48 protein-coding genes and 3 pseudogenes (1 of these 51 cut by a window edge) are annotated in these 57,671 nt (G+C 65.2%); 24 read left to right on the forward strand and 27 right to left on the reverse strand.

The window, feature by feature from the left end; all coding sequences use genetic code 11:
• A pseudogene (locus AB0I14_RS25375) lies at positions 1–849 on the reverse strand (hypothetical protein); the annotation flags it as partial.
• 142 nt (positions 850–991) lie between these two features.
• On the opposite strand from AB0I14_RS25375, the gene AB0I14_RS25380 reads away from it, so the two are divergent.
• Positions 992–2,653: a hypothetical protein gene (locus AB0I14_RS25380; protein WP_358027566.1), complete on the forward strand. Its 1,662-nt coding sequence runs from the start codon at positions 992–994 to the stop codon at positions 2,651–2,653.
• Here the strand turns inward: AB0I14_RS25380 and AB0I14_RS25385 are convergent.
• From AB0I14_RS25385 to AB0I14_RS25395, 3 genes are all read right to left on the reverse strand, one after another.
• Entirely contained in the window at positions 2,650–4,365 is a 1,716-nt protein-coding gene (locus AB0I14_RS25385; protein WP_358027569.1) for a PE-PPE domain-containing protein, read from the reverse strand. The genes AB0I14_RS25380 and AB0I14_RS25385 overlap by 4 nt on opposite strands.
• Before the next feature lie 274 nt (positions 4,366–4,639).
• The gene (locus AB0I14_RS25390) at positions 4,640–6,325 is read right to left on the reverse strand and encodes a PE-PPE domain-containing protein (RefSeq protein WP_358027571.1); all 1,686 of its coding nucleotides are present in this window, start codon (positions 6,323–6,325) and stop codon (positions 4,640–4,642) included.
• Between the two features lie 200 nt (positions 6,326–6,525).
• Positions 6,526–7,239: a TetR/AcrR family transcriptional regulator gene (locus AB0I14_RS25395; RefSeq protein ID WP_358027573.1), complete on the reverse strand. Its 714-nt coding sequence runs from the start codon at positions 7,237–7,239 to the stop codon at positions 6,526–6,528.
• 349 nt (positions 7,240–7,588) lie between these two features.
• On the opposite strand from AB0I14_RS25395, the gene AB0I14_RS25400 reads away from it, so the two are divergent.
• Complete coding sequence (locus AB0I14_RS25400; RefSeq protein WP_358027896.1) at positions 7,589–8,467, forward strand: cutinase family protein; 879 nt, start codon at positions 7,589–7,591, stop codon at positions 8,465–8,467.
• Between the two features lie 5 nt (positions 8,468–8,472).
• Here the strand turns inward: AB0I14_RS25400 and AB0I14_RS25405 are convergent, their stop codons facing one another.
• From AB0I14_RS25405 to AB0I14_RS25415, 3 genes are all read right to left on the reverse strand, one after another.
• On the reverse strand, positions 8,473–8,760 hold the full coding sequence (locus AB0I14_RS25405) for a hypothetical protein (RefSeq protein WP_358027576.1): 288 nt from the start codon (positions 8,758–8,760) through the stop codon (positions 8,473–8,475).
• 13 nt (positions 8,761–8,773) lie between these two features.
• Entirely contained in the window at positions 8,774–9,925 is a 1,152-nt protein-coding gene (locus AB0I14_RS25410) for an inorganic phosphate transporter (protein WP_358027579.1), read from the reverse strand.
• A 126-nt stretch (positions 9,926–10,051) separates the two neighbouring features.
• Positions 10,052–10,498, reverse strand: coding sequence for a hypothetical protein (locus AB0I14_RS25415; protein WP_358027582.1), 447 nt, complete (start codon positions 10,496–10,498; stop codon positions 10,052–10,054).
• 144 nt (positions 10,499–10,642) lie between these two features.
• Between AB0I14_RS25415 and AB0I14_RS25420 the strand changes: the two genes are divergently transcribed.
• Positions 10,643–11,785, forward strand: coding sequence for a hypothetical protein (locus AB0I14_RS25420; RefSeq protein WP_358027584.1), 1,143 nt, complete (start codon positions 10,643–10,645; stop codon positions 11,783–11,785).
• Here the strand turns inward: AB0I14_RS25420 and AB0I14_RS25425 are convergent.
• Complete coding sequence (locus AB0I14_RS25425) at positions 11,769–13,715, reverse strand: DEAD/DEAH box helicase (RefSeq protein ID WP_358027587.1); 1,947 nt, start codon at positions 13,713–13,715, stop codon at positions 11,769–11,771. The genes AB0I14_RS25420 and AB0I14_RS25425 overlap by 17 nt on opposite strands.
• Before the next feature lie 304 nt (positions 13,716–14,019).
• A complete protein-coding gene (locus AB0I14_RS25430; protein WP_358027589.1) occupies positions 14,020–16,395 on the reverse strand; it encodes a lysylphosphatidylglycerol synthase transmembrane domain-containing protein in 2,376 nt (791 codons plus the stop codon).
• 246 nt (positions 16,396–16,641) lie between these two features.
• On the opposite strand from AB0I14_RS25430, the gene AB0I14_RS25435 reads away from it, so the two are divergent.
• Entirely contained in the window at positions 16,642–18,441 is a 1,800-nt protein-coding gene (locus AB0I14_RS25435; RefSeq protein WP_358027591.1) for a bifunctional serine/threonine-protein kinase/transporter substrate-binding domain-containing protein, read from the forward strand.
• Positions 18,442–18,453: 12 nt separating this feature from the next.
• Here the strand turns inward: AB0I14_RS25435 and AB0I14_RS25440 are convergent, their stop codons facing one another.
• Positions 18,454–19,122: a sensor domain-containing protein gene (locus AB0I14_RS25440; RefSeq protein WP_358027594.1), complete on the reverse strand. Its 669-nt coding sequence runs from the start codon at positions 19,120–19,122 to the stop codon at positions 18,454–18,456.
• A gap of 234 nt (positions 19,123–19,356) precedes the next feature.
• Between AB0I14_RS25440 and AB0I14_RS25445 the strand changes: the two genes are divergently transcribed.
• The gene (locus tag AB0I14_RS25445; RefSeq protein WP_358027898.1) at positions 19,357–20,460 is read left to right on the forward strand and encodes a fatty acid desaturase; all 1,104 of its coding nucleotides are present in this window, start codon (positions 19,357–19,359) and stop codon (positions 20,458–20,460) included.
• Positions 20,461–20,664: 204 nt separating this feature from the next.
• On the opposite strand, the gene AB0I14_RS25450 is transcribed toward AB0I14_RS25445, so the two are convergent.
• Both AB0I14_RS25450 and AB0I14_RS25455 read right to left on the reverse strand, forming a co-directional pair.
• Positions 20,665–21,339: a hypothetical protein gene (locus AB0I14_RS25450; RefSeq protein ID WP_358027596.1), complete on the reverse strand. Its 675-nt coding sequence runs from the start codon at positions 21,337–21,339 to the stop codon at positions 20,665–20,667.
• 105 nt (positions 21,340–21,444) lie between these two features.
• Positions 21,445–22,110, reverse strand: coding sequence for a sensor domain-containing protein (locus tag AB0I14_RS25455; RefSeq protein WP_358027599.1), 666 nt, complete (start codon positions 22,108–22,110; stop codon positions 21,445–21,447).
• A gap of 245 nt (positions 22,111–22,355) precedes the next feature.
• Here AB0I14_RS25455 and AB0I14_RS25460 point away from each other — a divergent pair, with 245 nt between their 5' ends.
• Positions 22,356–22,568 carry a hypothetical protein gene (locus AB0I14_RS25460; RefSeq protein WP_358027601.1) on the forward strand — a complete coding sequence of 71 codons (213 nt, stop codon included), beginning with the start codon at positions 22,356–22,358 and terminating at the stop codon, positions 22,566–22,568.
• Between the two features lie 78 nt (positions 22,569–22,646).
• The gene (locus AB0I14_RS25465) at positions 22,647–24,011 is read left to right on the forward strand and encodes a cytochrome P450 (protein ID WP_358027604.1); all 1,365 of its coding nucleotides are present in this window, start codon (positions 22,647–22,649) and stop codon (positions 24,009–24,011) included.
• 211 nt (positions 24,012–24,222) lie between these two features.
• Here the strand turns inward: AB0I14_RS25465 and AB0I14_RS25470 are convergent, their stop codons facing one another.
• Positions 24,223–24,357 carry a hypothetical protein gene (locus AB0I14_RS25470; protein ID WP_358027607.1) on the reverse strand — a complete coding sequence of 45 codons (135 nt, stop codon included), beginning with the start codon at positions 24,355–24,357 and terminating at the stop codon, positions 24,223–24,225.
• A gap of 200 nt (positions 24,358–24,557) precedes the next feature.
• Here AB0I14_RS25470 and AB0I14_RS25475 point away from each other — a divergent pair, with 200 nt between their 5' ends.
• From AB0I14_RS25475 to AB0I14_RS25495, 5 genes are all read left to right on the forward strand, one after another.
• Complete coding sequence (locus AB0I14_RS25475; protein WP_358027609.1) at positions 24,558–25,259, forward strand: TetR/AcrR family transcriptional regulator C-terminal domain-containing protein; 702 nt, start codon at positions 24,558–24,560, stop codon at positions 25,257–25,259.
• A gap of 29 nt (positions 25,260–25,288) precedes the next feature.
• The gene (locus AB0I14_RS25480) at positions 25,289–26,326 is read left to right on the forward strand and encodes a patatin-like phospholipase family protein (RefSeq protein WP_358027611.1); all 1,038 of its coding nucleotides are present in this window, start codon (positions 25,289–25,291) and stop codon (positions 26,324–26,326) included.
• A gap of 80 nt (positions 26,327–26,406) precedes the next feature.
• A complete protein-coding gene (locus AB0I14_RS25485; protein ID WP_358027614.1) occupies positions 26,407–27,156 on the forward strand; it encodes a hypothetical protein in 750 nt (249 codons plus the stop codon).
• On the forward strand, positions 27,153–27,749 hold the full coding sequence (locus tag AB0I14_RS25490) for a hypothetical protein (protein ID WP_358027617.1): 597 nt from the start codon (positions 27,153–27,155) through the stop codon (positions 27,747–27,749). The genes AB0I14_RS25485 and AB0I14_RS25490 overlap by 4 nt, the downstream gene beginning before the upstream one ends.
• Positions 27,750–27,771: 22 nt before the next feature.
• Positions 27,772–28,860, forward strand: coding sequence for a galactokinase (locus tag AB0I14_RS25495; RefSeq protein WP_358027620.1), 1,089 nt, complete (start codon positions 27,772–27,774; stop codon positions 28,858–28,860).
• On the opposite strand, the gene AB0I14_RS25500 is transcribed toward AB0I14_RS25495, so the two are convergent.
• Genes AB0I14_RS25500 through AB0I14_RS25510 form a run of 3 tightly spaced genes read right to left on the reverse strand, consistent with a single transcriptional unit; the run spans position 28,847 to position 31,722 of the window.
• On the reverse strand, positions 28,847–29,680 hold the full coding sequence (locus AB0I14_RS25500; RefSeq protein WP_358027622.1) for an NYN domain-containing protein: 834 nt from the start codon (positions 29,678–29,680) through the stop codon (positions 28,847–28,849). The two genes, AB0I14_RS25495 and AB0I14_RS25500, sit on opposite strands and share 14 nt — an antisense overlap.
• Position 29,681: 1 nt before the next feature.
• A complete protein-coding gene (locus AB0I14_RS25505; RefSeq protein WP_358027625.1) occupies positions 29,682–30,671 on the reverse strand; it encodes an ATP-binding cassette domain-containing protein in 990 nt (329 codons plus the stop codon).
• Position 30,672: 1 nt separating this feature from the next.
• Entirely contained in the window at positions 30,673–31,722 is a 1,050-nt protein-coding gene (locus tag AB0I14_RS25510; protein ID WP_358027628.1) for an ABC transporter permease, read from the reverse strand.
• A gap of 341 nt (positions 31,723–32,063) precedes the next feature.
• Between AB0I14_RS25510 and AB0I14_RS25515 the strand changes: the two genes are divergently transcribed.
• Positions 32,064–33,023, forward strand: coding sequence for a hypothetical protein (locus AB0I14_RS25515; protein WP_358027631.1), 960 nt, complete (start codon positions 32,064–32,066; stop codon positions 33,021–33,023).
• A 10-nt stretch (positions 33,024–33,033) separates the two neighbouring features.
• On the opposite strand, the gene AB0I14_RS25520 is transcribed toward AB0I14_RS25515, so the two are convergent.
• Complete coding sequence (locus AB0I14_RS25520) at positions 33,034–33,525, reverse strand: hypothetical protein (protein WP_358027634.1); 492 nt, start codon at positions 33,523–33,525, stop codon at positions 33,034–33,036.
• Between the two features lie 78 nt (positions 33,526–33,603).
• Here AB0I14_RS25520 and AB0I14_RS25525 point away from each other — a divergent pair, with 78 nt between their 5' ends.
• From AB0I14_RS25525 to AB0I14_RS25535, 3 genes are all read left to right on the forward strand, one after another.
• The gene (locus AB0I14_RS25525; protein WP_358027636.1) at positions 33,604–34,350 is read left to right on the forward strand and encodes a Mut7-C RNAse domain-containing protein; all 747 of its coding nucleotides are present in this window, start codon (positions 33,604–33,606) and stop codon (positions 34,348–34,350) included.
• Between the two features lie 159 nt (positions 34,351–34,509).
• Positions 34,510–34,950 (forward strand): NAD(+)--rifampin ADP-ribosyltransferase, encoded by a 441-nt coding sequence (arr, locus tag AB0I14_RS25530; RefSeq protein ID WP_358027901.1) that lies wholly within the window; start codon positions 34,510–34,512, stop codon positions 34,948–34,950.
• 214 nt (positions 34,951–35,164) lie between these two features.
• Positions 35,165–36,583 carry an SDR family NAD(P)-dependent oxidoreductase gene (locus AB0I14_RS25535; RefSeq protein ID WP_358027639.1) on the forward strand — a complete coding sequence of 473 codons (1,419 nt, stop codon included), beginning with the start codon at positions 35,165–35,167 and terminating at the stop codon, positions 36,581–36,583.
• An 11-nt stretch (positions 36,584–36,594) separates the two neighbouring features.
• Here AB0I14_RS25535 and AB0I14_RS25540 read toward each other — a convergent pair.
• Both AB0I14_RS25540 and AB0I14_RS25545 read right to left on the reverse strand, forming a co-directional pair.
• Positions 36,595–36,711, reverse strand: a pseudogene (locus AB0I14_RS25540) (TetR family transcriptional regulator); the annotation flags it as partial.
• 113 nt (positions 36,712–36,824) lie between these two features.
• Positions 36,825–37,688 carry an NgoMIV family type II restriction endonuclease gene (locus AB0I14_RS25545; RefSeq protein ID WP_358027641.1) on the reverse strand — a complete coding sequence of 288 codons (864 nt, stop codon included), beginning with the start codon at positions 37,686–37,688 and terminating at the stop codon, positions 36,825–36,827.
• Positions 37,689–37,795: 107 nt separating this feature from the next.
• Here AB0I14_RS25545 and AB0I14_RS25550 point away from each other — a divergent pair, with 107 nt between their 5' ends.
• A complete protein-coding gene (locus tag AB0I14_RS25550; RefSeq protein WP_358027644.1) occupies positions 37,796–38,659 on the forward strand; it encodes an NgoMIV family type II restriction endonuclease in 864 nt (287 codons plus the stop codon).
• A gap of 3 nt (positions 38,660–38,662) precedes the next feature.
• On the opposite strand, the gene AB0I14_RS25555 is transcribed toward AB0I14_RS25550, so the two are convergent.
• Entirely contained in the window at positions 38,663–39,739 is a 1,077-nt protein-coding gene (locus AB0I14_RS25555) for a DNA cytosine methyltransferase (RefSeq protein ID WP_358027903.1), read from the reverse strand.
• 60 nt (positions 39,740–39,799) lie between these two features.
• Positions 39,800–40,192 carry a very short patch repair endonuclease gene (locus AB0I14_RS25560; protein ID WP_358027646.1) on the reverse strand — a complete coding sequence of 131 codons (393 nt, stop codon included), beginning with the start codon at positions 40,190–40,192 and terminating at the stop codon, positions 39,800–39,802.
• A 125-nt stretch (positions 40,193–40,317) separates the two neighbouring features.
• Between AB0I14_RS25560 and AB0I14_RS25565 the strand changes: the two genes are divergently transcribed.
• Complete coding sequence (locus tag AB0I14_RS25565) at positions 40,318–42,183, forward strand: AAA family ATPase (protein ID WP_358027649.1); 1,866 nt, start codon at positions 40,318–40,320, stop codon at positions 42,181–42,183.
• 120 nt (positions 42,184–42,303) lie between these two features.
• Here the strand turns inward: AB0I14_RS25565 and AB0I14_RS25570 are convergent, their stop codons facing one another.
• From AB0I14_RS25570 to AB0I14_RS25580, 3 genes are all read right to left on the reverse strand, one after another.
• A complete protein-coding gene (locus AB0I14_RS25570; RefSeq protein WP_358027652.1) occupies positions 42,304–44,286 on the reverse strand; it encodes an oligopeptide transporter, OPT family in 1,983 nt (660 codons plus the stop codon).
• 217 nt (positions 44,287–44,503) lie between these two features.
• Positions 44,504–45,592: a 5-methylcytosine-specific restriction endonuclease system specificity protein McrC gene (mcrC, locus tag AB0I14_RS25575; protein WP_358027654.1), complete on the reverse strand. Its 1,089-nt coding sequence runs from the start codon at positions 45,590–45,592 to the stop codon at positions 44,504–44,506.
• On the reverse strand, positions 45,589–47,409 hold the full coding sequence (locus tag AB0I14_RS25580; RefSeq protein WP_358027657.1) for an AAA family ATPase: 1,821 nt from the start codon (positions 47,407–47,409) through the stop codon (positions 45,589–45,591). Before AB0I14_RS25580 ends, mcrC begins: the two co-directional genes overlap by 4 nt.
• Positions 47,410–47,659: 250 nt before the next feature.
• Between AB0I14_RS25580 and AB0I14_RS25585 the strand changes: the two genes are divergently transcribed.
• Positions 47,660–48,625 carry a mechanosensitive ion channel family protein gene (locus AB0I14_RS25585; protein WP_358027659.1) on the forward strand — a complete coding sequence of 322 codons (966 nt, stop codon included), beginning with the start codon at positions 47,660–47,662 and terminating at the stop codon, positions 48,623–48,625.
• Here AB0I14_RS25585 and AB0I14_RS25590 read toward each other — a convergent pair.
• Positions 48,604–48,804: pseudogene (locus tag AB0I14_RS25590) on the reverse strand (metallophosphatase); the annotation flags it as partial. The gene AB0I14_RS25585 and the pseudogene AB0I14_RS25590 sit on opposite strands and share 22 nt — an antisense overlap.
• Before the next feature lie 268 nt (positions 48,805–49,072).
• On the opposite strand from AB0I14_RS25590, the gene AB0I14_RS25595 reads away from it, so the two are divergent.
• The 5 genes from AB0I14_RS25595 (at position 49,073) to cax (ending at position 55,868) form a co-directional block, all read left to right on the forward strand.
• A complete protein-coding gene (locus tag AB0I14_RS25595; RefSeq protein ID WP_358027662.1) occupies positions 49,073–51,490 on the forward strand; it encodes an AAA family ATPase in 2,418 nt (805 codons plus the stop codon).
• Positions 51,487–51,843, forward strand: coding sequence for a hypothetical protein (locus AB0I14_RS25600; RefSeq protein ID WP_358027664.1), 357 nt, complete (start codon positions 51,487–51,489; stop codon positions 51,841–51,843). The genes AB0I14_RS25595 and AB0I14_RS25600 overlap by 4 nt, the downstream gene beginning before the upstream one ends.
• A 59-nt stretch (positions 51,844–51,902) precedes the next feature.
• On the forward strand, positions 51,903–52,310 hold the full coding sequence (locus AB0I14_RS25605) for a hypothetical protein (RefSeq protein WP_358027667.1): 408 nt from the start codon (positions 51,903–51,905) through the stop codon (positions 52,308–52,310).
• A 96-nt stretch (positions 52,311–52,406) separates the two neighbouring features.
• Positions 52,407–54,737 carry an esterase-like activity of phytase family protein gene (locus AB0I14_RS25610; protein WP_358027670.1) on the forward strand — a complete coding sequence of 777 codons (2,331 nt, stop codon included), beginning with the start codon at positions 52,407–52,409 and terminating at the stop codon, positions 54,735–54,737.
• 45 nt (positions 54,738–54,782) lie between these two features.
• Positions 54,783–55,868 carry a calcium/proton exchanger gene (cax, locus tag AB0I14_RS25615; protein ID WP_358027673.1) on the forward strand — a complete coding sequence of 362 codons (1,086 nt, stop codon included), beginning with the start codon at positions 54,783–54,785 and terminating at the stop codon, positions 55,866–55,868.
• Between the two features lie 4 nt (positions 55,869–55,872).
• On the opposite strand, the gene AB0I14_RS25620 is transcribed toward cax, so the two are convergent.
• Together AB0I14_RS25620 and AB0I14_RS25625 are read right to left on the reverse strand one after the other, a co-directional pair.
• On the reverse strand, positions 55,873–56,241 hold the full coding sequence (locus AB0I14_RS25620; protein ID WP_358027676.1) for a hypothetical protein: 369 nt from the start codon (positions 56,239–56,241) through the stop codon (positions 55,873–55,875).
• Positions 56,242–56,244: 3 nt separating this feature from the next.
• On the reverse strand, positions 56,245–57,671 hold the 3' portion of the coding sequence (locus tag AB0I14_RS25625) for a peptide chain release factor 3 (RefSeq protein WP_358027678.1). 196 nt of this gene lie beyond the right edge of the window; 1,427 of the gene's 1,623 nt are visible here — the last part of the coding sequence; the start codon falls outside the window, past its right edge — the gene reads right to left on this strand; it ends in the stop codon at positions 56,245–56,247.

Genomic DNA, 57,671 nt, shown 5'->3' on the forward strand with positions numbered 1-57,671 from the left:
GGCGGCGGCGGGTGCCATCTGGGTGGCGTCGGCGGCGGCGGGTGCCATCTGGGTGGCGTCGGCGGCGGCGGGTGCCATCTGGGTGGCGTCGGCGGCGGCGGGTGCCATCTGGGTGGCGTCGGCGGCCGCGGGGGCCATCTGGGTCGGATCCTGGGGCACCACACCGACGACGGGCGCCATCTGAGTGGAGGCGCTGGCCGGTGCGATGTCGTCGACCAACTGGGCCGCGCCCCTGGCGATCGCATAGCCCGCGTCCGGTGCCACCTCGACCGGTGCGGTCGAACGAAGCTCTGCCGCAACAGAATCAAGATCGAGCCGTTGGCCGACCAGCAACACGCGTGTGGGGGCTGCGTCGGCGGGCATCCGCTGCAGAACGGCCGCGCACGCGGCGGCGGGCCCGGCGGTGCCGATCGGGATCGTGGCCAACGTCGCCGATGTTGGGGCCGGTGCCGCCATGCGGTCCCCAACCACGGTCAGCGACACGGTGTCATCGTCGGCCACCAGCAAGGCGGCGTCGGCGCCCACACTGCGGGCCAGGGCCGCAGCGGCCTCGGCTTCGGCCACCACCTCGACGTTGGGCACTCCGGCGTCGAGCACGGTCTGGCGCAGTGTGCCGGCCGCCGAATCGTCGGGCAGGCACAGTCGGGTCGCGGCAACCCGGTTACCCGACTCTGTCACCGCGCGGTAGGTGCCGATGATGGTCTCGGCCAGCTCCGACATCTCGGCGATCAGGTCGTCGGGCAGGTCCAGCGCGTACTGGTCCAGGACCTGGCCGCCACTTGCGGGCGAACCGATCATGGCCAAGCGCGCCACTCGCCCGGTGACTGCCACCCCGAGGACTACGTCCACGGTTCCACTCCTTGCTTAACTCGAATCAGCTCCTTCAAAGCTACCGGTCAGCCTCGACGGCTGAACCTGCTTGTGCGTCGGAGCAAAAGTGAGCACCCTGGTGGGATCCCGTGCGGTGTCACTCATAGAAAGGAATCGGTTCGTGAGCGACGAGCGTTACGACGCGTCCGCCACCGTCCAGGTGGCAACCGTGGCCACGCCGGCGGCGGAGCGTGCTCCGCGGGTCGGCTACGTACCCACCCGGACCAACCGGGTGCGTGACGCCCTCGCCGTGGTGCTTCTCGTCATCGCGATGCTGCTCCCGTGGAACCTGGAATTCGGCGTCGGCGTCCCCGGCAGCGCCGGGTCGACGTTCGTCATGCTGGCCGTCGTGACGCTGCTGGCGATCGCCGCCGCACTGGCACCGCACCTGGGCCCGTTCCGCCTCGGCGCCGGCAGGTCCGACGTTCGGCGCACCAGCCGAATCCGGCTCGCGCTGAGCGCCGCCTACCTGATCGTGGTCATCTGTTTCGTCGGCTATCACGTGGCGCAGACGGTGCGCGGCGGCGGCACCGGGGCCGTACCGCCGGGGGTGGGGCCGGGCATGCTGCTCGGCGTCGCGGGTGCGCTGCTCGCCGGGCAGCCGCCGATCACGTCGATCACAATCGAGGACAACAAGTTTCGGCGCTGGTATGCCGTCGCGCGGGTGATCGGGTTCCTGTCGATCGCGCTGGCGACGCTGTCGGTCGCGTTCAACGTCTACTGGCGGCTGCGGTACCTGTTCGTCACCCAGGTCGAGTTCGGTGGGCATGACATCGCTGTCATCGCAACCACGTTGCTCTACGGCGCGGAGGCGATGATCGCCCTGGTCATCGCCTCACGTTGGCTGACCGAGCGGACCGGGGCGGCCCGGCTGGCCACGACGGCCATCGGCGTCTCGGGGGCGATCGCCGCCACCTTGGTGTGGCTGGCCGGCATCGGCCGCGATATCGACGCGTTTCACGGCATCGCCCAGAACACCTCGACGGCGGCAGTGGGCTACGAGGGCTACCTCGCGTGGGCCGCGGCGGCCGCCATCGTCGCGCCGACGACGCTGTACGCCGTCTTCCTGATCAAGCCGCCGACCATCGGTGCCTACCGCGGCGCTGCGCAGAAGTGCCTGACGCTGATCACCTTCTGGGCGTTCGCGGCGGCGGCGCTGCGGGTCGTCGACTTCCTGATCGCCCTGTCGCTCGACCTGCCGCGCGCGCTGTACGACACGGTCGCGATGACGGTGTTCAATCTGGTGACCGCGTTGGTCGCACGGTGGCTGCACCGCCAACTCGACAAGGGGCTGACGTCGACGACCGTGGCCGCGGCCTTCAGCGCGGTGTTGTTCGTCTTCACGGTGGCGAATGTGGCCATCGGTGTCGCCCTGGCGCCGCGCTACGCCGGGTCGGCGCCCGCGGCGATCTACGGCAACAACCTGGCCCAGCAGATCACCAGCACGTTCGACGTCACGGTGTGTGTGCTCAGCCTGCTCGTGCTGGTGGTGATGGTGTTCACCGGACCGTTCGCCGGTTACCTGGTGCGACGCGAAACCCGTTCGGCCAAGCCGGTGACCCCGGAACCGCCGACGGAGGTGGTCCCGTCAAAGCCTGCCGTCGAAGACTCCGCGCCGCCGACCATCGTCCGGCAACCACGGGCGGCGTCGGTGCCGAGAATCGTTCGCCTGAAAGAAGATTCGACGACGGTACTGGCGGCGCCGCCGACCACCGATCTTCAGGTGCCGACGCAGGCGCTGCGGATCCAGCGTCGTCCGCAGCCCCCGCGATCGGACGCCTAGCCTGCACGGTCGCGCTTCGAGGGCCGGTCGCGCTGGGTGTCCGCCGACTTCGCGGCCTGCTTCGCCGCGCGCTTTTCCGCACGAGCAGACGTCCGGTCAGGCTGCCCGTTGCCCGACGCGGCTTTGGGCGCAGATTCACGGGTTGACTTGTCGGCGGGCGAAGCGTTGCCATCGCGCGGCCCAGTGTCGTTCGCATCCCGAACCACTCTCAATCGCGGCGCCGAATCGGTGCGCGGGGAGTCCGATCGTGTCCGTGGGTGACGACTGAACGGAGTGGCCTTCGGCTCGTTGTCGGTCTCGACCTTGGCGACGACCTTGGCATCCGCGTTCGCATCGGCGTTGCCCCCGGACTCGTCGTCGGCGGCAACCTTGTTGTCGGCCTTGATGTCCGCCGGAGCGGGACGGTCAACCGGCTCAACCGGCGCCACAGTCTTACGCGGCGCCGTTGCACCACCGATGGCCTGCAGCACCTTGGCCAACGACCGGGTGGATTCCGACAGCGGTCCCGCCAGACCCTCCACGAGGTGGCGCAGTTCTTGCTCGAACGGCGAGGTACCCACCGGATCGGCCGGATGCTCGGGCAGCGGTGTCTGGGGTGGGGCGTCGGAGACCACAGGTTGCGGCAGGGTGGGGACGTACTTTTCGCCGCCGAGGATCGCCATCGACTGTTGGAACGCGCCCGGCAACTCGTTCAGTGCTTCCTGGAACTTCTCGTCAGGGGTGACCCAGCTGAATTCCTTGACCCGGCTGGGATCTGCGGTGCGGTCGTAACCCATCTCCACGAACACCCGCAGCACCGGGTCGAGCGCGTCGACGAATCGTTCTGCGCCGATCAGGGATGCGGGGATCCGCAGGGGTGCCAGCAGCGGAAGATACTGGGGCAACATCACATAGGTGGTGTTGCCGACCTGGGTGGAGACCGCGTTGGGCTCGTCGGGACGTTCGAGCACATAGCCGGGAAAGGCATGCCCGAACGCCATTCCGGCGAGGGAGTTCGCGAGGGACAGCACGTTGAAATATGCGGGGAAATCGGCGACGCCGTCGTACTGGTTCTGGTAGTAGGTGGTCTTGAAGGGGCTGTCGGACGGACCTGGACGGCCGAACGGGAAGATGTCACCCACTACCGGCAGGTCGCTCCAGGATGCGAGGCGGCTGAGGATGCCGCCGTTGGGCTGGTATGGATTGCCGATGAAGACGAACTCGTAATTCTGCGCGTTCGCAACGTAATTCGGGTCTTTGGCCATCTGGGTACGCGCGATCTCGGCGACCTGATTGCCCTGCGATACGCCGATGATCCTCACCTTGTCGCCTGCCGGAGTTGCAGCGATGTCCTGCAGCAGGTAGCCGGCGCCGATCGCCTCGGATCGTTTGAGTGACTGCGGCCAGTATGGAAGATCGGACAGTCCCGGAAGATCGGAGATGATGGGGATGCTGATGCCGATAAACGCCGGGTAGGGGACGGTGTGGTACGAGTCGCCTTCCGGGACAGTGCTTCCGTAGAACATCAGCGGGACGCTCAATCCGAATCCGTCGAAGGACGGTCCCACGCCGATCGTCGTGCCGACCAGTCGAACCGCGGCGCTGTAGGTGGCCGTTGGTGTGTTGACCGTGACTCCCGCCGACACCGCGACGACGACACCGCCGGCCAACAACATCGAACCCCACCGACGCGCTCTGCGCGACGACGCCTCTCGGCGGCCCCGACCCTTCATGCGTGCACCTGCTTTCCCCCGTGGTGATCCGGCGCGGCCGAAAAGGCCTGGCCTGTCGGCGCGAACGGGTGAATGTGACGTGCGCCGCTGTTCCGCTCGCAGGGTCCGAAAGTTACCAGCGAGCCATGCCGCTCACAGCGAGAATCCGCATCTTCTCGAACGGCGGTTGCGGACTTCTCTCGTCAATTGACTGCCAAGAGTTATTGGGGCAAAGGAAGATTCGTCGACGGTGCTGGCAGAACCGTCGACTAATCCCCGCAGGTGCCGGCGACGGCTAACTTGCGTGGGCGCTCGCTTGCTTTGAACGTCCGTCGCGCTGAGCACCTGCCGACTTCGCGGCGCGCCTCGCTGATCGAGTCGAAGCCCGGTCGGAGTGATCGGTTCCCGACGAAGCGTTTGCCGCCGGGTCATGCGTCGCCTCGCCGCTGGGTGCCGTGTTCACATCGCGCTTCTCGGGACCCTCGGCGGCCGGGACCGCTCTCAGCCGTCGCTGCGCCGAATCGGTTCGAGGAGAATCCGTTCGCGCCTGCCCGTGCCGGCTGAAAGGGGCGGGCTTCGGCGAGTTGCTGCTCTCGGCGTCGGCTTCGTCCTTGGCCACGGTGTCCGGCTCGGCGGCAACCTTGGCGGTTGGCGGAGCGGCACCGTCAACGGGTTCAACAGCGTTCTTCGGCGCCGTTGCCGCGCCGATGGCCTGTAAGACCTTGGCCAGCGGCCGCGTTGCGTCTGACAGCACCCCTGCCACGTCGACGACCGTGTGCCGCACTCCTTGCTCGAACGGCGAGGTGCCCACGGGATCAATCGGATGCTCGGTCACCGGGGTTTCGGGTTCGGTGCCGGAGACTACGGGCTGGGGCAGGGTCGGGGTGTAGGTCTCGCCGCCCAGGATCGCCAGTGACTGCTTGAATGCGCCCGGTAAGGCGTCGAGGGCCTCGTGGATCTTCTCGTCAGGGGTGACCCAGCCGAATTCCTTGACCTGGCTGGGATCTGCGGTGCGGTCGTAACCCATCTCGACGAACACTCGCAGCACCGGGTCGAGCGCGTCGACGAATCGTTCTGCGCCGATCAGGGATGCGGGGATGCGCAGCGGCGCCAACAGCGGCAGGTATTGGGGCAGCGTCACGTAGGTGGTGTTGCCGACCTGGGTGGTGACGGCGTTGGGGGCATCGGGATGCTCGAGCACGTAGCCGGGAAATACATGTTCGAACACGATGCCGGCCAAGGCATTCGCGATGGCCAGCACGTTGAAATAGGCCGGGAAATCGGCGAAGCCGTCGTACTGGTTCTGGTAATAGGTCGTTTTGAAGGGGCTGTCGGACGGTCCGGGTCGGCCGAGCGGGAAGATGTCACCGAGTACGGGCACATCGCTCCACGAGGTGAAGCGGGTGAGGATGCCGCCGTTGGGCTGGTAGGGGTCGCCGATGAGTACGAACTCGTAATTCTCGGCATTCGCAACGTAATTCGGGTCTTTGTCCATGTTGGCCCGCACGATTTCGGCAACCTCGGTGCCCTGCGACATCCCGATGATCGTGACCTTGTCGTCGGCCGGTGTGTTGGCGATGTCCTGCTGGAGGTAACCGGCACCGATCTCCTCGGACCGTTTGAGCGAGTGCGGCCAGTACGGAATGTCGGACAGTCCAGGAAGTTCGGAGATGATCGGGAAGTCGAGGTTGATCTGGGCCGGGTAGGGGACAGTGTGGAACGAGTCGCCTTCGGGAACGGTGCTCCCGTAGAAGAACAGCGGGATGCTCAACCCGAATCCGTCGAACGAGGGCCCCACGCCGATCGTGGTGCCGACCAACCGGACCGCGGCACTGTAAGTGGCGGATGGAGTGGTGACGCTGACCCCGGCTGAAACGGCGACGACGACGCCGCCGGCCATCAACATGGACCCCCAACGACGTGAACCGCGCTGCCGACGCTCACTGCGCGGCGGCGCCCCCCGGCGACCCCGACCGTTCATGCGTGTTCCTTCTTTCCTCGTGGCTGGTTCGGCCGGCCAGGTGTCTGGACGCGGCCGCAATTTCGAGAGGGACTGCCAACGCATCAGCGGCGGAATGTGACGGACGCCACTGCGTACGGGCCGAAAGTTACCAGCGGGTACAAGTTATGGCAAGGATGACTTTTTGCAACAAGAACTCTTGTTGCAATCGTTTTCCGAGGTCAGCGCGAAGACGCCGCGATCCCGGCACGAACCACCGAGACAAAGGTCGTCATGGTGCCGATCAGGGTGTCGATGGTCGGCGGCGAGTCGCTGTTGATCTCTCGTTGGTGCAGCCAGTCGGCCACGCTCTCGAACAGGCCACCCACGGTGGAGACCGCCAAGCCGTGGTAGTCCACCGCGTCATCCTCGGGCAGGCAGGGAAACTCGCGCTGCCGCCACAGTCCTTCGAGAAAGGCCGCGGTCCAGCGGCGATTCTCGCGGCGGAGCCGTTCGACGCGCGGCGAGATCCCGGCGCATTCACCGAAAGCCACCACGGCCACGCGGGGATCGTCGACAAGTGCGTGGGCGAAGGCCGACAGCAGGCGATGGACGGTTTCGTCGGGATCATCGGGGGCATCGGCGAGCGCGTCGACCGCCTGTGTCTCGATTCGTTCTGCGATCTGAGTCAGCAGGGCCAGGTAGCAGTCCTCTTTGCTGTCGAACACCTCGTAGAACGCTTTGTTGCCGACATATGCGGCCTGGCAGATCTGCTCGATCGAGGTGTTCGGGTACCCGTCGCGCGCGATCAGCTCGAAGGCCGCCGTCAACAGTTGTTCGCGGCGATGGGCACGACGCTGTTCGGCATCGAGTCCGCGGATCGTGCGCTGCCCGCGGGGCTTTGCAGTGGGCTCCGGCGTTTCGTGCGCATCGGGGGCCACCGGCGGTCTACCCATGGATCGCAGTGTAGTGGCGCCACGGGCACCTAGATCCTCGGATGCCGACCTTCTGATGCCCGACCTGGGTGCCCGGCAGACGATGCCGGCCCGGGTTTGCGGGGCGCCGGCGCGCGGCCAGATCCACCTATCGCACGATCGCCGAGAGTTGTTGCGGGAAAGGCGATTCAGTGGATTGCGCCGGGCGTACTGAGACTGAGCGGATGCCAAACGTCTTGGCCCACTTCTTGAGAGTTCTCTTTGGTTCTTGAGGGAACTCTATGCTTCGCATTCTCGGAGCGCGAGTGCAGCGGTGTTGTGCCACCCTAAATTGGTGGGAAGATTCGGAAGTGCCGGTTTGGTTGCCGTCATGGCGGGGGCGGCTTCCGTGCTGAACAACATGGCGATGCCGTCCGCCAATGCGGCACCGTGCCCGGATGCTGAGGTGATCTTCGCCCGCGGCACCATGGAAGCGCCTGGAGTAGGGGATACCGGCGAGGCGTTCGTTAACTCGTTGCGTGCCAACGTCGGTGCGAAATCGGTCGAGGTCTATCCCGTCGATTACCCCGCCACCACTGACTTCCCGACTGCCGTCCAAGGAATCGCCGACGCGCGAGCGCGCATCATGACCATCGCCGCCAACTGCCCCGACACCAAGATGGTGCTCGGCGGTTTCTCTCAGGGCGCGGCGGTCATCGGCTTCGTGACGGCCAGCGTTGTGCCCGACGGAGTTTCGGCAGCGGACGTGCCTGCGCCGATGCCGCCTGATGTGGCTGACCATGTGGCGGCCGTGGCGCTGTTCGGGAAACCGTCGCCGCGTTTCATGAAGGTGATCAACAACCCCTCGGTTGTCGTCGGTCCGGGTTACACCGCCAAAGCCATCGACCTGTGCGTCGACAACGACCTGGTGTGCGACCCGCAGGGCAGAAGCTTCGGTATCCACACCCAGTACGCGGAGGCCGGCCTGGTGAACCAGGGTGCGGCGTTCGCGGCGAGCAAGCTTCAGGACGACTGGGCGCAGGAGGCAACTCAGCCGGTCCCGCCGGCGATGCTGGTCGGTACCGGCCCGGCGCAGCCGTCGCGGGTCCCGCCGGCTCAGCCCGCACAGTCTCCGCAGTCCGCTCAACACATGGGCCCGGCACCACAGAACCTTCCCGGTCCCGCCCCTGCTCAGAGTCCCGCAGTACCGACTCCCGCTGCGCCCGCCGCACCCGCACCGGCCCCGCCGCCGCCTGTTGCGCCGGTATAGCCGGCCTAGTGGTGCGCGTTATTGCCGAATAGGTAGACGCCGGTGTGATGGCCGATGAAGTTGTTCGCGATGTACAGCACGCCGGCAGCCACGACGACCAGCACCAACGCGAACATCACCCAGCTGAGGCCCAGCAGCAGGCGGCGACGGCCTGCGGCCGCGGGGCCCTCGGCAACGTCGCCTGCGATGTGCAGCCGGACGCCGATTGCAAACAGGGTGGGTACTGAAGCGCCCACTGCCAGGCCGAAGAGCAGGATCTTGCCGACGGCCACGAGATTGATCCAGTTGTTCATACGAATGCCGTCCCTACTTGCCTTCAGCCGTGCCGTCGACCGCGGTGAGGCTGCCCTGCCACGCATCGTTGACGTTCTTGTGGTCGATCGGCGGCTTGCGTGACTTGAGCCAGATGGGCACCGTCGCGGCGATCAGGGCCAGGAACCCGACCAGTGCCCCGGCAAAGCCGCCGATCCCGTGCACCAGGAAGTAGGTCAGCGCACCCACCAGCCCGGCGGCCGGCAGCGTGATCAGCCAGGCGGTGGCCATGTTGCGTGCGACGCCCCAGCGCACCTCGGTGCGCCGGCCCAGTCCGCTACCGAGGATGGACCCGGTCGCGACGTGGGTGGTGGACAGTGAGTACCCGAAGTGGCTGGACAGCAGGATGGTTGCCGCCGAGGAGACTTCGGCGGCCATGCCCTGGGGAGCTTCGGTGTCGACCAGCCCCTTGCCAAGGGTGCGGATGACCCGCCAGCCACCCGAGAGGGTGCCGAGGGCGATGGCGACGGCGCAGGCCACGATCACCCAGAACGGCGGCATGGTCGCGGACTCGTCGACGGCGCCGTAGGAGATCAGGGCGAGGAAGATGATGCCCATTGTCTTCTGGGCGTCGTTGGTGCCGTGCGCCAGTGAGATCAGGGATGCCGAGCCGATCTGGCCGTAGCGGAACGCGGCGATCGTGCGGTCCTTGGGCAGGCCGCGGATCAACCGGTAGACCAGCCAGCTGGCGATGCAGGCCACCAGGCCGGCGATCAGCGGCGAGAGAACCGCGGGCACCATGACGGTGGAAACCACCCCGTGCCAGATCACGCCGTGGCCGCCGACCGCGGCGATCATCGCCCCGACGATGCCGCCGATGAGGGCGTGCGACGAGCTGGACGGGATGCCCAGTAGCCAAGTGAGCAAGTTCCACAGGATGGCGCCGACGAGTCCGGCGAACACCAGCTCGAGGGTTACCAGATCGGCATCGACCAGACCCTTGGCGATCGTGGCCGCAACGGCGGTGGACAGAAAGGCGCCGACGAGATTCAGCAGCGCTGACAGCGCTACGGCGGTGCGGGGTTTGAGTGCTCCGCTGGCGATCGATGTGGCCATCGCGTTGCCGGTGTCGTGAAAGCCGTTGGTGAAGTCGAACATCAAAGCGGTGAATACGACGATGCACAGCAGGAGAAACTGTAACGACACGGTAAACAATTCTTGAACACAATCGCAACGGAAACCTAATTAACTGGCTGAGTTCTCGGTCACTTTTACGGGCTGGCGGTAGCGCCCCGGAAATCGTCGGTGTGTGGTAGCGGGTCCGGGCGTGGCTCAGCGCTTCGGGATGTCGACGCCGAGAAGCTTGAGCCCCTTGTTGATGTGTAAGTGGGCCTCGTCCATGGTGGCGCCCAATTTCGTCAGCCGGGCGGAACTGTTTGCCGGTGTCAATTCCACGCATTGGTCGGCCATGCTGCGGAAGTCGTCTAAGCCCTCCTGCAAGGCGTTGTTGACCGCGACGTCGGGCCCGGGCAGGACTTTGGGCTGGGTCGAGTCGACGTACCTACGCAGGTCGGTGCACGCGTTGTGCAGTGCGCCGTAGTCGGTGACGGGCGCCGTCATCGCATCGCCGATCGGGCCCAGTTGAGTGCCGAGTCCGACGACCGCGTCGATGACGGCCTGCCGCCATTCATCGGTCACCGGGGCCGCGGTGGGCTTGCCCGCGACAGCACATCCGGCGAGCACAGACGTGGCGGCCAGGACGGCGGCGATGTACCTCATATGCAGCGAGCTTATGGGGTGCAACCGTTCTGGCGCGGCGGGACGCCGGCAGGAGAGTTTGCGCGTAGATCGCCGCACCCACGTGTAAGCGGCGTCACACCGGTAACCTGACTGATGACTGACTAGGCAGATCGGGGGATCGGTATGGATCTCGTGCTCGGCCTCGCGATGACTTCGAGAGCCGTTCGGTGGGTGCTTGTCGAAGGCACGACGGGCGAGGGGCGCCCGCTCGACCGCGGCGCGATCTCCCTCGACGACGCCGCCAGTTATGACCCCGACGGCCTGCTGCGCGGGTTGGTGGACGACACCGAACTCGAGGGCGGACACCGCATTCACGCGATCGGCGTGACCTGGACGAATGACGCTGCGCCGCTGGCCGGCCACATCATGCAGTCTCTGGATACCCGGGGCTACGGAAATGTTTTCGCGGTGTCGGAGATCGAGGCGGCCGGCATGTTGGCCAGTGGCATCGCCGAGATCACCGAGCACGACGACATCGCCGTCTGCGTCGTCGAACCCGACGCCGCGGTGGTGGCGATCGTGACGCCGGACGACGTCAGCGCCGACCGCATCGATCGTTCCGACACGTTCGTCGCCGACATCGCCGGGCTCCTGGCACTCACCGGCCGGCCGATCAGTGCGATGTTCATCCTCGGCTCCGATGCCCACGGTCCGATCGTGGCCGATCTGGCCGAGTCCATTCCGGCAGCGGTGATCACGGCAGCCGAATCCGACCTGGCGTTCGCGCGGGGTGCGGGCCTGGCCGCGGCGCTCGCGGTGAATACCGCTGCCGCGCCTGCCAAAGCAATGCACTGGACCAAGGTCGGCGCGCTCTCGTCGGTGGTGGGTGGCGCGTTGGTGACGCTCGTCATCGCAACCTCGGCGGCGATCGGGCTGCATCTGCATCCGGGAGCGGTATCGGAGACCGCGCAGGCCGCCAGCATCCACGAGTCGGCCCCCGAGGCCGGCCCGGCACCGAAACCGGTGCAGAAGCCGGTGGACAAGCCCGCGACCAAGCCGGCACCAGCGGCTCCGCCGCAGACTCCCGCGGCCCCGCCGCCGGCAGCGGCGGTCGAGGCGGCCAACCCGCCGGCACACCAGCCGCCCGCTGCCGCTCCGGCGCCCGCGCCTGCCTACGTTCCGCCCGCGCCGGCTCCGGCCTATGTGCCCCCGCCTGCCCCGGTGTACAGCCCTCCGCCGTATGTGCCGCCGCCGGTGACCTATCCGCAGCCGCGGCTGCGGGACCGGATCATCGAGCGCATCCCGATCATCAACCGTTTCCACTGAGCTTGGCGGTGAGCCCGGACCGGGCAAGCCGGGCCTGCTCGGCCCGAACCACCTCGTCCTGATGTGGGGGAGTCTGGTCGGGATGCTGGGCCAGGCGGCGGATCGGCTCGTCGACAGTGCCTCTGGCCAGCAGCCGGTAGATGCGCACGGTGTGCAGTTCGCTGAGCCGCTGGGTGCGTCCGATCACCTGCCGTTCGGTGCGCGGCTGCCACTGAGGTTCGGCGATGATGAACACCACCGGGGCGTTCAGCCGGCGCAGGTCCAGCTTGCCGGCACCGATGTGGGCCAGCAGGGTGGCCGGGCCGCGGTCGGTCGCGAATGCGTCGACGACGGCCTGCTGATCGGGTACTGACGCGTCGACGGTTCCGAAGATGTTGCCCGGCAAGGCTTTCCGAACAACTTCGAGCACTGCGGGAAAGTGGGAGAACACCACCACTTTGGCCCCGTTGATGTGGGCTTCGTTGGTGAGCTCGACGAGCCGGTCCAGCTTGGCGCCCGGCGTCGGTGAGCCGGACGGCCAGGCACCCTGCCGGATCGCGCTGAAGTTGCCGCTGGTGACTGCCTGGCGGTAGCGCTCGCGGTCCGCCCGAGTGAGCCGCACCCATTCCTCGGTGGCGATCCGCCCCGGCAGCTCGTCGACCACGTCGCGGTAGTCGCGTCGCAGGTACACCCGGTCCACTGCGCGGCGGAATGCGATCGATCCGCGATCGCCCGCGTTGGGCGCCACCTTGCCTGCGACATCGGGTTGCAGGAAATCGGCGAGGTGGCGAAAACCGCCGATCCGCTGGTGCATCGCCACGCCGGACAGGAACAGCACGCGATTGTCGGAGGTCAACACGTTGCGGACGGCGCGGGCCCGGTCCGATTTCGGGTCGCGCAGCAGGTGCGCCTCGTCGACGATGACCAGGCTGGGGCGGTCGGGCAGTTTGATGCGCTGCAGGGCGTCGTAGGAGAGGATGGCGACGCCGCCGGAGGTCTTCCAATTCTCAAGGCGGGCATCGCGTTCGCTGCCGCGGATCTCGATCGCCCTCAACGCGGTGTGCTTGGCTGTTTCTGCGGCCCAATGGATTCCGGTGTTGGGCTGGCAGATCACCACGGTGTGGCGCAGCTGTTCGACGGCGGCCAGGTGCGCGGCGACCGCCAGTGCCTGCAGGGTTTTGCCGAGTCCGAGGTCGTCGCACAGCAGAACCCGCTCGCGTGCCACCGCATAGCGGGCGCCGAACTCCTGGTACCCGCGCAATTCGGTCCGCAGCAGTGATCTGTTCAGCACGGTCTGCTCGACCTGCGCGGCCACCTCCGCCCCGACGAAACCCTGGGCGGCATCTATATCGGTTGTCCCGGAGGCGAATTCACTCAGCAACTGGTCGATCGGCTGCGGGTCGGCGCGGTATGAGCCCCACGGGTCCCCCTGGGAATGGTGGGCCTCCTCGATCCGGTCGAGGAGCTCGCCGACCGATTCCCGCAACTGATCGGAGGCGGTATGGCTGCGCAGCCGCGGCATCAGCCGGCGCAACTGTTTGACGGGTGCATCGGCGCTGACCAACGTCAGCAACGACGTCAGTAGCTCGGTGTCTTCTTTGCGTAGCCGGGGCCGCGTGGTGGTGCGGATGTGGTCGGCCATGGCCTGAGCCGCGGCCTGGACCGATTGCGCACCCTCGATGTCGACGCCGGGCACCTGGGTCAACAACCGCGCCGGCACGGTGTGGATGTCGGCAACCGTGCGGTACTCGGAGTTGGCCAGCCCGCCGAGGCGGGTGCCGCGTGCCAGGTAGGGGCGCAGGTGCTCCAGCGGTGCGGCCTGCAGTGTCCGGGTCACCACCTCGTCGGTGCTCGCGTGGATGCGGTCGGCGATCTCGGCACGAAGTTTGCCAATCCTGGCGAGCGCCGCATCGGCATGGCGGATCAGCTCGGCGGGGTCGGCGCTGTCCATGAGAAATCATCATTGCACTGTCGGGCCGTGGGCGGGTGCACGGATTTGTCCGGGGCAGCCGGGCTTCGCGGCGTCCTCTTCGCAAAGTTCTCGCTTCCGCTCACCTTTGCCTGCGGGAATGCCCTGCTGGTGGAGCTAACTTGAGGGCAGACCATGCGAAGAGTTCCTGCAGCCGCGCTTTGCCACTCGACCACCCATGATCCTCGGGAGCTCGTGCGTCCAGTGCCCACCCCTCAGCGACACTGTCGCTGACAGGCGGGCAAGGTCGGTATGTGTTTGCCGGCCGCGACACGCCGCAAGCGGCTCAGATCATCTCGTGCTTGGTGAGCCAGCGCATCACCGGCCAGCCGATGAACACCGGCAGCCAGCACGTCAGCACCCGGTAGAGCAGCACGGCGGGGACCGCGATCGCGGCCGGCACACCGAAGGCGGCCAGACCACCGATCAGGGCCGCCTCGACCGCGCCGACACCGCCGGGGGTGGGCGCCGCCGAGGCCAGGGTGCCGCCGACCATCGTCACGACCGTGACGGTGACGAATGAGGTGGTTCCGCCGAATGCCTCGACGCTGGCCCAAAGCGCCAGGGCCGCACCGAGCGTCGTGCCCGCCGCACCCAGCACGATCAGGCCCAGCCGTTGAGGTTCGCGGGCCAGTTTGACCAGGTCGGCCGCGACCTCTTCGAGTTTGGGCCGCACCGAGGAGGCCAGCCAGCCCCGCAGTTTGGGCACGGCCAGAAACGCGCCGATCAGTCCGAGGGCGAGCCCGGCGATCAGGTACAGGATGGTCGAGCTGGGCACGAAATGCGACAGGTCGGCCGAGGCGCCGGCGGCGGTGCTGAACAGGATCAGCAGGATCACGTGCACGATCACCTGCACCGACTGTTGCAGTGCCACGGCGGCGGTGGCGCGCGTCGTGCTCAGCCCGCCCTTCTGCAGGAACCGGGTGCTCAGGGCCAGGCCGCCGACGCCTGCGGGTGTGGTGGTGGCGGCAAAGGTGTTGGCCACCTGCATGATCGACAGATTGCGGAAACTCACCAGCCCGTCGGCACACGCCCACAGTGCGGCCGCTGCACCCACATATGTCAGCGCTGAGACGGACAGCCCGAGCAGGGCCCATGACCAGTTCACGGTGCGCAGTTCGGAGAAGAACGTCGGCACGGTGCTGATGAACGGGTAGGCGACATAGACCAGGGCCCCCAACAACACCAGCTGGATCACCTGGGTTCGGGTGAACCGCGTGATGGTCTCGGTCTGGATCTGGTTGGCACCCGTCTGGCGTTTGACCTCGTCGCGCGCAGCGACCATCACGGCCTTGGCGTCGGGGACGGCGTCGCGGACCCGGGTCGGCACCGCGGCCTTGGTCAGCCGCCGCGACGCGGTCAGTACGGCGTCACGACCGAACGCCTCGATCGCCGCGGCCACTGCGGACTCCGGGTCGTACAGCGCCGTGGTGGTGACGAGCAGTTGCGCGATGTCGGACTGCAATTGGGCGTCGGTGGCACCGTATTCGGCGCTGCCGAACCCACCGAACAGCACGGCGCTGTCGTCGACGGTGATTTCCTTGCCGCGCAGGTCGCCGTGGGAGATCTGGTGGTCGTGCAGGGTGCGCAGCGCGTTCCACACCCGCCCGACAGTGGTCTCGTCGGTGCACTCGTCCAGCTGGATACCGCGTTTGCGGTTGTGCGCGTACAGCGTCCAGCCGCGGTCGAGCGCGGCCACCGACATGGTCGAGGTGCTGGCCAGGCCGAGATCGCCGATGGCGATGGCCATCAGTGCCCGGTGCTCGACGGCGCGGCGCATCGAGGTCTGCAGGGGTGCGGTCTCGTTCGAGCGCAGGCGCAGTTTTCGCCACACCTGACGTACGGCGCCGCCGCTTTGTTGGTTGGGGCCGTAGAGCTCGATGACGGCGCTGGAGTCCGGATCCTGGGAGGCCGCGTCGAGCATCAGCGGGCCGGCGCCGGCCGGGCGCACCACGGTGAATGCCGAGACGACGAACCCGCGCCGGGCCAGCGCGCGCACCGCGCCGTCGAGCGGGACTTCCAGGGCGGGGGTGCCGACGATCCAGACCACCAGGGCGCCGACGAACCAGCCGGCGGCCAGACCCAGCAGTGAGCGGGCCGGCACCACGGCGCTGACCACGAGGTGGATGGGGACGAACGCCAGCAGCAGCGTCCACCACCAGCGCCGCAGCCGACGGGACAGCCACGGCCCGGAGACCGTGAGCACCGCGGAGAGCATGCCGATCCAGCGCGGGTCGTCGAGGAACTGCGACAGCTGGGAGCTGAGCCGGTCGGAGAGATCGAAATGCCACCTGGGGGCGGCGATGCCGTTGGCGGTGATCGACAGCGACAGCGTGGTGATCAGGGCGGCGGCCGCATAGGCGCCCAGCAGTTTCCATTGCCGCCCGAGTACCAGGCTGACCAGGATCACGAACGGCAGGGCCAGGATCGCGATGCCGTAGGCCAGGTAGACCAGATTGGACTGGGTCGGGGTCAGCACGCCGACGATCTCGGAGATCGACTTCTCCAGTGCCACCCATTCGTAGCGGGTGATCAGCGAGCTGGTGATGACGGTGGCCAGGAAGATCGCGGCCAGTGTCAGACGCAGGATGTCGTTGGTGCGACGGGTCGGCGGTTGCAGGAGGCTGCCGGTGACGGTGATGTCCCGTCCGTCAACGCGCATGTTCCCCCTTTCCCGCCCGTTATGGAGACGCACTATCAAAGCCCGCGACCAAGGTAGCGGGATCGGATGCCGATATCGGCATTTGGTGGTGATCTGGACCGTTACGAATTCACATCGTTCTCATGCGTCACCGCGGGCGACAATTTTTGCTCGCCCGATGTGATCTGGACCGACAGATGCGGGCAACGTGATGTAACTTCGATCGACATGCCGACGCTGAATTGGCCGCTCCGGAGGAGTTGAACGGTGGATTCGACCCCATTCGGGCACTATCAGCTGCAGAAGCTGATCGGTCGGGGCGGAATGGGCGAGGTTTACCAGGCCTACGATTCCGACACCGACCGCATCGTCGCGCTCAAGGTTCTGCCGCCGCACCTGGCCCAGGACGCAGCGTTCCAGGAACGGTTCCGGCAGGAGTCGCATGCCGCGGCCGGGGTCAACGATCCGCATGTGGTACCCATCCACGGCTACGGCGAGATCGACGGCCGTCTCTACCTGGACATGCGGCTGATCGAGGGCCGGAACCTCGGCGCCATGCTCACCAAGACCGGCAGGCCGATGGAGCCGTCGTTCGCGGTGAGCCTGGTCGAGCAGGTGGGGACGGCGCTCGACGCCGCCCACCGGGTGGGGCTGGTCCATCGGGACGTCAAACCGTCGAACATCCTGATCACCGACAACGACTTCGTCTATCTCATCGATTTCGGGTTGGCTCGCTGCGCCGACGACGTGGGGATCACCACCGCGGGCAGCACGGTCGGCACGTTGGCGTACATGGCCCCGGAGCGGTTCGAAGGCGGCAAGGCCGATCCGCGCTCCGACATCTACGCGCTGGCGTGCGTGCTCTACGAATGCCTGACCGGCGCGCGGCCTTACCCAGGGGAAAGCCTTGAGCAGCAGATCGCCGGGCACATGGTGTCCCCGGCGCCGCGGGCTTCCGAGAAGGATCCGCGACTGGCGGCCTTCGACGAGGTGATCGCCAAGGGCATGGCGAAGAAGCCGTCCAAGCGTTATCAGACTGCGGCGGCTATGGCGGCCGCGGCGCGCGACGCATTGGCGGTCCCGGTGCGCACCACGGGACGGTCGGGCCGGCATTCGGCGCAACGGGTTCCGACGCGGGCGAGGGTGTCGAAGAAGGTGGCCGCGATCGCCGGCGCGACGGTTCTGGTGGCCGCGTTGTGCGCGGTGGGGGTGTGGCAGCTGCGCGACGACGGTTCGGACCGCGTGGCCAATGCGGCCGGTTCGGCGGGGTCTGGTCCGGTGCAGGCGCCGACGGGTGCAGTGGGTGAGATCGCGAACACGGTGCCGTCCGAGATCCGTGACACTGGGCGCTTGGTGATCGGGGTGAATGTGCCGTACGCGCCCAACGAGTTCAAGAACTCCAGCGGTGAGATCGTCGGGTTCGACATCGATCTGATGAAGGCGGTGACCCGCACCATGGGGTTGGTGCCGGACTTCCGCGAGACCGGGTTCGAGGGGATCCTGCCGTCGGTGGCCGACGGCAACTTCAACGTCGGCATGTCCTCGATGACCGACACCACCGAGCGAGAGAAGCAGGCCGACTTCGTCACCTACTTCCAGGCGGGCACGTTGTGGGCGCGCCGAGCCGGCTCGTCGGCCGATCCGGGTTCGCCGTGTGGACTGCGAGTTGGCGTGGCGTACAGCACGATTCAGGACACTCAGGAGATCCCGGCCAAATCGGATGCCTGTGTGGCCGCGGGGCTGCCTGCCGTCGAGAAGGTGGTGCGCACCCATCAGGACGAGGTGACGGCCGCGCTGATCGCCGGTGAGGTGGACGCCATGACCGCCGATTCACCCGTCACGGGGTTCGCGATCAAGCTCAGCGGCAGTGCATTGGAGCCGGCCGGCGAGGTGTTCGACTCGGCGCCCTACGGCTGGCCGGTGGCCAAGGGTTCCGGTCTGGCCGAGTCGTTGCGGGCGGCGCTCGAGCACGTGATGGACAGTGGCGAGTACCGCACGATCGCCACCATGTGGGGCGTGGAAAAAGGAATGATCACCCAACCTGTGATCAACGGGGCCTTCCACTAAGGGTTTTCGCGGTCAGACCGCGTTGCGCCCGGCGATGGCCTTGGCGAGTTGCGCCACCTCGTTATCGGTGAGGTTGGTTCCGGTGATCCGCACGTCGACCACCAGGTTGTCCACGGACAGGATCGCGCGGCGGCTGCCCTGCTGCGGGCTGATCGGCGACCGCTCGTTGGTGACGTCGATCTCGTCGACGACGCTGGGGTTGCCGAGCATGAAGGAACTGGGCCGACGGTTGTCGTCGTAGGTGAGCTTGAGCGTCTCACCGGCGCATTGCCGCCAGGCGTCCACCGTGCGGCTGACGAGTGCCCGTGCCGCTGTGGGCGTATCGAAGGCCGTGACGGCCTGATCGACCTCGAGGTCGTTGCCCTCGTCTGCGAACAGTGACTCGCGGAACTGCCGGAATCCGCTGTCGCGGTATAACTCGTCCATGGCGTTGCCGATGACGGCCAGGCACACCGGACGTGAGGCGTGCTCGTCGGCGTCGAGCCTGGCGGGCTGACGGAGCGCGGTTTTTGCACTCAGGCCGTTGGTGCCCAGGATGGTGTCGAGTTCTGATTCGCTGGCCAGCATGCTGCCCAGGACATCGACCTGTGTGCTGTCGGAGTCCGCCGCTTCCCGGGTGCAGCCGCTGAGGACGGCACTCGCCAGCGCAATGGCAGCGATGGCCGCCCGCCGATTGTCCATGAGACCCCCTTGCCCGTGTTTGCTGATCCTAGTTGGTCAGCGGGGTCGGACGCAGTGTTCGCGGATGCTCTGGACACCTGCAATCACACAGGTCACAGCAGCACCGCGGAAGTCCGGGTGTGCGGTGATCCCACGAGTCGGGTCGGTGGCAGGGATCCGCATCCGCACCTAGGCTGGAGGCACTCTCACCCAGGTGGCCCGGACCATGCCGCCGTACACAGACGGACCGGGAAACTGACTATCAGAAATATCGCGGTATACGCGAAGTTGAGCAGCGAGGACATCGACGCCATCGCTGCCGAGCTCGACACCATCCGCAGCGACATCGAGGAATCTCTCGGTGCGCAGGATGCCGCCTACATTCGACGCACCATCGGGTTCCAGCGGGCGCTCGAGGTGGCTGCACGGCTACTGATCGCAGGCACCCGGTCGAAGGCCGGCTTGCTTGCCGGGACGGCGACGCTGGCCTACGCCAAATCCGTCGAGAACATGGAAATCGGACACAACGTCGGCCATGGCCAGTGGGATTGGATGAACGATCCCGAGATCCACTCCAGCACCTGGGAGTGGGACATGGTGGGTCCGTCGGCGCAGTGGCGGTATTCGCACAATTACCACCACCACGTGTTCAGCAACGTGCTGGGCGTGGACGACGACCTTGGCTTCGGCATCCTCCGGATGAGCCGCGACCAGCAATGGGAACGTCAACATCTGGTGCAGCCTCTGCGAAATGTGCTGTTGGCCCTCATCTTCGAGTGGGGGATCGCCCTGCACGACTTCTACTCCGCCAGGGACCGGGCGAGTACCGAAGACGGGAAGGCAGCCGCACGACAGGCATTGCACGCCAAGGTCGGGCGCCAATTGACCAAGGACTACATCGTCCTGCCGGCGCTGAGCCTGCGGCGCTGGAAGCGGACTCTTGTCGCGAATCTGGGCGCGAACGTGCTGCGTAATCTCTGGGCGTATCTGGTGATCTTCTGCGGGCATTTTCCCGACGGCGCCGAGAGGTTCGGCCCGGAAACGTTGCAAGAGGAGAGTCGCGGCGAGTGGTACCTGCGGCAGATGCTGGGCGCAGCTAACTTCAAAGCCGGTCCGGTACTGGCATTTTCAAGTGGAAACCTGTGCTATCAGATCGAGCACCACCTGTTCCCGGACCTGCCCAGTAACCGGTTGCCGGAGATCAGCTTGCGGGTGCGCGCGTTGTGCGAGAAGTACGACCTGCCCTATACCACCGGGTCGATCACCGGCCAATACCTGCAGACCCTGCGGACGATCTTCAAACTCGCGCTGCCCGATGCGGGCTGGCGTGCAGTGTTCCGAGCGGCGCCACCCGTCTGACCGGGATCCCGAAAAGGAACTCTACTTCTGCAGTCCCTGTGCCGTTGGCGGTCGAACAGGGAGAAGCTGTCGATCAGCGGATGGCGCGCCCTGTACTCCCAGTACACGCCGTTATGTGAGCCGTGTCAACGCGACCGGATGGTGGATTGTAATCCATTGCGGCACAGTGTGTTACCGCTGAGCCGGCGGGCGGGACGGCGTCGGTCAGGTGCGCTCGGCGCCCGTTGACGCCGACGTGGCGACGCCGCAGGCCGCGGCGAACTGCACCGGGTCTAGGCCGTCGGCGGAGTTCATGTCGCAGTTGCCGAATGGCGGTGCGCCCTGTGGCAATCCGAATCCGTACCCGCCGCCGTCGGTGTACTGGTGGGCGACCTTGCCGGGATAGTCGGGGTTGCTGCCGTACGCGGCGACGACGAGCCGGATCCCGCCGGGTTTGGTGCGCCACATGCTGTTGAGGTCGCCGACGTTGCCGTAGCCGATGATGCGGGCGCGGTCGCCGGCGTAATCGGCCAGGTTCCCGTAGAGCAGGTTGATCCAATCCGAGCCGTCGCCGGGCGGATTACCACCCTGCTCGACGTCGAGCATCAGCGCGATACGCGGGTGCAGGCCGCCGTTGGCGTCGATCATCGCGCGCACGGTGGCGGCGTTGGCCGGCCAGTTGGGCCGGCAGTAGGTGTAGACGATGCCGAATACCAGCCGCCCGGAGTCCAGGGCGCTGCGCATCCAGGCGTAGTTGGCCGCGAAATTGTGGTCTCGGTAGGTGCCGTCGCTGACCCGGATCGAGAGCACCTGATACGGGTAACTGTCATCGACCGGGCGCTGCCACTCAGAGACGTCGGCGAACAGGGTGTCCTTGATGACGGCGGCGGCTTGCACCACCCGCGGGGCTCGGCGGGTCTTTCGCCGCGTTCCTCTCGGGACCCTTTGATTCACAGCACCACTCGCCATGGTCGCACTCCTATGACCAGCGTAGGCCGGGCGGTGTCAGAGTGCGTTGCGGCCGGCGATGATCTTGGCCAGCTGCACCGTCTGCTGATCATTGATGCCGTAGCCGCTGATCCGCAGGTCGACGACGAGGTTGTCGACAGCCAGGATCGCGCGGTGGGTGATGCGGTCGGTGACGTCGAGCGGTTCGTCGTGCGTGATGTCCACATCATCGAGCACGGTCGGGACGGCCATCCGGCGGGCGTCCCGCGTTTTGCCGCCGTCATAGCTGAAGGTCAGGGTGTCGTTGCCGCAGCGGCGCCAGATGTCGACGGTGCGCGCGACCACGGCCTGGGCGGCCTTGGGGGTGTCGAACCGGGCGATGGCCTGGTCGACCTCCACGTCGTCGGCGTCATCGGCGAGTTGGGTTTCGCGGAACTCGCGGTAATCGCTGGCGCCGTAGATCCAGTCCATCGCGTTGCCGATCACGACCATGCACTCCGGGCGGGAGACGGGCTCGTAGTTGGCGTTCGTCATGGGGGAACGCAGCGCGGTTTTCGGCCTGACCTTGGCGTTCATCACGGTGTTGATCTCGGATTCACTGGCCATCATGCTGCCCAGCACGTCGACGTGAACGCCGTCGGAATCGGGGAGGGTGGGGGTGCATGCGGTGAGCAAGGCGGTGCACAGCACCAGTCCGGCCGCCGCGTTGCGATGAGTGCTCATCAGGTCCCCCTTGGATCTGTTTGCTGATCCTAAACGTGATCGCGGGGTGCACCAGACGGTAATTGGTGACCAGTGGGTGAACTGGTTCGTTCCCCCGATCGGGGGACATGGGATTCGTCCGGTCCATCGGCCGGTCGGTCGATACAGCCGCGGCCCGTGCCGGCGCATTCTTATTTCAACGCCGGAGCGAACGCCGGAAGAACCCGAAAAGTAGATGAAAAGCCTTATCCGACAAAGGAGTCGACATGAGCACCATCACCCGCCGCATCGCCGCAGGCTTCACCCTGGCCGCCGCTCCCGCGTTGATCGCCCTGGGGGCCGCCACCGCTCACGCCGATTCCGCCACCCTGAACGCCGGCCCTTCGGCCAGCTCGCATCAGGCCTTCCCGCACCAGCACAACATGCCCCAGCCCGGCTCCTCGACCCATCACCACCACCAGCGCAACCACGCCAAGTAGGCCAGGGGGAGGCAAGGCCCGGACGCACGCCGGCGTCCGGGCCTTTGGCGTGCCGCCGCCGGCTCGTATGGTGGGGTCATGGGCGGTACCGCGTCACTGCCGCCGGGGCCACCGTTACCCCGGGCGGTGCAGGCTGCGGTGATGATGCGGTACTGGCCGCGCTTCGTATCGGCCTGCCGACGACGCTACGGCGATGTGTTCACGCTACGGGTCGCGGCGATGGGGACGATGGTGTATCTGGCGGACCCGGCCGACATCAAGCTGGTGTTCGCCGGCGATCCGACGATTTTCCATGCCGGAGAAGCAAATTCGGTGCTCAGTGCGCTGCTCGGCGACAGCTCGGTGCTGGTGATCGACGAGGATGAACACCACGAACGCCGGCGGCAGATGCTGCCGCCGTTTCACCGCGACGCCGTGGCCCGCCAGGCCGAGACCATGGCCGAGATCGCCGCGGCGAACATCGCGGGCTGGCCGGTGGGCACCACGTTCCCGGCGGCACCGAAGATGGCCCAGATCACCCTGGAGGTCATCCTGCGAACCGTGATCGGGGCGTCGGATCCGGTCCGGCTGGCCGCGTTGCGTGAGGTGATGCCGCGGCTGCTCAGGGTGGGTCCGTGGGAATTGATGGCGGTCGCCCGGCCGGGCTTGCTGCAGCGACGCCCGTGGCGGGCCCTGCGGCGGAACATCGAGGAGGCCAACCGGCTGCTGGGCGCCGAGATCGCCGAGTGCCGCGCCGACCCCGAGCTGGACTCCCGCACCGATGTGCTGGCCATGCTGGTGCGATCCACCGATGAGCGCGGGCACACCATGACCGACCGTGAGCTGCGCGATCAGCTGATGACCTTGCTGGTCGCCGGGCATGAGACGACTGCGACGGCGTTGTCGTGGGCACTGGAACGGTTGACCCGTCATCCCGCCGTGCTGGACAAGGCGGTGCGGGCCGCGCGTACCGGTGATGACGAGTACCTCGACGCCGTGGCCAAGGAAACTCTGCGGATCCGGCCGGTGGTGTTCGACGTGGGCCGGGTGCTCAAGCAACCGGTCGAGGTGGCCGGTCACCGGCTGCCGGCCGGGGTGATGGTGGCCCCGGGGATCGGGCTGGTGCACGAACGCGACGACGTGTATCCCGATGCCGACCGGTTCGACCCGGACCGCATGCTCGGGCTGACGCTCGGGCCCACCACCTGGTTCCCGTTCGGTGGCGGCAATCGCCGCTGTCTGGGGGCGACGTTCGCGATGGTCGAGCTGCGGGTGGTACTCCGCGAAATCCTGTGTCGGGTGGATCTTTTCACCACGACAGCCGCCGACGAACGGCAGCGGGTCAAGCACGTCACGCTGGTGCCGGATCGTAGGGCGCGGGTCTGTGTGCGGGCGCGGCGGGAGATGCCGGAGGTGGCCTCCGCCGGCGCCACTCACGCGTCTCACGTCGAGACTGCGCTCTGATCGCGATTTCGGCGTGATTCACGATCTGTGCGCAGACTCGATGCCAGAAGGTGCTGGTCACTTGATCCGGTAGTCGGGTAGGTCGAGGTCGTCGCGCACACTGCCGGCGAACAGTCCGGACAGCCGAGCGCCACATCGAAAGGCCCGGACGTGGTTACGTCCGGGCCCCTCCTTCCCCCTGGCTTATCGTGCAGGCCGAGTTGACGGAGTCTCAACGCCTCTTGGGGTGCAGGACTTCCTCGGTCGAGTGCGCGTCGGCTGCCTTGTCCCGCTTGGCCGCACGTTTCTCCTTGAGCGACTTGCCCGATTTCTTGGCCATGCTCTGGCGTGGCGACTTGTCAGACATGGTCGGGCCCCTTTGAGTTGGGGGCCTTTGTGGTCCCGATGGCTCGAACCCTACGCGCCGCTCGCTACTATCGCAACGATGTTGGTCAACAGTGTTGACAGTGCCTGTCGGCCGGCGTAAAGGTGGTGTCAACAACGTGGACCAACATTGTGGGCACACGATGTAATCTGGCGCTTGAGCCGCAGGGAGGAGTGGTCGCGATGGTCAAACAGGGCACGGCCTCTCGGCGTGGTGTGGAGGGGCAGATCAACCGATCGGTGATCCTGCAGTCTGCCCTGCGACTGGTGGATCGCGACGGTGTAGATGGCCTGTCGATGCGCCGACTCAGTGAGGAGGTCGGCCGGGATCCCGCCGTGCTCTACCGGCATGTGCCCAACAAGGCCACGTTGCTCGATGGGGTCACCGAGATGGTGATCGGCCAGTTGCGCGTGGACACCACCGATCCAGACTGGGCCGGCCAGCTACGCACGGTGGCCCGTGAGTTTCGGCAGCTGGCTCTGGCCCATCCAAATGTTGTGCCGCTGATGGTGACTCGCCCGTTGGCCACCCCGCTGGGACAGCGTCCGCCGGGAATGCTGCGGCCACTGGAGGATGTCCTGGCGCTGCTGACGGGGGCCGGATTCTGTGGGACTGATGCCCTGCGCATCTACCGGATGCTGTTCGGCTACCTGTACGGCCACATCCTCACCGAGTTGCAGGAGGTCGTCGAACGGCCAGAGGAGTCCGACGATGTGCTGCGACTGGGGCTGCACCGACTGTCCATCACCGAGTTCCCGCAGGTGCGCGCATTGGCGTCCGCGCTCGGGTCCTACGACGGCGCAGCCGAACTCGACCGCGGACTCGACGTGCTGTTCATCGGGTTGGAGACCACCATGGGCCGGAGTTCTCGAACGTCGGGCTGATTGTCAGGCACGCGTGCCAAGCTGGGTTCATGGCTGCGAAACGTTCCCCGCACCGCGCCGACCTCGTACTTTCCGGCGGCGGGGTCAAGGGCATCGGCCTGGTGGGCGCCGTCGTCGCGCTCAAGGAAGCCGGGTACGCGATCGAGCGGATCTCCGGAACCTCGGCCGGCTCATTGGTCGGCGCCGTGGTGGCCGCGGCTGAGCAACGCAATGAGCTGACCAATGCGCAGCTGCACGAGCTGGCGTTGAATGTGCCCTACCGCAAGTTCCGCGACAGCGGGCCGATCGAGCGCATCCCGGTGCTGGGTACGGCGTGGGGGCTGCTGCGTGAGACCGGTATCTATCGTGGTGATTTCGCCTACGACTGGATCCGCAGCGAGCTGAAGAACCTGGGCGTCAAGACTTTTGGTGATCTGGCGATCACCGATGATCGTCTGCTCCCGGAACGCCGCTACCGGTTCGTGGTCACGGTCACCGACGTGACGACCGGGCAACTGGTGCGCCTGCCCTGGGATTACCGACGCGTCTATGGACTGGACCCCGACGAGCAACTCGTCGCCGATGCGGTGCGGGCCTCGATGGCCATCCCGTTCCTGTTCCATCCGGTCACGCTGAAAACCGCTGCCGGAGAGCCGTGCACGCTGGTGGACGGCGGGGTGTTGTCGAACTTTCCGATCGACTCGTTCGACCGACCCGACGGCGCGCAGCCGCGCTGGCCGACCTTCGGGGTGACGGTGGTGCCGTATCTGCCCGCGCCCTCTGCCGAGCAGCTCATTCCCGGATTGGGGATTTTGGGCTGCGGTGGTGAGCCGACCTTCCTGGAGAGCCTGCTCACCACCATGCTGGTCGGTCACGACCAGGCCCATTTGAGCCTTCCGTGGGTGAAGGTGCGCGCGATCCAGGTGGATTCGACCGACGTCGGAGTGCTGGACTTCGACATCACCCGCAACGAGGCCGAGTCGCTGTATGACAAGGGCTACGCGGCGACGACGCAGTTTCTGTCCACCTGGGACTGGCCGGCCTATCTGGACCGCTTCCGCCGGGCACACCGGGTGAATCCGCACTGATTCGAGTAGTCCGCTACGCATTACAAGAGTCGACGGCGGATCAATACTCAGCTAGCAGCTGAAGTATTGGGGTGACCGAGATGGCGATGTCGGGGAACGTCAGTCGGCGCGTGGGCGCGATGGTGCTCATCGCGGCCGCCTGGTGGGCGCTCGTCGCCGGAACCGGTCCGGCACTCGCTGATCCGTGCCCGACGACGTCACCGATCGAGACGACGTCACCCGTGGAGACGACCTCACCGATTGAGACAACGTCACCCGTCGAGACAACGTCGCCGGTGGACACAACATCACCCATCACAGAGCCGCCTCCGCCAACCACTGAGCCGCCGCTTATCAATTCGGCCATCCTGGTACCGCCGAATTTCCCCTCGCCGACTCCCACGCCACCGCAGGTCGCCCTGCATGCGTACTGCGAGAACTACACGCCGAGCGCAACACCGTCGACGGCCCCTCCCAGCACCCCGGAGGTCGTGGTGCCGCCGGAGTTCACACCGACCGAGGCGCCGACGCCGACACCACCCACATACACTCCGCCGACCTACGCCCCGACCACAACGACGGGCAAGCATGACCCACCACCGCCCGACGGCAATCCGTGGATCCCGCTTCTGGTGTTGTGCGCCTTGGCAATCGCCGCCGGGGTGGGGGTACGAGCCTGGCGTCATCGAGGGCAGAACTTCCTCAAGACGCATGTCACCGTGACGTCCCATCCCGGGACCTCGCTGCCATTCGACGTCCGTCCCACGGACAAGGCCGATCGGGACCATGTCCTTTCCGTGGCCTCGTCCGAAGTCTCGCGTTCCACCACCGTTGAGGAGATGCGCTCATGACCGCGTCATTGATGACCAACACATCCGTGGGCACCTGGATGTTGCCGGCGTCGCGTGAAACCCAGGTCCGGATCGAGAAAGTCGTCACGCAGACCACCGCGAATCGCGAATCCGCCCGGCCGTTGAGGACTCTCGGCGTGGTAGCGCGCCACGCGTTGGCCGAGGAGATCGAGGCCAAGCTGCGGGCGGTGCTGAGCGAGACGCTGGCCGGCCTCATCATGGAGGGCTGGCATACCTACAGCGCGATCACCGACGCGATCAAGCAGTCACGCACACAGCGCGGCGTGGAGAAGATCGTGCCGTTGCGCACTCACGTCATCTCTGCCGACCGCGAGCACAACCTCGACATCGAAGTCGACAACTTCGCGGTGATGTCCCTGACCGCCAAGGCCGCAGTGAAGCTGCAATTGTTCGCTGCGGTGGCTGTGGTGCTGGACGGCCAGGTTGTGGAGATCCGATCGGGTCAGGCCACCGCGGACGGCACGTTGAGTGTCGACGGCGTCGAGGTCTCACGCAAAACTCTCGCCTTCCCGCTTGCGGTCGAACTGGTGCGGCGTCGGCCGCCGCGGGCGGTGGTGGTGGCTGCAGGCTAGCTTCCGGCACTAGGGTTCGGTTATGACGGTCAGGTACTCCGCCCCGGGCCGGATCAACCTGATCGGTGAGCACACCGACTACAACCTGGGCTTCGCATTGCCGATTGCCCTGCCGCAGCGGACCTCGGTGAGCTTCGACCCGGATTCCTCTCGTGTTCTGGAGGTTTCGAGTGAGCTAGACGACCGGATGGTGCGCATCGGCGTGGATCCTGCACCGGGGGAGGTGACGGGCTGGGCGGCGTATGTCGCCGGGGTGGTGTGGGTACTGCGGCAGGCTGGGATCTCGGTGTCGGGTGGGAGGATGGCGATCACCAGCGACGTCGCGGTCGGGTCGGGGCTGTCGTCGTCGGCGGCGCTGGAATGCGCGGCGCTCGGTGCGCTGCTCACCGCCGCGGGTCTTGATCTCGATCGTTTCGAACGCGCCCGCATCGCCCAGCACGCCGAGAACGAATACGTCGGCGCGCCAACGGGACTACTCGATCAGTTGGCGTCACTGTTCGGTGAGCCGGAACAGGCGATGCTGATCGACTTCCGCGACGTCACCGTGCAGCCGGTGCGCTTCGATCCCGAGTCGTCCGGCGTGGCACTGCTGTTGATCGACTCCCGGGCCCGGCATGCGCACGCCGGCGGCGAGTACGCGGCCCGGCGGGCATCGTGCGAGCGGGCTGCCGCCGACCTAGGAGTGGCCTCGCTGCGTGAGGTCGACCCGTCTGCCCTGCTCGGGGTCAGCGACCCGGTCGATGCCCGTCGGGCACGTCACGTGCTGACCGAGAACAAACGGGTGCTCGATTGTGTTGCCGCGCTGACATCGTCGGATTTCTCGACAGCCGGCGCGCTATGGAATGCATCGCACGCCTCGATGCGTGACGACTTCGAGATCACCACCTCGCACCTCGATCTGCTCGCTGCGGCGGCGGTGCAGGCCGGCGCGTTCGGGGCGCGGATGACCGGCGGCGGGTTCGGTGGCTGTGTCATCGCGCTGGTGCCGGGGGAGCAGGCGGATGCGGTAGGCGAGGCGGTGTCGCGAGCGGCGCGCCAGGCCGGATATCCCGAGCCGGTCATCGCCAGGACGCACGCGGGCGGTGGCGCGGGGCCCGCTACTTCAGCTTGACCATGCGTGTCGTCGAACTCTCATCCAACTCGACGACATCGGACCGCGACCGCAGGAAGTCGCTGAAAGACTTGAAGCCCAACGATTTCTCGTTGAACGACGGGTCCATCCGCTTCATCTGGCCCTTGACGGCGGAGTTGTGCAGCCACTCGACGTCGTCCTTCTCCAGGCCGATCTGCAGCGCGCGGGTCAGCAGCGCGGTGGCCTGGGCCTGCGGGTCAGGTTCTTCTTTCTTACGGTTTCGCCTCTGTTGCTTGGGTTCCGGTTCAGGAGTCGGTGTGGGGACGCCGGGTAGTGCGTCGTAGACGACGAACTCGTCGCACGCCGCGGCCAGCATCCGGCTCGAGGAGCCGGCCACTCCGATACCGACGACGTAGCGGCCCAGGCGTTTACAGCGCTGGGCGAGGGGGATGTAGTCGGAGTCGCCGGCCACGATCACCACGTGGGTGAGGTCGGGCAGGCGGAACATGTCCTCGACGGTGTCGACGGCCAGCCGGATGTCGGCGCCGTTCTTGCTGTACGCGGCGGTGGGGAAGAGCTGCACCAGATCGACGGCGCGGCCGACGAGTTGTTCGCGGTATCCGGCGTTGACGTCGGTCGACCAGTCCGCGTAGGCGCGGGTGAGGACCAGGGTGCCGAAGGAGGAGGCGAAGTCCAGGATGGCGGCGACGTCGACGGTGGCCTTGGTGAGCTTGTCGGCCTCCAGGCCCTTGGCCTTGTCCTTCTGAAATGAGTTGCGGCCGTTGACCTGGTCGTAGCGGGAGATGACGATGTTGTCGAAGTCGAGGTACACCGCGACGCGGGTGTCGAGTTCGGTCATGTCAGTCCTCGGCTTCGGGTTGCCCGATGAGATTGCGGGCGCCGGTGGGGCCGAGCAGTTCCCGGAACGCCTGGATGGTGTAGCCGACGACGATGGCGTCGGTTTTCGCGCGTGCGGTGGCAGACCGCGGCAGGCTGAACAATGGCCCCATCTCCCCGAAGTAGTCGCCGGGGCCGACGACCTTGATGACTTCCTCACCGCCGCTGGCCAATTCGCGGGCCAGTTCGATTTCGCCCTCGGTGATGATGTAGATCAGGTCGCCCATCTCGCCCTGGGAGAACAATACCTCGTCGGCCTCGATGGTCACGGTCTCGGTGTTCTGATGCTCGACGGCGACGTGCGGAACGAGCTCCACCACGTGGTCGGCGAGCGGCAGGATGCGGGTGTCGTGGGTGGCGACGACGACGACGTGCTCGCCGCTGGCGAGCTCACGGATGAGCCGCAGCACTTCCTCGACCTGGATGAAATCCAGGTGTGCGGTGGGCTCGTCGGCCAGGATCAGCGGCGGATCGAGGGCGATCGCGCGAGCCACCGCGACGCGTTGCTGCTGCCCGCCGCTGAGATCGCCGGGGCGATGGTGCAATCGGCTCTCGAGGTTGACGCGCGTCAGCAATTCGGTGGCGCGTTCGCGGGCTTCACGCCGCGTCCTGCCCGCCGCGCGCAGTGGCACCATCACGTTTTCCAGCGCGGTCAGGCTGGGCACCAGGTTGAAGGCCTGGAACACGATGCCGACGGTGTCGCGCCGGTAATCCGAGAGCGATTTCTTGTCGAGCGTCGTCACGTCGATGTCGCCGAACTCGATACGGCCCGCGGTCGGTTTGAGGATCCCGCCTAGGCACGACAGGAGTGTCGTCTTCCCGCAACCACTGGGGCCCAACAGAATTGACAACGATCCGGCGGGAACCTCGAGGTCGAGGCCGTCGATCGGGCGCACCGCGTAGCCGCCGCTGGAGTACTCCACGACGAGGTCTTTGACGAGTAAGTCGGCCATATCAGGGACCTCGGAATGCCAGGGCGGGGTCGACGTTCACGGCACGGCGCAGCCCGGCCACGCTGGCCAGCAGTCCGACCACGACGGCGACGATCGGCAGGGCGACGAATGCCACCGTCGGCACGTCGCAGCGCATCGGGAACAGCGGTCCGAGCAGCAATGACAGCCCCGCGCCCAGTACCGCGGCCAGCAGCGCGACCGTCACGGCCTGCATCGCCAGCCCGGCCATGATGGATCGGCTGGCCACGCCGACGGCCTTGAACACCGCGAAGTCGCGCGTGCGTTCCAGCGCCGACAGATAGATCACCGAGCCGACGATCAGCACCGCGACCGCCCACAGCAGGCCGGCCATCAGGCTCATCGCCTGGTTGGCGCCGCGCAGTGGGCGCACCATGTCGTCGATGGCGCCGGACCGGTCCACGATGCGGAATTCCGGTGGCGGCGGGCCCGGGGTGCCGACGATGCCGACCGAGGAGATCAGCTTCTGCCCCGAGAACAGCAGTTGCTGGGCGCCGGGCACCGTCAGGTAGATGTTGTCCTGGGCGGCCAGGGCGGTGAGGTCGTCTACCAGGCCGACGACGCGCAGTTTCGCCGCCCCGACCGCCACGTCGGCGCCGATCGGTTGGTCCATCGTCGTCGACACCGCGACCTCGTCGGTTGCGCGCGGTGCTCGGCCATCCTTGATGGCCGGTGTGCCCGGGCCCGCATCGGGCACCCCGAACACGTTGACGTTGCGCGGGGTGCCGTTGTTCGGGATCGTCGACGAGCCGTAGACGAGAGGCACGGCGGCGGTGACGCCGGGCAGGCGGGCGGCTCGCTGAACGTCGGTCTGCGGCAGCGGTGCCGAGCCGAGGAACGGGCCCGCCGCACCCGCTTTGATCATGTACGCGTCCAGGCCCAGGGCGTCGACACTGCGTTCGGCTTCGACCCGGAAACCATGGGCCAGGCCCGTCAACACCAACGTCATGGCAAAGACCAAGCCGGTGCCGACGGCGGCGATGAGGAATCGCCGTCGCCGCCATTGCAGATCGCGTAACGCCGCCATCAACACGTCGGTGCCCTGCCCATCTCGTGCTCGACGTTACCGAGATGGGTGTGGCGGGTGGCGGTTATTGGGGCATTTGGTGTGAGGGGCGCGGGCGGTCCGGCGGATTGGCCGGGCGGGCTCGGGCGGCATGCGCGGGTGGACGTCGTCAAAACTTTTGACGGTCTTTCCTGACCGATATCGCCCAAACAGATCTTGCTCTCGCTCCATCATGTCGGTGGCAGGTGCGAACGTCGACCAGTCACCTGACCACAGCAGTACGACGGCGTGGGCGGTGTCGTCGGTAGGCCGCCGACAAGTTCGGCGGGAATTGGCGCGTCGTTGGTGCCGGCACCGACCTTAGGCTCATGAGCGTGCGATTCGCCCCCGTTGTGGCCGCGCTGTGCGCCGCGGTGATGGTTGGCGTGAGTGGCTGCACGGGTGCGCCCGATCGTGAACAGGAAGCGAGCGACATCCGGAACCGCATCGCGGCGATGCCGGGGGTGTCCGAGGTTGACCTGATCTACGACAACGGCATCCTCGAGGGCACCCGGTTCGAGCTCGCGGTGTCGATGGATCAGGCCACCGATCAGCAGGTGGGCGCGGTCGCTGCGCAACTCGACGAGTTGCGCGGCAAGGACTTCGAGAAGTTCGACCAGCGGGTGAAGATCATTGTGGCCAAATGGACTTCGCTGTCCGCCAGCGCCGATCTGCCCGACGATGTCGAGCACGTAACCGGACTGGTGCGTCGCCTTCGAGCTGATGCTCCGGCCGGGGAGATCCAGTGGTTCGGTGGAGCCGGGCCTGACGCATCGAAGGTAGAGATCCGGGATGCCGCGGAACCTGGTGCGGCCGTCGACGCGATCCTGCATATCTTCGCCGATCGGCCACCGAATGACATCGAAGTCGCCCCGTCCGATCGGGTCGGCGATGCGCACTGGATGATCTTCACCCGGTTCACGTCCTTGGAAAAGCAGCGTATTGACCGGCAATTGGCCGCGGCGGCACCCGTCACCCCTGGGTGGATCAGTGTCCGGGACGGGAGGGTCGAGCACCTGACTTTCAGTGTGCCGACACGGGCGACGGCTTACGAGGACATCGTGCGGACCATTCACGCGATCGAGGCCGGCCCGGACCATCCCGCCAGCCTCACCTGGGCCTGGAATGGCGATCAGTCCCGCTACAACGAGCCACGTTGGGCGGGCAGCGCCCAGGTCGGCAAGTGCGACTACGTCGGCGGCGACCGCACCAAGAGTGAACCGCTCGTGGCGGAGGCGTTGGCGCTGCAACAGCGCATCCGCGACGAGTTCGACACCTGCCTCAAATAGCTGATTCCGGTCAGGATTGGCCGGCCGGGGTCAGTTTGATCGCGGCGAGGTGTTCACGATCGACCGCCTCGGTGAACTCCTCCAGCGTGGGAATCTGCGGATCGCGGAATGTCAGCCCCATCATTCGCTGTGCGCGTTTGACGCCGTAGGACTCGGCGCAGCGGTGGAACAGATCGGCGACGGTGGCGCGGTCTGTGATGAGTTCGCCGTGCATGGTCGTCGTCTGCCCGTCGTGCAGGACCTCGGCGGTGGCGCCGTCGCGGAAGTTGTGCTTCCATCCGGCGTCGGTCATGGCGTAGAGGGCGTTGTCGACAAAGTGGGCGCTCAGTGGAATCGCGTACTGCCGTCCGGTCTTTCGGCCGCGGACGGTCAGCACCATGAACTGTTTGCGTGCGGCGCCGGCGAACGGTGTGCGCAGCATGAACCGCAGGGCCGGGTTGACGACCTGCAGCATCACCTTCGGCGGGTGGGCCACGGTGACTGCGGGTGACTGCTCTGTCATGACTTCACGCTAGGCCGATTGTGCGACGTTGCCCAGATTCTGATTGATTGCGACGATCCCGCGCGGGACCATGGCGCTATGGCCGGCTTCGTCACCGTCCGGGCCTACGCCGAGCTCAACGACTTTCTCGGACCGCAGTCGCGCGGTGCGGCCGTGCGGCGTCCCTGCCAGAGCCATCAGACCGTCAAGGATGTGCTGGAGGCGATGGGCATTCCGCATACCGAGGTCGACCTGATCCTGGTGAACGGGGATCCGGTCGGCTTCGCGCACCGCCCGGCGGTCGGTGACCGCATCGCGGTGTATCCGATGTTCGAGGCCCTCGACATTGGCGCGACAACCCGGCTGCGTCCGGTGCCGCTGCGGAATCCGCGGTTTGTGATCGACGTCAACCTCGGCCGGCTGGCCAGGCTGCTGCGCGTGCTCGGGTTCGACGTGTGGTGGTCCAGCGACGCCGACGATCAGATGCTGGCCGACATCAGTGTCGAGCAGCAGCGCATCCTGCTGACCCGAGACCGTGGCCTGCTGAAGCGTCGCACCATCACCCACGGCTTGTTCGTTCACTCTCAGCTGCCGGAGGAGCAGACGCTGGAGGTGCTGCGGCGCCTGGATCTGCGGCGGCGGGTGGCGCCGTTCACCCGGTGCGTGCGCTGCAACGGCCGGCTGGCCGAGGTGACGAAGGAGGCGGTGATGGACCGGCTTGAGCCGTTGACCCGCCGCTACTACGACGAGTTCAGCCGATGCCCGGACTGCGGGCAGATCTATTGGCCCGGAACGCATTTTGCGTCGTTGAACCGTTTCGTCGATGGACTTCTCGAACAACTCTGATTGATACGGGTTGGTTCAGGCCGCGGCGCGAGTGCCGCCGAATCGGATTGGCTGGGCGCCGAAGGGATTTGGATCTGCTCCCACTCTCACTATACGGCCGGGGGTGGGGCTTGCGGCAAGACCCCCGAGGTGCTGCACAATCTTTCGATCCGTGACGAGATGGGGGAAATTGTGGCGAGTACGCCGAAACCGTTTGAACTGCACGAGTCCGGTGCGCTCCTGCACGGCACCAAGGCCGACCTGGCGGTGGGTGATTGCTTGGTGCCCGGACGCGAGTCGAATTACGAGTCAGGACGGATCATGAACCACGTGTACGTCACCCGAACATTGGATGCCGCGGTATGGGGAGCGGAGATGGCCGCCGGTGAGGGGCGGGGCCGCATCTACATCGTCGAACCCGAAGGTGTGCTGGAGGACGACCCGAACGTCACCGACAAAAAGCTTCCCGGAAACCCGACGCGTTCCTACCGAACCCGCGAGCCGGTGAAGATCGTCGGTGAGATCACCGATTGGGTGGGGCATCCACCCGAGCAGCTGCAAGGCATGCGGAACACCTTGGCTGACCTTCGGCGGCGAGGGCTTGACGTCATCTACGACTGACATCGCACGCGCCTCACCTTTTACCGCCGGTTCCGCTCTCATGTCCCCTTGAGGATGGTGTGGCGAACGTGCAGCATTTCCGGCCAGAATTGCCGGATCACGCGGAAACCCTGCACGTTCGCCACAGCACCGCACGCCACTGCCTCAGCCCACCCTCGTCCCAGGTCAGTTCGCTCGATACTGGGATTTGGTTCCCACCCCGTACCCTTCTACGGTGACTGCGATCGATCCTGACCAGCTCAGCACGTGCCTTCGGGTGCTGTCCGAGGTGAGCGCGCTGCCGCCCGAGCACCCCGACGCCGTTGCTGTGCGCCAGGCCACCGCGAAGCTGTTCAAAGACGTGAAGAAGGCCCGTCGGGACGCCAGACGCGACGCGATCGCGGCCGCTGACCGCGCTGTCATCGCCGCCACCGCCACCGGTGCACCCGGACGGATCGACGACGAAACCCAGGGTTTGCCGCTGGTGTCCGCCACCGTCGGGGCCAGTGCGGGCACGCTGCTGCGCTCGCGGGCCTGCTACATCTGCAAGAACCACCACACCGTGGTCGACGCCTTCTACCACCAGCTTTGTCCGGACTGCGCTGCGGTCAACCGGGCCAAGCGCGACGCCCGGACCGACCTGTCCGGTCGCAGTGCCCTGCTCACCGGCGGGCGCGCCAAGATCGGCATGTACATCGCGCTGCGGCTGTTGCGCGACGGCGCGCACACCACGATCACCACCCGGTTTCCCAACGATGCGGTGCGCCGCTTCGCCGCGATGGAGGACAGTGCCGACTGGCTGCACCGGCTGCGAGTGGTGGGGATCGACCTGCGTGATCCGGCCCAGGTAGTCGCCCTGGCCGACGAGGTGGCCGCGCAGGGCCCTCTGGACATCCTGATCAACAACGCCGCGCAGACAGTGCGCCGCCCGCCGGGCTCGTATGCCGCGCTGGTCGAGGCCGAGCGCACACCGCCGCCGGCCTTGGTGGACGTGATCACCTTTGACCATGTCAGTGACGCGCATCCGCATGCCCTGGCCGGGAGTCTCGGCGAGCACCCGGCCGCACATGCGCTGACCGAGCTGGCCCTGACCGCGCGCAGTGCCTCGCCGGAGCGGATCTCCGCTGGGATTGCCATCGACGCCGGCGGGCTGCTGCCGGATACCGCGTCGGTCAACAGTTGGACCCAGCGCGTGCACGAGGTCGACGCGATGGAGCTCCTCGAGGTGCAGCTGTGCAACCAGACCGCACCCTTCATTCTGGTGAGCCGGCTGCGCCCGGCCCTCGCTGCGTCGCCCGCTCGGCGCAAGTATGTGGTGAACGTGTCAGCGATGGAAGGCCAGTTCAGCCGCCGCTACAAGGGTCCCGGGCACCCACACACCAACATGGCCAAGGCCGCCCTGAACATGCTGACCCGCACCAGTGCGGGGGAGATGCTGGAGCAGGACGGCATCCTCATGACCGCGGTCGATACCGGTTGGATCACTGACGAGCGACCGCACCCGACCAAACTACGGCTGGCCGAAGAAGGCTTCCACGCACCGCTGGATCTGGTGGATGGTGCTGCGCGCGTGTACGACCCGATTGTGCGCGGGGAACTGGGTGAGGATCTCTTTGGGTGTTTCTTGAAGGACTACTCGCCGAGCAACTGGTAGGGCCACTGTTGTCAGGTGAACTGCCCGAGTGCCGCAGACACCGCGGCGCGGACCGTATGGGCAATGACGTCCGGAGACGAGGCATCGAATTTGCCGTCGAGGTGTAAGAAGGCCAGGCCGTGCTCGATGTCGTCACCGAAGGCCAACTCGCCCTGCATATGCCGGTGCCGGTGTCGGTGCGGAAGTAGGGAACTGCCGGCGACTGTTCGAGAACCAGATATTCTCCAAATGCATGGACAGCTCAGAGGGTCTGAGCGTATGCGATTAGTTCGTCGTAGTCGCGTACGCGTCGCTGGTCTACCAGTTTCCGGAAAATCTCGGCAGTTTCTCGTCTGCGCGGATTTCCCCTTGTAGTGGTTTCGATGGCTGCGGTCAACGCTGGTAGATCGAGGTGGTAGACGCAATCGACCTCGCCGGAACCACCGCCGAGGATTCTGAGCATGTAGGGCCGCGGCTCCATTGTGACGGCGGCGAAATGCGGCATTGGACCTCGGCGCAGAGCGGCCATCTTGGCCCCTTGACTCCGACAGTCCTGAGCTCGATCGGTTCGCAGAGACCACTTCAGCGATAGGCCCATTTCGAGGTGTGGGAGTGCACCGATCCTGGCTCGGCTGGCTGTTACGTCCAGGCCGAGTAGAGCTTCCTCGCCGATTTCTTCAATTATTCGCCGTCTGTTCTCGACTTCGCTGGCTAATGCGTTCTCTAGACTCTCGAAGAGCTCCGCTCGTCGCTTTGCGTCCTTCGGGGGGGACTGGGTCCTCCGCTCTACAAACTGCTTGAGTCGTTTCACAGACCTAGTGACGGCTGGGGAGTTTTCGGGCTTCAAGTCACGTATCACAGCGACGTGACGGAATTGATCGAAGGAGTTGAGCTTTTTCTCCGATTCCACAACGAGGTCGCGTCCGGAAAGCTGCTTTTCGAGGTCGACTGCCAATTTTTGAGACATCTGTTTATCCAGACTCGTCGGCGGTACCGTGCCTGGTTGTACGCCCATGGCGTCGAACAGAGCTTGGCCCAGTTCGATCGAAAATGCTTCCGAGGCATCGGAAGTGTTCGCCCGGCCATCTCGGAAGCCGCATAGATCCAAGGCGAACGGGGCGGGCATCGTGTACCTCCAACATAAGCGGACAAGCGCAGTCGGTCCAGACTATAGGTTTCGCTGGAGACAAGCTCTGCCGATAGCGGCAATGGTCATTGCCACGAATGTTGGTGATGGTTCTGTCTGCTGGCCGCCAATCGAGGCAAGTTCCGTCGTCTCATTGCGCCAATCCCATACTATCGCCTAGTGTCTCGACCTGTGAGGCAGCAAATTTGAACGCACTCTTTGCTGGAGAACTTCTTGGGTGGAAGCCGCGAGGTTCCGGTCTTGTGCCGAATACTGCCGACTCCGACAACGCTGCGTCAGTTTCACTGGCCGCATCCATACTCGACGAACTGGGTGTGTCTCGGGGGGTTGCATCGGGCGTTTCAAACCCCCAGAGCGGACGCCCACTTGAACTCGCGGTGGCTGCAACGCTCAAGGTGGATCTGCCGAAGATCGATCCAACGCGCAGCTGGATGATCGATGAAGCAAGCCACCCGATTACCGATTTCTTGCAGTATGACCACCTCAAGAAGGTCGATCAGCTAGTCAAGGCAAATGCGGAACTGCGAACGACGCTGGGGATGGACTACATCATCAAACCGGATGTGGTAGTTGGGCTTCCGTCTCGCCATCCCGATGAGCCGCCATTTCTGCATGCCGCCATCTCTTGCAAATGGACGATTCGCAGTGACAGGGTCCAGAACATCCGTCACGAGAATAACCAGATGATTCGGCATCGCCGCGAACGTCTGCCTCACCTCGTGACAGTCACCGCCGAGCCACTGCCGAGTCGGCTTGCTGCGATTGCGCGTGGAACTGGTGAGGTCGATGCCGTCTACCACATCGCGTTCGACGCTCTCGATGAGGCGGTAGTGAAACTGGCTTGCCGCAAGCAGATCTCGATTGACCAGGTTGACGCATGGAACGAGGTCACCAGCCAAGGCCGGGTTCGTCCGTACAGTGATCTCGCGGAGACGCTTGCGTTGTGGTGACGTCTAAAGATGCCTTTGGATATGCGCCGCGATTGCCTGTGCCAGACCGGAGGGGACGGCGTTTCCAATCTGTTTTGCTATTTGAATCTTTGACCCACACCACAAGTAATTTTCGGGGAAGTCCTGCAAGAGGGCTGCCTCATAGTGAGTTATGGGTCGGTTCACTCGATGGCGGCCCGCCGCATCCCACTGCGGATGAAGATAAGCGCCCTTTTCTGGCTTGAAGAACTCGGTCCTTATCGTATGCGACGGCATATCCCATCGCATCCGTCCCATCACATCAGTAGTCCCCGTTGGCTTCTCACGCCAGCAGCGCGGCAGCAGGTGATCCGGCACGTCGAATCGCCCGCCGCCAGGTGGCACATGGTCATAGCGTTGTAGCGAGAGGTCGGTAGGTGTTCTTCCCAGATGAATATCCAAACCCTTGAAGGTCCCGGGAACGATTTCGCCGAAGAACTGCACTGTCGACGAAGGTAGTGCAGTCGATGTAGGTTTCTCTGGCAGCTTGCCGATGCGGCGCTTTGTTGTGACCCAGCTTTTGATGTCGGGCGACAAGGGTCGGCGAGCGTGAGTAGGGTCCGGCAACTCGATCGGCCCAATCCGTGAACCGATAACGATCGTTCGAATTCGGCGCTGTCCGACTCCAAAGTCTGCGGCATTGAGATGGCCGAACCTCAAGTCGTATTGGGACAGGGCGCCGTCCTCTGCTTCATTGAGCAACAGTTCAAATTCTGGGGCGCGCATGAACCGGTCGACATTCTCGATTACGAACACTTTCGGGTTCGCGAGCCTGACCACCCTCAGATACTCACGCCACAGTTGGTTGCGAGGGTCGTTTACATCTTTGGACCCCAGGTTCGAGAATCCCTGACATGGCGGGCCGCCAATGACAAGATCCGCTTCCGGGACCTCAGTCGACTTGACAGTGGCGATGTCACGCCAGAGTGTGTGATCTTCGCCGAAGTTCGCGGCATAGGTGGAGGCGGCATAGAGGTCCCACTCGACGGCCAGGGTTGGAGTGAAGCCCTCGGCGGTGAAACCGCAGGTCATTCCGCCACAGCCAGCGAAGAGGTCGATCATGGTGGCCACGAACGCATCGTACGGTGGAGGGCCGACAGAACACAGTAGCGGCGCGCTGGCCTATATCACTTTGGTCCGATGACGTCGTACAACGGCGTGCTGGATGACTGCTACAGCTTCGTTGGTCGTCTCGTGCTCCCATATCCGGATGACGAGCCAGCCGGCGTCGATCAGGAGTTGAGTCTGCAGACGGTCGCGTGCCGCGTTGGTCTCCAGCTTGTTTCGCCAAAAATCAGCGTTAGTCGCGGGCATCGTCCGGTGCTCCGGGCACATATGCCAGAAGCAGCCGTCCACAAACACCGCGATGCGGAGCCTGGTGAATGCGATGTCGGGCCTCACGAGGCGGCCCCCGACGCGGATCGGGTAATCCTTCCTGAAGCGCAAGCCGAGTCGATGGAGAGCTGAGCGAGTTCGTAGTTCCAGCGCAGTATCAGCTCGGCGAACTGCGGCCATGTTTCGGGATCGGGCCGCAGAAGGTTTTCGTAGTTGCTCCGTGATATTCGAATCGTAGTCAGCGCTCCTCCCGCGGACTCAACCTGGCGACTCGACGGTATGACAACGTCGTCTAGCCTGCTCTGATGGCTTCTGACGGGGGTCCCCGCCCGGCGAACAATGCGGTCGAACACGTCGACGTTAGTGCTCCGCCGGGCCGCATACCCGACACCGAAGCGCTACGAAACACGTGGCAGCGCGGCGACTACGAACCCCGTATCCACTACATCCGGTTCCCCTATTTCAAGAATCTCGGAGCCGACCTGCGGGTAGATTTCTCGTTCCCGATAACTGCATTGGTCGGAGCAAACGGATCGAACAAGTCGTCCATTCTCCGTGCGCTGCAGGGCTGCCCAGAGGGGCAGAATATTGGACTTTACTGGTTCGGCACGCCACTCGACAGCGTCTCTGACGAGGAACGGCATCGATTTATTCATGGTCGCTGGTCAGATTCGGCTCAGTGCCTGGTCGAGGTAATTCAAATTCGGCGAGCGCGGACTAGGGGACGGAACGGCAAGGGTGCGCCGGATTACTTCGAATCTGATGAACCTTTGGTGCGTGACGGTATGCGGCCGATGCCTGAACCGCCAATTCCGATGCCGGAAGATCGGAGTGAAACCCGTTGGCGGGCGATACGGAAAAACGTCGTATACTTCGATTTCCGTGCCGAAATATCCGCGTTTGATAAGTACTTCCACCACAATGATTCAAACACCCGTGGGCCTATCACGCAGCAGGCGCAGCAGATCCGCGATCGGAAAGAGGCGTTATACGAAAGATCATCTATTGTTCGAAAGATCCTAGACCGAGGGCTGGCGAGTTTTAAGCCTGGCGGTAAAGAACTTGTCATTGCCGAGCCTGTGGAATTGGGTCACGCTGAATTACGGTGGGTAAGTTATGTCCTTGGCCGGAGGTATACCCGGATACGAGTCATCGGGCATCGCGCATTTAAGGTATCTGGCACTACAGCGCTGATGGAGACGGAGCACCTGACCTATAGTGAGGCATGGGCTGGCAGTGGCGAATTCGCTGTGGTGAGACTCATAACAACAGTGTTGGGCTGTCCTGATCGGACGTTACTGTTACTTGATGAGCCGGAAGTCTCGCTCCACCCTGGGGCGCAGGTTCGGCTAATGAACTTTCTCCGGCGTGTGACATTGGACAAGAAGCTGCAGGTGGTTTTGTCAACGCATTCTCCTGCGATCGTTGATCGTTTGCCCGACGAGGCGATTAAAGTCTTCGACCGAAATGGTGAAGGGAAGATTGTACTGCGGGCGCAGGGCTCGACGCCGTCTGAAGCCTTTGTGGCTCTCGAACATCGATTTCACAAAAAGACAATCATTGTCGAAGATCGTTTAGCGCGGGAAGTTGTCAGATGCATATTGCGAAGTGGGGGCGCTTCGAAACTGGAATCAGTAGATGTGAAATTTCTTCCGGGAGGCGCGTCAACCATGCTTTCTCGGCTGCTGCCAGCTTGGGCACTCGAAGGGAGGGGCGACGTTTTGCTGCTACTGGATGGCGATAAGCGCATTGATCCGCCCCCGCCATCGAGCGCGATGGCCGCTGACGACCTTGACGGTGAAATTAGGCGAATGCTCGACGTTAAAAGTGTAAACAAGCACATCCCCGCGAATACCGGGGGTGTCGCTGAATCTGACATGAGATTGATAATCGATTGGTATCGCCGATTTGTGAGGTTTTTGCCTGGTGAATCACCGGACAAGTGGGTGGGCGAACTCATTGATCCATCTGCACGCATTGTAGGCGATGCAAAGGCTTGGTGGGACGATAGATATCGGCATGCCTCCGGCATGTTAACTACAGAGCACGTTGAGTCCGATCAGCGGTTTCGGTTTCAGCAGATGTGTCTCGGTACTGTCTGTGTCGATGGGACGCCAAATCTGCTGCGACTAAAAGCGACGATAGACTCGTTCATCGCGGACAATGTATGAGGTTATCCGAGTACTGTCGCGGGTCGGGGCAGTACTGTCGCGGGTGCGAGTGCTGGCGGTGTACGGCGCGGACCGCGCCTGAATCATTGGCGTTTCGACGCTGGACCTGCTGCGCTAGCCTTACTCCTTCACGAGCTCGCGCCCCGAAATTTTCTGCGTCCGCTTGTACAACCACATGAGCACCGCGGCGAACCCGGCGACCCCGACAACTTCAGCGAAAGTCCCGTCGTTCCCGGCGAAGATCGCAAACGGGTCATCGCTCCCGGTGCCGGCGACGAATCCCGCGAACACCACGCCGTAGAGGCTCTCGCCAACGATCATGCCGGTGGCCAGCAGCACGCCAAGTCGCTTTTTGCGGTCGACATCGCCACCACTCCGGTCGGCCCACTTGTTGTAGAAACAACCCAGCAGCGAGCCGAGCGGGATGATCAGCGTCAGGCTCATCGGCAGATACATGCCCATCCCGACTGCCAGGGGCGGTAGGCTGAACCGCGATGTGCGGGTGAGGATTTCGTCGACGATCACGATCACCACGCCGATGGCCGCACCCAGGCCGATCAGCGACCAGTCCAAAGACCCGCCGAACACCCCTTTCGCCAGCGAGGAGATCAGCGCGGCCTGCGGCGCGGCCAGGGCATGGTCGGTGGCCCCCGGCGCCCCGAGGAACCCGAAGGCCTGCTGCATCAGGTCGAGCACCGGCGGGATGATCGCCGACCCGAACAGAACACCAATCACCAAGGCCACCTGTTGTTTCCACGGGGTGGCGCCGACGAGCTGGCCGGTCTTGAGGTCCTGCAGGTTGTCGTTGGAGATGGTGGCCACGCCGAACGTGACGGCCGCGACGAACAGCGTGAAGGCCACCAGCGCGAGGGACTGGTCATCGTCGGCGCGGCCGAAGACCACCTTGATCACCAGCGCGGCGATCAGCACCGTCAGGATGCCCACCCCGGAGATAGGGCTGTTCGACGAACCGATCAGGCCGGCCATGTAGCCGCACACCGCGGCGATGATCAGGCCGATGACGAAAACGAAAACCAGGCTCGCCACAATGATTCCCGCGGAACTGCCCTCCAGGGCAGTGCCGCGGCTGAACTCCCATAGCAGCGCCGCGATCGGGATCAGCATCGCCACGATGACCCCCACGACGAGGGGGAACGGAATGTCGCGTTGGGTGATGTCGACCAGTTGGCCGTCCCGCCGCTCACGCGCCGACACCATCGCCTCGGTGATGCCCTTGATGATCGGGCGCAGGATCTTCAGCAGCGTCCACACCGCGGCCACCGCGATCGCCCCGGCGCCGATGAACCGCACCTCGTGCACGAACACGCCATCGATCACGTCGGCCACCGACTCGTCGGTCCCGAACGTCCCGATGGTCCGGATCGGCAGTAGCACCCCGAACGAGATGACCAACCCGACGAGCATCGCGATGCCCACGGTCATCCCGATCAGATGCCCCACGCCGATCAACGCCAACGACAGACTGGCGCCGAACATCGACCCGCCGGCCCCGACGCGAAAGTACGCCGCCACATAGTTGGCCAGCACCTTCAGGTTGGCCAAAAGTCCGAACCCGGCCGATACGAGCGCGCCGAACGCGATCACCCGGATGCCGACGCGGTTCTCCTCGACACCCCGCGTGCTGTCCCCGACCTTGAGCACCTCGGCGGCGGCCACCCCTTCCGGATAGGGCAGATCCGAGCCGGTCACCAGGGCCCGGCGCAGCGGGATGGAGTACATGACGCCGAGGATGCCGCCGACGGCACACACGGCCACCGTCATCCAGTACGGGAACCCGGTCCACCAGCCGATCATGATCAGCCCGGGTAGCACGAAGATGATCGCCGAGAGCGTGCCGGCCGCCGAGGCGACGGTCTGCACGATGTTGTTCTCGACGATCGAGTGGTTGGCGAAGTTGCGCAGGAGGGCCATCGAGATCACCGCGGCCGGGATGGCGGTGGCGAACGTCAGGCCGACCTTGAGGCCGAGGTAGACGTTGGCGGCGGTGAACACCAGCGTGATCGCCCCGCCGAGCAGGATGCCGCGGACGGTCAGTTCGCGCAGCGTCGGCGTGGTGGGGTTTACCTGGCTTTCCGTGGCCAACTCGGTATCCCTTCGGTTGGTGGTGAATACACGGTAGGCGTTGGTCCGTAGTGTTGCGGCCCGATCGATACGGCAGCGTGCTCAGAAATGGGTGTCAGCGAGGACGTCCAGACGGTGTCGGCGATGGTGAGCACCCCTGACGTGTGCTGGCTCAGGGGCCAGCCCTACCGGACGGAGCGACATCCGTACTTTGAATCACGAGTGCAATAGCTGGGACTCACGCGGTGCGCGCAACTCCGAGCAGAGTCGCGCGGATCGACCTCGCGGTGCCGGCCAGATCAACCGTCAGGAATCGGTATCGGTGGCCTTGGATCGTGGCTGACTCGTCAAGGTGCTGGCCCACGACCGGATACAGCAAGACCCCCTCGGCCGTCCGAGACCGCTCATCGAGGCCGTGTTGCGACTGCACATATGCGTACAGCTGGAAGATGTGATTGCGGGAAAGCCTAGACAGCCCATATTGATTCGGTTTCAGCGCGTCGGCGAACTTGGTTTCGACGACGATCCGGCGATCCGAAGTCTCAAGCAGCGTATCGGTTTTCATAATTGGCAGCACGCTTCGCAAGCCGGGCGTCGCGTCGACAACTGGCCAGTGGTGTTGCTTCTCTCCGTCGGCGACGGTCCATTCCGGTGGAAGCACTGCCTTATAGAAGCCGCGCACAGCTGCCTCATACATGCGGCGAATCTCCGGTGCGTCACGCCCGGGCCTGCGGCCGCTTGCCCGTCCCGAGCCTTCAGTAGGAATAGACATCTGCAGAAGCAGCCGCGCGGCGTCGACTGCTTCGACGTCGTCCTGCTCATTGCGGCCCAGACTGAGCTGGCTGGCCTCCCGCCCAGTGACTAGCTGCCGTGACACTCCGTGCTGGGTTAGCGCGTCGGCGAGACATCGCGCTCGGCGTTCCAGCGTTTGGTCGCTGACCCGTTGTGACGCGATAGCCAGCGCAGTGAAGAGCACGCGGTTGCGCAGGTTATCCACTGATAACTCGTGGAAACGGCAAGCGACTCGGCCTTGCGCGAGAAGCATTTTCGATTCCGTGGCGAGCAGGTCTATGTGGCCCCGAACTCTGCTGAGAGTCGCCGCGCGCTCGCGGTACTGGCGGCCCAGGCTGCGTTGTAGCCGCCGCTCGACGGCGGTGACAAGCACTTCGGTGACCATCGCGAACAAATCCTCGGGGTTGTCCTCAACACTTTTGCCCCGCAGGAACTCGTTGTGCTGATACAGCCGATTTGCGTAGAGCATCAGCAGCCATAGGTTCCGCACCGGTATGTCGGTGCTGCCACTGACGACAACGCCCGGTTGGGTCACGACGCACCGATCAACGCCGCTGTCTCTGCCGCAACCTTGGCGGGATCGTCGAACCAGTACTCGGCGAGCAACGGTCCGACTTCCTGCTCGACGATATTGCGGATCCATCGGGAAGGGTCATCGATCGCGGTGTCGTGCGGCGGGGTAAAGAAGCTGTGTCCGATGCGGTACTGCTCACCCAGCGAGCGGTCATCGGAAATCCGTTGGTTGAGCACACCGATCCGATCCGCCAAGGCTTCGAGGAATCCGGCGTCGACGCTGTTGCGGTTGGACACCCATTCCCGCCAGCGCTCGTTGAACTGCGGCGACAGATCGGCGAAGGCGAATCTCCTGCGCAGAGCGAAGTCGACGATGGCGAGCGATCTGTCGGCCAGGTTCATTGTGCCGATGATGTATAGGTTTTCCGGGATGTGGATAGGATTTTCGCCTGGTTTGCGGTAGGTGAGAGTCAGTGCTTCAGCTGGGTCGCGTTTGTCCGCCTCCAGCAGGGTAAGTAGTTCACCAAAGATCTGGGCTAAGTTGCCGCGGTTGATCTCTTCGATCACCAGCACGTGCTTGCTACCCGGGGTGCTCTCGGCTTTCTTGATGATGTCGAGGAAAATCCCGTCCGCAAGCGCCAAAGTCCCAGTGCCGCTGGGTCGCCACCCTCGCACGAAGTCCTCGTAGGACAGAGTTGGATGAAACTGCACGGATTGTAGGTGTCCAGCTGAGCTGGGCCCGATGAGCGCTCGGCCCAGACGCTTGGCTAGCCAGGTCTTGCCAGTCCCGGGCGGCCCCTGCAAGATCAGGCTCTTCTTGCGCTCGATGGCATCGAGGTAGCGTCGTAGCGTCTCCGCAGCAAGGAAACACCCGTCGTCGATGATGTCGGAGACCCCATAGACCGGCGTCGCGGTGGTCTCCTCCTCGGTGGTCTCTTCCTCGCCCTCATCGATCACCTCAGGTGCTTCGTCGCCGAATCGCTCGGCCCAGAATTCGGAGTTGCGGAACTCGTCGTGGTCCTGCTCCGCGTCATTGAATGCGAACTCAATGAGCGCCTTCGATTTCCAATCAGCAGGCTTCACCTGCCACACAGTCTGCTGGTTGGTATAGAAGTACCATTCCCGCACAGGCTCCGGCGGATCCCAGTTGACATCAACGGTGTGCCCGTTGCCCGGGTTGTGGGTGATCGTGCCAGTGGCCTTTAGTGCCATGACCGATACGCGGTTTCCCTTTGTTTCGAACGGCAACTCGTGTTTGCGGGTAAACGCTGCCTTGATCGCGATGCGTTCATCAGTCTTCATTGACTTGACCAGGTCGAGGTACTTCTCATTGCCGTTGACCCAGCGCTTCTCGGCAATGAACCGGGCGGTCTGGTCGCCTACGGGTCCGTCAGTGTCGTCTGCCTCGGCGAAGAACGCGCCGACGAACCAGTACGACGGTAGGTGCTCGGTGTCCACCGTTGCCGTCGTTGCCCGCGCCCTTGGAACGTATGCCTGGAACGCAGGGATTGCCTTAAGGTCGGCTTCGGTGATTTCGACTGGGTGATCGCGGAGCATCTGCCTGCCGAAATCAGTTATCCGACTCTCGCCGTTCTTGATCTTCTCGACCGTCTTGGCACGTGTCAGAAACGACAGTGCCCAGCCCGCGCGATTGTCGGCTTTCCCTTGCCCGGAGTTCACCGTGACAGCCCGTTGTGCGTCGGACAGTTGTAGACGGTCCATTGCGACCGGCTTCAGATCTCGCGTCCTCCAGACCTGCCCGTCGCTCAATACTTCCAGTACTGGTCGCGCAAATTTGGGCCATGGCGGGACTTGCGTTGTCGGGTCTGGATCGGACACCGGTCACCTCGGGCACGTTGAGATTTCGGGAGAAGTGTCTAACGTTACCGGCGCGCTTACACGACTGTGCCTGGATCGCGTACGCAGCGCCGCGTTGCGGGCTGTCCGCCAACTGTGTCGCCGGGTACGACGCGAGTCTCAACACATGCACCCGCGAATTCCCCGTCCGCTGAGGCGATTTGCGGGTAGATAAACGTGAGCTGCTCCGCTCATTCGACGGGTGCGTCAGTTCTGCCGTACGGTCGAAAATATGGCTGTGTACAACCTGGCTTTCGAATGGACAGATACCAATCGACATTGGCTGATCGAGGTTCCCATTCGGGTTGTCGCCTACATCGTTGTCGCGTTAATCATCCGGTTTTTGCTGCATCGCATGATCGACCGCGCGACCACCGGCAGGACCACGAAATCCGTTAGCGGCGAACTCGAAGGGCAAGCGAAGAAGCCTCCACTGCTGCGCTATTTGCGTGATCGGGCCTCGGCGACGACCAATGGCATACGGGTCGCCGAACGCCGTCAGCAGCGCGCACAGACCATCGGGTCGGTCCTGAAATCCACGACGTCCATCGTCCTGCTGGTCTGGGTCGTGCTGGCGCTTCTGAGCGTGCTCGGGGTGAACATCGCGCCGTTCATCGCCTCGGCCGGCGTGGTCGGGCTCGCGATCGGCTTCGGTGCCCAGAACCTGGTCCGCGATTTTGTCAGCGGCGTGTTCATGCTGCTGGAGGACCAGTACGGCGTCGGCGACAACGTCGACCTCGGCGAGGTGTCCGGAGAGGTACAGAGCGTCGGGCTGCGGATCACCACGGTCCGCGATATCGACGGCACGCTCTGGTACGTCCGCAACGGTGAGATCGCCCGCGTCGGGAACATGAGTCAGGACTACGCCGTGGCCCGCGTCGAGGTGCCCGTCTCATTGACCGCGGATGTGGACCGCGCCGAGCAGGTCGCCGTCGAAGCCGCCCACGAGGTCATCGCCGATCCGTCGATGGCAGGCAAGGTCATCGGCGAACCGGAGATGCTCGGTGTGCAGTCGCTGTCGGCGGACCAACTCACGTTGCGGATGACGCTGAAGACCCGGCCGAATGCGCAATGGTCAGTGCAGCGCAAGCTCCGTCGGGAAATCCTGCGCGCCTACGACGAAAACGGCATCGACCTGCCCTACCCGCAGGGCCGCATTCACGCCTATGTCGGTGGTCAGGAGACCAACGGCACGTAATTGGCTGGATTGATCCGCGCCGCGCCCGACGACCACCGGTAGCCGTCAGCGCCCAGCCTCTCACCGCGCTGAAGTCCACACACGCGCGGTGTAATCGGTCCAGTCGTGCAGGTGTTGGGGGGAGCCCTGTCGCCAATAATGCCCGTAGAACACCGGGACTCCCGGGGGTAGGCGTAGGACAGATCGGTTCCTGAAAGATCCAATTCAGGCTGCGGCACTCCGACAAGTTCTCGGTCATTTTGTGGCACAGCAGCAGGCATCGGGCTTGTCGCCGAAATGTTTCGGAGATGCGATTGCAGGGCATCGAGTGATACCGCATGCGATACCACTTTTCCAGGCCATACATAGGAGGCCTCCCCGGTAGTGGTGTGACAGGTGAGGAAACGCGAACACACCCCAACTGACGATCCCGACAAATCTGTCGGATGAAGGCTGTTAAATCGTTGCATGCCGCAAGAGGGTGGGACGGCCGAGGCCGCCGCAGGTGCTGAACAGTCCGTGCACGACGTCATCTTGGAACTGCTCGGAGACGACGACGCGTTGTCCAGCGGTGCCAAGGACGTCGTGCTCAGTGTGCTGTCCGAGGTATCGGGCGGGACCACCGAGAAAACGGAAACTAGCCCGGCTGCAACATTTCTCAGCTCGATCTCGGTCTCCGGATTCCGCGGTGTCGGCCCGTCCGCGCGGCTGGACCTCTTCCCGGCGCCCGGCCTGATGGTGGTCAGCGGCCGCAACGGTTCCGGGAAATCCAGCTTCGCCGAGGCGCTGGAGCTCACCCTGACCGGCACGAGCTACCGCTGGTCAAAAAAGGAGAGCCTGTGGGCCGAGGCTTGGCAGAACCTCCACCACCCCGACCCGTGCGAGATCGAGGTGGGGTTCACCCGCGAGGAGGCCGGTCCGTTCACCGTCGGGGCGAAATGGGATGAAGGCGGCAAGCTGGAGGACTGCACCACCTGGACGCAGGCCGGTGGCGGTAAGCGGGTCGACGGCACCGACGCCCTCGGATGGTCGCGGGCCCTGGAACTGCACCGCCCGCTGCTGTCCTATGAGGAGCTCGGCCGACTGTTCGACGGGGGACCGTCCGCGCTGTACGACGCGCTGGCCAAACTGCTGGGGCTCGACGCGCTCGCCGACACCGAGAAACTCCTCGGCGCACGCCTCAAGGCGATCAAGTCCGCCAGCGACACCGCAGACGCCGAACGCAAGCGCGTACAGAATGCACTCGCCGGGCATGCCGATGAACGAGCCGAGCGCGCGGGCAAACTCCTGCGCAAACGCCTTGTGCCCCTTGATGATGTCCGGGCTCTGGCCACCGGAGCGGGGGAGGCCCAATCCGACGTGGTTCCTGCCTTGCGGACCCTGGCCCAGCTGGAGACGCCGACCATCGACAGCGTCGAGGAGGCGACCCGGCAACTGCGCACCGCCGTCAACGCCGCAGCCGCCTCCGCGACTGCCGCGATCGACCTCACCAGCCAACGCGTCGACTTGTTGCGCACCGCGCTGCGGTTTCACGGGCAGGCGGGTGATACCGACTGCCCGGTGTGCGCGCAGGGGCGCCTCGACGCGGACTGGGCGACGGCCGCCCAGAGTAGCATCGCGCAGAGTGAGGAGCTGCTAGACGAATATCGTTCCACCGCACAACAACTCAAAACCACGCGGTCGAATCTCACCACCCTGATCCAGGGTCTCACCCCGGCGGCCACGGTGCCCGGCGTCGAACTCACTGCCCTCGACGGCTACAACGACGCGGTAGCCGCCGCACGGAAGCTCCCAGTCGGCGACGATGCGCTGGCCGCGCACGCCGAGTCCACGCTGACCGAGGTGATCGCCGCCGCCGAATCGCTGCGCGCCGAGGCGGCCGACGAACTCGCACGCCGCGAAACCGCATGGGCGCCGCTGGCGGCCCAGCTGGGCGGCTGGGTTGGCCTCGAAGAACAAGCCCGGGCAGTGGACGACGAGCTCAACGCCGTGGCCGCAGCCAAGAAATGGGTCAACGAGCACGCCGCCGCCTTCCGAAATCTGCGACTCAAACCCATTGCCGCCCAAGCCCGCGACATCTGGCACCAACTCCGCCAGGAAAGCAACGTCGACCTCGTCGAGATCTCACTGGAAGGGACGTCCACCCGGCGCAAGGTGGTGCTGGAAGGCGCGGTCGACGGCAAGCCCACGAAGGCGCTGTCGGTGATGAGCCAGGGCGAACTGCACGCGCTGGCACTGGCGTTGTTCCTGCCACGGGCGACCTCGGCGAAGAGTCCCTTCCGGTTCGTCGTCCTCGATGACCCGATCCAGGCGATGGACCCGTCGAAGATCGACGGTTTCGTCCAGGTGTTGTGCGAGATCGCCAAGACCCATCAGGTGATCGTCTTCTCCCACGACGACCGGCTGGCCTCGGTCATCCGGGAAACCGGGGTCGACGCGAGGCTCATCGAAGTGGTCCGCGAGAAGGGCTCTCGAGTCACCGTGCGTGACAACGTCAACCCGGCACTGCGGCAGCTGGGCGATATCTTCGCGTTGATCAAGGACGCCAACATGCCTGAGGACATCAAGGGCCGGGCCGCACCGGCGCTGTTCAGGATGGCGTTGGAATCCGCTGCCAAGCAGACCTTCTATGCCAAGCAGGCACTGGCCGGCCGCGCACTCACCGAATCCGAGGACAAATGGGCGTCGGCGAAGAAGACCTCGAGTCGCCTGGCCCTCGCGATCCACGGTCATCCACGGGCTGATCTGACGCCATGGCTCAAAGGCGAACGTCAACGGGCGCTAAGGATCTGCAACGCCGGCGCGCACGGTGACGCGAAACCGGTCTCCATCCACGACGCCCGCGATCTGGAGAAGACCGTGCTGGAAGTGCTGGCCCTGCGATGAGCCCGACGAGTGCGATGGACCTGCTCGGTCAGGCGCAACGTGTCCTACAGGCACCTGGATCGGCCGAGGGGCTGTCGTCACGGGTGGCAGCGTTCCTGGCCCGCCAGGCGCTGGAGGAGATCATCGATCAGCGGTGCTCCGACCTCAATGCAGATGCTCCCTGGGCGAATTCGCGCAGCAAGCTCGTCGTGCTCAAGTCCCTGGACACCGCCGAGGCCGCCGACCGCGCAGCACTCGCGTGGAACCGCCTCAGCGTCGCGTGCCATGTGCACGCTTTCGAGATGCAGCCGTCTGTTGCGGAGGTCGAGCATCTGTGCGGAGTGGTCGCGTCATTGATTCCGGTGGGCGGGTGAGTGTCTCTGACATGCGCATTTGGCCCTTGGCAGCGTCGGAACCGAACTATGATCCCCACATGGCTCGGGCCAGTTTGGTGCTGTTGTCAGGGGTTGTGATCGCGGGGTTCTCGGGCGTCACCGCGCCGGTGGCCCACGCCGAACCTGCGCCGCCATGCGCTTTCACGCTGTCGCCGCCCACCGTCGTTCATGTCGATGGCGCCGATATGGTCAGCGCGACCGTCACCGCAACTGCATGTGGAGCGCCGGCAGACCCGCGCTTCAGCGTGGCCTGCGTGCAGCGTCAGGACAACGCCTCACCCATCCAATGCAATCAGGGCAAGGGAGCCCAACCGGCGGAGGTGCTCACGCCCTACCGGCCCGGCGCGACCTATCAGTCAACCGGACGGGGATGCGGCGGTTGGATGGGCATCGCGGAGATCGCCCCGCAGTGCCAGGTGCTCGGCCCGCTCTCAGCGCCGCTGTAAACACGCGTCGCCGTCCGTTCACCTGTGGACTCCCTGTCAGCCACCTGTGCGGGGCAAGCTCGTGCGACGCACCGGCACAACTGAAGAGGGTGGCGAATGAAACGGGCGAGAGCGGCTGCGGCAGTGACCACGGCGTCAGCACTGATCTTGGCGGGCTGCTCCACCGGGGACAAGAAGCCGGGGGGCGCCGCGACGGCGACGTCACCGATCGACTGGAACCTGCCCGACGCGGACCGCTACCACCGCACGGCCACCTACCCGGTGTATCTCAACAAGCCGGCCGAGGATCCGGCCGAACAGGAGACCGTCGCCGAGATCTCCACCGTCACCCCTGACGGCAACACCGTCATCTACACCGACGCCGCCGCCAAACGCATCGGCTTCGTCGACATCACCGACGCAGCCAAACCCGTTGGGAAAGGCACGCTTTCCCTCGCCGAGCTGGGTCATAATGACGACCAGCCCACGTCCGTGGCGGCAGTGAACGACCACGTCCTCGTCGTCGTCGACACCACCGGCGGTGACTTTGCGCACCCGTCCGGACGCGTCGACATCGTCCGGACCGCCGACCGCACCCGCGTGCACAGCATCGATCTGGGCGGGCAGCCCGATTCGATCGCCATCAGCCCCGACGGCACTTTCGCCGCGATCGCCATGGAGAACCAGCGCAACGAGGACTTCACCCCGCCCGGCAAGGAGAAAGGTGACCTGCCGCAGCCGCCAACCGGATTCGTGCAACTCATCGACCTGAACGGTGCACCGAACACCTGGAAACCGCGCAGGGTGGACTTCGATGTGGACGCCGCGCGTAAAGCCGGCCTGGACACCCCCGAGGATCTCGAACCGGAATACGTCAGCATCAACTCCCGCGGCCAGGTCGCGGTGACCCTGCAGGAAAACAACGGTATCGCCGTCATCGACGGCCGCACCGGCGTGGTGCTGAAGATCTTCAGCGCCGGAAGCCAATCCGTCGACGGCATCGACACCAAGAAGGACGCCACGATCGACCAGACTGGTTCGATCAAAGACACCCCGCGCGAACCCGACGCCATCGGCTGGATCGGCGACGACTACTTCGCCACCGCCAACGAAGGCGACTGGAAGGGCGGCACCCGCGGCTGGACGATCTTCGACGCCAACACCGGCGAAGTCACCTGGGACGCCGGCAACTCCCTCGAACAGCTCGCGGTGCGCACCGGCCTGCACATCGAAAGCCGCGCCGAGTCAAAGGGCCCCGAGCCGGAAGGCCTGGCTATCACCAACATCGGTGGCCGGCCGACCGCGCTGATCGCCTCCGAGCGCAGCAACTTCGTCGCCGTTTACGACGTCAGTGAACCGGCCGCGCCGAGGTTCCGGCAGATCCTGCCCACCACGCCCGGCCCCGAAGGGGTCCTGCCGATCCCGTCGCGCAATCTGCTGGCCATTTCCTCGGAAGCCGATGATGCCGAGGCCAAAGTGAGGGCGTCGGTCAACCTCTATGGCTACGGCGACGCATTCAAAGCTGAAGGGAAACCGGACTTTCCGTCGATCGTGTCCGGTGACATCGACGGTGCCCCGATCGGCTGGGGTGCACTCGGCGCTCTGTCGGCGGACCCGCAGGACCAGAACCGGCTCTACACCGCCACCGACATCGCCTACGGCCCGGCCCGCATCCTCGGCCTGGACGTCAACCAGAAGCCTGCCCTGATCGACACCGCATTGCCGATCACCGAGAACGGCAAGCCGGTCACGCTCGACACCGAAGGCATATCGGCGCGACCCGACGGCGGGTTCGTCCTGGCGGTGGAAGGCGAAGACGGCCCGGGCAACCAGCTGGTCTACGTCGCCGCCGACGGCAAGATCGAGAAGCGGGTGCCGCTGCCCAAAGACATTGCAGCCCAGCTGGGTAGCCAGGGCCTCGAAGGTATTGCCTTCCAGTCGAGCAGCGCCGGTGACGCCGTCTGGGTGGCGCTGCAACGTGAACTCAAGTCCGACCCGAAAGGCGTGGTCCGCATCGGGCGTTACACGCCGAGCGGTGACAAGTGGGAATGGTTCGGCTACCAACTGGAGTCCACCAACACCAAGGACGACTGGATCGGTGTCTCCGAAATCGCGGTCCACAATGGTGAATTGCTGATCCTCGAACGCGACAAACTCAACGGGCCCGACACGGTGCTCAAAGCGCTGCACCGGGTGGCGATTCCCGACGCCCCTGGCGTGACCTCGGCCGCCGACACGCCCAAGGTTCTGCCGAAGACGTTGGCCCGCAATCTGGTACCGGATCTGCAGGCCACGAATGGTTATGTGCAGGAGAAGGTCGAAGGCTTCGCGATCGCCGGCAACCAGAACCTCTACGTGGTCACCGACAACGACGGGCTCGACGACGCCAACCGCGAGACTGTGTTCCTCGATCTCGGCCCGGCGCCGGAGGCCTTGAACGGGCACTGAAGGGATAGCGCCGGTTCCCGCCCTTGAGCCGGCCAAGGTGACATGATGACGCGCATGACGGCGGTGTTCATCCGATCCGACAAGCTGTTGATCTTCGGTGGCCTGGCCATCTGCGTGGTGGCTGGGCTGTCCCATTACGGAGGCTGGCCGCACCTGGTCGGCTTTGTCGTCAGTGCGCTGGCCGTCACCGTATTGGCGTCCCTGGTCGGCTTGGCTGTCGAGCAACTCGGGGACCGGTTCGGCCCCGGCGCAACCGGCGTGCTGCAGTCCGCGCTCGGCAATCTGCCGGAGCTGTTCATCTGCATCTTCGCGCTCAAAGCCGGATTGGTCGATGTGGTGCGGGCCGCGCTGATCGGTTCCATCCTGGCCAACCTGCTGTTGGTGTTGGGCTTGGCCTTCCTGGTCGGTGGACTGAAACATGGCCCGCAGAAGCTGGGCTCCGCTCAGGTCCGGACCATCCTGGTGCTGATGGTCCTGTCGGTGACGGCCATGGCGATTCCGTCGATCGCGCACGAGGTGCACTCGCCCGCCTCCGAGCACGAAGTGTCCTTCTCGATGATCGTGTCGGTCGTCCTGCTGGTGCTGTTCGGATTGTCGTTGCCGTATGCGCTGAGCCGGGACAAAGACAAGACCAGTGAGCCGGTGCCGCAGCCGCATAAGGAACAGCCGCGGTGGCCGGTCGGCCTGGCGATCGGCATGCTCGCCATCGCGGGCGGGTCCGCGGCGTTCGTCTCGGATTGGTTTGTCGCCGCACTGGAACCGGCGATGGACTCGCTGCACATTTCGCAGGCGTTCGCCGGTCTGGTGATCGTGGCGATCGCTGGCAATGCGGTGGAGAACGTCGTCGGCGTGCAGTTGGCGGCGAGAAACGAGTCCGAGTACGCCTTCTCGATCATCCTCAACAGCCCGATTCAGATCGCCCTGGTGTTGGCGCCGGTGCTGGTGTTGGTGAGCCAGATCTTCGGGCTCGCCTCACTGACCCTGGTGTTCGGTCCGATGCTGATCGTCGCGCTGTTGGTCGCCGTCGTCCTGGCGGCGATCATCGCCTTCGACGGGGAATCAACCTGGTTGGAAGGTGCGTCGCTGATCGCGTTGTACTGCATCATCGCCGCCTCGTTCTGGTGGGGCTGACGGGTCAGACCGCGAACGCCCACCAATAGCCGATCGGGATCATCGCGAAATAGCCGAGGATTCCGACGGGGATACCGATCAGCGGTGTCCACTTGCGCCGTTCGGCGAATGCCGCGCCGGCCAACGCTGCTGCGCCACCTACCGCCACGCACATCCACGGAATCCAGACGAGCATGTTCTCACCGGTTACGGACAGTTGACACACTTTGTCGGTGCTTCCGTCGTGACAGCCGGCGGTCGCCATGGCGAGCGGCAACACCAGCGCGGCGGCGACCGTAACTCCCAAAACACCCATGCCACCGAGCAGCCCGATGAACCACGCCCAGTGCTTCCCGCTGTTGCGGGCTCGGGCAGGTGGTTCCGGGTCCGTCACCGATCAGCCTTCCGCGGCCACCAAGGACCCCAGCTTGATGTCGGGGTTGTCGCGCTGGAAACCCTCCAGCCGCCACGGCGTCGAGAACAGCACGAGCATGACGCCGTCACTGCGGGTCAACACCTCGGCCGAGACCTGACGGTTCACGAAGTCGGCGTCTTCGGGGCGGACAACCCGCGCGACCTGATACGGCAGGTTCTCCAGTGCGATCGGCGCGCTGAGTTCGCCGGCCATCCGGTGGGCGGCCACCTCGAACTGCATTGGCCCGACGGCGGCGAACACCGGTGCCTGCTCGCCGCGCTTGTCCGACCGCAGGACCTGCACGACGCCTTCCTGCTCGAGCTGCTCGATGCCCTTGCGGAACTGCTTGTGCTTGCTGGGATCGGTGCCGCGGGCGACCGCGAAATGTTCGGGGGAGAAGCTCGGAATCGGCGGGTACACGACCGGGATGTCCCGGTACAACGTGTCGCCCGGGCGCAGCGCCGCGGCGTTCGCCAACCCGATCACGTCGCCCGGCCACGCATCGTCCAGCGTCGAGCGCTGCTGGCCGAACACCGACTGCGCGTACTTGGTGACGAACGGCTTGCCGGTCGCGGCGTGGGTCAGGACGTCGCCGCGCTCGAACGTGCCCGACACGACTCGCGCATAGGCGATGCGATCGCGGTGCGAGCTGTCCATGCCGGCCTGCACCTTGAACACGAACGCGCTGAACGGCGACTCCACCGCCCGGCGGTTCCCGTCGACATCGACCGACCCGCTGGGCGCCGGGGCCAGTTCGACCAGCACGTCGAGCAACTGGTTGACGCCGAAGTTCAACGCGGCCGAGGTGAACAGCACCGGTGATGACTCACCGGACAGGAAGGTCTCGCGGTCGTAGTCGGACCCGTCGATCGACAACAACTCGGATTCCTCGACCGCGGTGTCCCAGTCATCGCCGGCGGCGGCCTGGGCGTCGGCGGCGGCGATGTGTTCCTCGGGGGCCGCGGTGGCCCCACCCGCGGTGCGGGTGAAGCGGATGAACTTCTCGGCCCGGCGGTCCATCACGCCCTTGAAGTCACCGGCGATACCGACCGGCCAGGTCAGGGGAGTGGTGCGCAGCCCGATCCGCTCGTGGATCTCATCCATCAGCTCCAGGGCGTGGCGGCCCGGGCGGTCCCACTTGTTGATCACCGTGATGATCGGGATACCCCGGTGCTTACACACCTGGAACAGCTTCAGCGTCTGAGGCTCGAGACCCTTCGCGGCGTCGATGAGCATCACCGCGCAGTCCACGGCGGTCAGCACCCGGTAGGTGTCCTCGGAGAAGTCGGCGTGCCCGGGGGTGTCGAGCAGGTTGATGACGCAGTCGCGGTACGGGAACTGCAGCGCCGTCGAGGTGATCGAGATGCCGCGAGCCTTCTCCATGTCCATCCAGTCCGACACCGTGGAGC

Source organism: Mycobacterium sp. NPDC050441 (assembly GCF_040655355.1).
Lineage (GTDB): Bacteria > Actinomycetota > Actinomycetes > Mycobacteriales > Mycobacteriaceae > Mycobacterium.

Excerpts from the sequence above, each read along its gene's own strand:
- AB0I14_RS25385 (WP_358027569.1), bottom strand. The coding sequence starts at position 4,365 with ATGAAGGGTCGGGGCCGCCGAGAGGCGTCGTCGCGCAGAGCGCGTCGG.
- AB0I14_RS25390 (WP_358027571.1), bottom strand. The coding sequence starts at position 6,325 with ATGAACGGTCGGGGTCGCCGGGGGGCGCCGCCGCGCAGTGAGCGTCGG.
- AB0I14_RS25395 (WP_358027573.1), bottom strand. The coding sequence starts at position 7,239 with ATGGGTAGACCGCCGGTGGCCCCCGATGCGCACGAAACGCCGGAGCCC.
- AB0I14_RS25400 (WP_358027896.1), top strand. The coding sequence starts at position 7,589 with ATGGCGGGGGCGGCTTCCGTGCTGAACAACATGGCGATGCCGTCCGCC.
- AB0I14_RS25405 (WP_358027576.1), bottom strand. The coding sequence starts at position 8,760 with ATGAACAACTGGATCAATCTCGTGGCCGTCGGCAAGATCCTGCTCTTC.
- AB0I14_RS25415 (WP_358027582.1), bottom strand. The coding sequence starts at position 10,498 with ATGAGGTACATCGCCGCCGTCCTGGCCGCCACGTCTGTGCTCGCCGGA.
- AB0I14_RS25420 (WP_358027584.1), top strand. The coding sequence starts at position 10,643 with ATGGATCTCGTGCTCGGCCTCGCGATGACTTCGAGAGCCGTTCGGTGG.
- AB0I14_RS25425 (WP_358027587.1), bottom strand. The coding sequence starts at position 13,715 with ATGGACAGCGCCGACCCCGCCGAGCTGATCCGCCATGCCGATGCGGCG.
- AB0I14_RS25430 (WP_358027589.1), bottom strand. The coding sequence starts at position 16,395 with ATGCGCGTTGACGGACGGGACATCACCGTCACCGGCAGCCTCCTGCAA.
- AB0I14_RS25440 (WP_358027594.1), bottom strand. The coding sequence starts at position 19,122 with ATGGACAATCGGCGGGCGGCCATCGCTGCCATTGCGCTGGCGAGTGCC.
- AB0I14_RS25455 (WP_358027599.1), bottom strand. The coding sequence starts at position 22,110 with ATGAGCACTCATCGCAACGCGGCGGCCGGACTGGTGCTGTGCACCGCC.
- AB0I14_RS25460 (WP_358027601.1), top strand. The coding sequence starts at position 22,356 with ATGAGCACCATCACCCGCCGCATCGCCGCAGGCTTCACCCTGGCCGCC.
- AB0I14_RS25465 (WP_358027604.1), top strand. The coding sequence starts at position 22,647 with ATGGGCGGTACCGCGTCACTGCCGCCGGGGCCACCGTTACCCCGGGCG.
- AB0I14_RS25470 (WP_358027607.1), bottom strand. The coding sequence starts at position 24,357 with ATGTCTGACAAGTCGCCACGCCAGAGCATGGCCAAGAAATCGGGCAAG.
- AB0I14_RS25475 (WP_358027609.1), top strand. The coding sequence starts at position 24,558 with ATGGTCAAACAGGGCACGGCCTCTCGGCGTGGTGTGGAGGGGCAGATC.
- AB0I14_RS25480 (WP_358027611.1), top strand. The coding sequence starts at position 25,289 with ATGGCTGCGAAACGTTCCCCGCACCGCGCCGACCTCGTACTTTCCGGC.
- AB0I14_RS25485 (WP_358027614.1), top strand. The coding sequence starts at position 26,407 with ATGGCGATGTCGGGGAACGTCAGTCGGCGCGTGGGCGCGATGGTGCTC.
- AB0I14_RS25490 (WP_358027617.1), top strand. The coding sequence starts at position 27,153 with ATGACCGCGTCATTGATGACCAACACATCCGTGGGCACCTGGATGTTG.
- AB0I14_RS25495 (WP_358027620.1), top strand. The coding sequence starts at position 27,772 with ATGACGGTCAGGTACTCCGCCCCGGGCCGGATCAACCTGATCGGTGAG.
- AB0I14_RS25500 (WP_358027622.1), bottom strand. The coding sequence starts at position 29,680 with ATGACCGAACTCGACACCCGCGTCGCGGTGTACCTCGACTTCGACAAC.
- AB0I14_RS25505 (WP_358027625.1), bottom strand. The coding sequence starts at position 30,671 with ATGGCCGACTTACTCGTCAAAGACCTCGTCGTGGAGTACTCCAGCGGC.
- AB0I14_RS25515 (WP_358027631.1), top strand. The coding sequence starts at position 32,064 with ATGAGCGTGCGATTCGCCCCCGTTGTGGCCGCGCTGTGCGCCGCGGTG.
- AB0I14_RS25520 (WP_358027634.1), bottom strand. The coding sequence starts at position 33,525 with ATGACAGAGCAGTCACCCGCAGTCACCGTGGCCCACCCGCCGAAGGTG.
- AB0I14_RS25525 (WP_358027636.1), top strand. The coding sequence starts at position 33,604 with ATGGCCGGCTTCGTCACCGTCCGGGCCTACGCCGAGCTCAACGACTTT.
- arr (WP_358027901.1), top strand. The coding sequence starts at position 34,510 with ATGGGGGAAATTGTGGCGAGTACGCCGAAACCGTTTGAACTGCACGAG.
- AB0I14_RS25545 (WP_358027641.1), bottom strand. The coding sequence starts at position 37,688 with ATGCCCGCCCCGTTCGCCTTGGATCTATGCGGCTTCCGAGATGGCCGG.
- AB0I14_RS25550 (WP_358027644.1), top strand. The coding sequence starts at position 37,796 with ATGGTTCTGTCTGCTGGCCGCCAATCGAGGCAAGTTCCGTCGTCTCAT.
- AB0I14_RS25555 (WP_358027903.1), bottom strand. The coding sequence starts at position 39,739 with ATGATCGACCTCTTCGCTGGCTGTGGCGGAATGACCTGCGGTTTCACC.
- AB0I14_RS25560 (WP_358027646.1), bottom strand. The coding sequence starts at position 40,192 with ATGGCCGCAGTTCGCCGAGCTGATACTGCGCTGGAACTACGAACTCGC.
- AB0I14_RS25565 (WP_358027649.1), top strand. The coding sequence starts at position 40,318 with ATGGCTTCTGACGGGGGTCCCCGCCCGGCGAACAATGCGGTCGAACAC.
- AB0I14_RS25585 (WP_358027659.1), top strand. The coding sequence starts at position 47,660 with ATGGCTGTGTACAACCTGGCTTTCGAATGGACAGATACCAATCGACAT.
- AB0I14_RS25595 (WP_358027662.1), top strand. The coding sequence starts at position 49,073 with ATGCCGCAAGAGGGTGGGACGGCCGAGGCCGCCGCAGGTGCTGAACAG.
- AB0I14_RS25600 (WP_358027664.1), top strand. The coding sequence starts at position 51,487 with ATGAGCCCGACGAGTGCGATGGACCTGCTCGGTCAGGCGCAACGTGTC.
- AB0I14_RS25605 (WP_358027667.1), top strand. The coding sequence starts at position 51,903 with ATGGCTCGGGCCAGTTTGGTGCTGTTGTCAGGGGTTGTGATCGCGGGG.
- AB0I14_RS25610 (WP_358027670.1), top strand. The coding sequence starts at position 52,407 with ATGAAACGGGCGAGAGCGGCTGCGGCAGTGACCACGGCGTCAGCACTG.
- cax (WP_358027673.1), top strand. The coding sequence starts at position 54,783 with ATGACGCGCATGACGGCGGTGTTCATCCGATCCGACAAGCTGTTGATC.